The following is a 57,671-nucleotide window of genomic DNA, read 5'->3' as shown; positions in this document are numbered from 1 at the left end:
TCCAATGGCATCGCCAGGGAGGCTTACCGTCTTCGCTATCACGCGAAGAACTGGGCGCCGGCGGGCGGTGACGAAGGTCCCGGATTCGTGCATCTTGAGCCAGCCGCGTTCGAACGCGAGTTTGAGGCCCGCGCCGTACTCGGCCGGGCTGCCGCGGTCACGGAAGAGAAACGGCTCGTTGATTTTCTCGATGTGGATGCGCCCTTGCACCGGCTCGACCGCATTGGCCATTTCGAGGATCCGGCGCGCGGCTTTTTCTGGATCGGCGTACGGGCGGGCCGTGGCCCTGTCTGCACCGCACGCGACGATCCTAATCGCATCGTCGGGCAATGGCCGCTGCAGCGCCTTGGCTTCATCCCACGGCGCGCTCATCCAGACGTCGCGCTCCTCATTGGACGTCAGGATCGCCGGCATCTTCCGGATCGATGGGCTCGACGACCGCGTTCGGCGCAGTGATCAGCAAGCCGTTCTTTCCGTTCGTCGCCGCATCGCTCGCGGCGTCGAGGCAGCGCCACACGAAGTCGATAGGTGAAGGCCCCGTTGATGGTGGTCACCGAAGTCCCGTGCCGGCTGCCACTTCGGTGCGCCATCGGGCTTCGGTCGCTGCCTGAGGGCTTTGCGCCGACGATCCCCGACTGAGCTAACGATCAGCATACACTCGCCGGGAGAAAGCTGGGCCGTGGCCTTGACGTTCGCAAGGAAGGCGGCCCTGGCAGATCAAACAGCAGGGCAAGTAGTAAACCTTCGCACCGTTCCTTGACGTCGTTAGCCCGATGTTTTGAGGAAATCGTCCTCAGTTTGGGTTAGGAACGTTTGCTAATGAACTGGCATTGATCTAGGCGCCGCGAGCATCAAGCGTGGCGCGGACGGCCGGCCCCCAGTCATCGTCACAGCTGGCTGGGGGTCATCGGCCGCCGCCGCACGGAATGGCTGCCTATCAGCGCGAAGCGCTCGCTACCAATAGCCATCCTCGGTGAACGCCCATGGATCGCGTCTTCCTCGCCATCATCGCCTCGGCGCTGCTCTTGTTCCTCGGCGCGGCCGGTATGTACGTGACCAGGACCGCTGACCTCATGTCGCACGAGCGTACGGTCGGTTTCTCCGGCTCAAGATAGGTCAACGCATGAGAGCGGTTGAGCCCCGTGACGTGGGTAGCCCGCAAATAGCGGGAGCAACGCCAGTCGGCGGGCATAAACTTAGACATGTAGCCCGTCGTTCCTAAACACATCGAGTATCGCGGAAAAGACTGGCAAGGCCAGGAACGGTCTCACCCTGCTCGGCAAGGGACTGAGGCAAGTCATCAACACAATCAGTGGAGAACGAAGATGGCAAACCCGCGCCCGGAAGATAAGTCTAGCCAAATCCTCCAATGAGCAAGTTGGTTACGAGCGGCACCGGACACGACCGGCGCCCGTCTCCCGCCCGGGGCCCATCAGGCACCCGGACGCCACCGTGCGATGGCAACGAAAAAATTAGTAAATCGGTTTTGGTTTCAAGGGAGCCGCAAGAATTTTTGCGTCGTTTCGCTCATGGTTCCACGTCTGCCTCGCGGATCATCGCTTCGCTGGCGGCCTGTCTCGGTCGCGCGTTTGGCGAGGACCGGCGTCATCGCGCAACTCCTTGACGAGCGCCTTGCGATGGCTGCCGGAAACGGGCGTCGGGCGGTTCCAAGACGATTGAGCGCTTATGTAGTCTTCGCAGACGATCTGCAGCCAGCGAGGGCCGGACTGCCGATTTCCCCAAGCGTGATCTTTTGATCCGGCCGAAGGTATTTCTCGGCAGTCCAATCCCGATCGTCTCATCATTCTTGAAAATCATGCCCCTGACAGCGTCGTCGTTACCCGTCCGCCTGGCGATGTTCGAATGGCTATGCGGCGCGGTTTTTGCTTTTTCCCGATCGGGCGACCTTTGCCTTTTTAGCGGATTTCGCCGCAACCAATCCTGCGTCGGTGGACACTGCGGCGGCAGATTTGTTGCTTGAGCTCTCAACTGATGCGGTGAGAATCTCGCGTTGAGCATTAAGCCAATAGATGTCCGCTTGGCCCTCGGGTTGACCATCGGCGATCCAGAGGTGGTAGGCACGTTCGCGAATGGCCTCTTCCAGATTTGGCATAGGATTATCCCTTCATGGTGGCATAGCCCCGGCAGGTGAAGTGTTGCCCCCGTAAGGTTAACGAAATCTTAACCGTCGGCGTCAGTGGGATTTACCTAGAGATGCGCAAAAGGCTGGTGTCGAATAGGAGCTGCAGAAGCGAATCTCGCGCCGCATTCTGTCGGTTCAAAAGGTTACATAGGAACAAAAAATCGGGAACAAATGGCAATATTTCTCAGTTAAGGCCGCGCCGCTGATATCCGTTGCACCCAGGGGCAGAAGCGATCCAGTGCTGGCTGGGCTGGGGTCGCTTCGGCCATCAGCAGTGCCGCCTTCCAATGTGGCTGGCGCTGCTTGCGTTCTTGAATGCCGATCACAGATCCTCGCGCAGACCTCTAAAAAAAGGATGGCGCACCTTTCCCGCCGCGGATTTGGCGCGATATTCGATCTCGGCGTTCAGCTCGGGCTCCGCCCAGATGCCCTTGTGAGCGATCCGCTTGGCGTAGGGCTGGGTCTATCGGATCAGCGGCGTCAGCCGCTCGCGCAAATCCGCGGCCGACGTTTTGTCGAAGCCGTGGTCGACCTTGCCGGCATAGATCAGATCGTCGCCCTTGCGGCGGCCGACATAGATGCCGTCCCAATCGTTGCCGTCGAGCGCAAAGCCCGCGATGGTCAGCGTCTCGCGCTGCGCGCAGGTCTTCTTGACCCAGTCCCTGCCGCGGCCGGACGGGTAGCGGCTGTTGTCGCGGACCTTGGAGACGACGCCTTCGCGGCCGACCTCGCAGGCGTGCGCGAACATCTCTTTGCCGTCGACCTCAAAACTTTCGCTGAACTGGATGGCTGTCTTCTCGATCAACTTTTTCAGGTGCGTTTTGCGCTCGAAGAGTGGCAGCTTCCGCAAATCCTGGCCGTTGAGATAGAGCAGATCGAAAGGGATCATGACGAGCCGGTTGGACTTGCCGCGCAGCTCGTTTTGCAGCACGGAGAAATCCTGGTGCCGTCTGCTGCCGGAACGACCACTTCGCCGTCGATGATGGCACTGCCGGCATTGATCAGGTAGGCGTCGGCCGCGATCTTGCTGAAGCGCCCGGTCCAGTCGTTGCCGCGGCGGGTGAGGACCTTGATGGCGTCGTTATGGATGTGCAGCTGGACGCGGTTGCCGTCGAACTTGACCTCATGGATCCAGCGATCGCCGGATGGCACTTTCTCGATCGACGTGGCCAGCGCGGGCTCGACGAATCCGGGGAAGGGCGCCTTCACGCCGATCGTCGCCGCCTTCTTGCGCTGAAACGCCACGCCACAAAACTCCACACGAAAGCTAATTCAAACTGGCACAGGTCGAATCGTTCCGGCCGGGAAAAACTGGAAGGCTAGCGTATCATGACGCGTTGCCATGCGCGAATAGGAGGTGTTTGCAGGATGGAAGGCAAGGAAGCAATCAAGCCGCGGGCGCAAGCAGGACCGGGCGCGGGTTGCCGGCGGGCAGAATTAGGGGTCCTAAGATGGCAAGGACCAGTGGTCTTACCGAATTTTGCCGACGGGTTTGACTGCGCCCGCGCCGGGAACAGGTAACGACGAGCGTCCATGAGGGGAACGGCTTAGATGTCAGCGCGTACCGATGCGTTGGTGTCGCCGCAAGAAGCCGGCAAAATTGCTGCGTCCATCGTTCTCCGTTACGGCCGGTTGCCACGCAGCATGAACTGCCATCAACGCGCGGAGCGAGAGTATGTTTCCGGAAAAAGACGCCTTTCCTCGTTCTCGCACGGGGCTCCTGCGCCGCATGCTCCCGGCGTACTTCGAACTACTCCGAAACGCTAGGAACATTCGTTCGCAAGTTCAGTTCTAGAAGCACCGATCAACCTTCGGAGGAGGATACAATGCAGAAAGTCTTAGCCGCGGCTCTCCTGAGCGCCGCCGTCTTCAGTGCTCCCGCTTATGCGCAAACCGCCCAGCCCACGGATCGCGCGGCTCCCGCCGCGACGACTGCCGGCTCGCAGGAAAAGATGGCGCTCAAGGGAAACTGGCGCGCGTCCAAGCTCATGGGTCTCGACGTCTATAACGAAGCCAATGAAAAGCTTGGCGACATCAACGAACTGATCCTGGACAAGAACGGCAAGGTTAATGCCGTGGTCATCGGTGTCGGCGGCTTCCTGGGCATGGGCGAGCACGACATCGCTGTATCCATGGACAAGCTCAAATTCATTGAGGAGCCGGTGCGCACCAGCTCGACGGCGCCGGCAACGACGACGCGCGAGACGACGACCAAGGAAACAACGACTGGCGCGGCCACGACCACCACGACGACTGCACGTACCGCTGATGCGAACGACTGGATGCCGGACCACGCCGTGATGAGCGGTACCAAGGAACAGCTCAAGGCGATGCCGCAGTTCAAGTATTCAGACTACAACTGAGCATCCGATATTTCGGCTGATCAAGGCCCCATCACGGTGGGGCCTTTTTCATGGGCCGATCACGAAGCGGGTCCGGCAAACAATGTCTGATGCTCTCACAGGAAAGGAATTTAGGAACGTTGAACATGTTGCAGGATTAGTCGATCGTATCGGTGAGATACACTCAGTCAGAAACGTGAGCTTGGACGGCCTCAGCTTGTGAAGATACAGCTGGGGCCGTTTTCTCGACTCATTCTGTTCGATCTTGTTGAGCGCTAGGAACCATTCGCGTTGTGTGTGGAGTTTATAGCTTCCGGTTTCATCCGCCGTGATCGGAAGCGATTGGAATGACGGCCTTGGCGCCCCGCCGCACTGAGGCCATTTTCGTTGCGCCTCTTCGGTGAGCAGTCTCATTCACACCAGCGCAGCCGGATTTACTTGCTCCTGCTGCACCTTCCACGACACGCTGAGCGCGACTCAGGGCGCGGACCGCTCCTCGAGTTCAACGTGGGGTCCCATCCCGGCGACAGCACCCATTATGTCAACGCGAAGGACATGCTGTCGCTGTCCCTTCTGCAGGCGCGGTTGATTGATCTCAAGCTGCCGATCAAGATTGTGGAAGGCGATTAGGGGCTACTCCAGCATCCGCGGCCAAGAACTGGTTATCGGCCCGCAGACCGTGCTGGAAGCCAGAACCTCGTTGTTGCCGGCGAGGTGACTTGCACGGGATGTGATGTTGACAGTGATTCACTGACATCATTGTCATCACGAATTTCGGGTTCGCCCGTATGCAAGCCGGCGCGAATTGCAGCCGAGCGGCCGAACGCCAGCGGTAATGGCCATCAAAAGCTGCAAGTACTCCGCTGCCGAGTTTTTCACCTCGCGAAGGGCGACATTCGTTACATCGCATCCATCTGACTGGTCTGTCCTATGTGCTGATTGGCAAACTGGGAGGCAGCTGACTACTCGACCTCTGCAATGTTCAAAATCATGATTCCAACTCTATTTGCGTTTGAACAGACCGAACGATACGTTCGAAGGCAGCTTTGGCCGGCTGATCGTCAGTATTCCATTCCATTGTCCAATTCGGCTGACCTTCCAGTTTCTTGAACGTGGCGATGTCGTAGGCGCCGCCGGAACGTGAAAGCCACGCTTTGAGCGTTGGGTGATCATGGACCAGGGACCAAACCCTGGCTTCGATATCGCGCCGGGCAGCCTTGACCGGATGCAGCTCATATTTTCCCTGAAGGTGGCTGGCGATCTGGTCGAGGCGCGTGTAGCAGGCCACAGAGACCTTGTTCTCCTTGCCTGCGATCCCAAAGCCCCAATTGGCGCCAGGCCGTGGCGTGGGTCCAAAGATGAAAAGATCTTCCAGCTCGTTGCACTCGACGTGTTGGCGAGCCGCCGCGAGCATCATCTGGCGCAGTTCTTTTTCGCTCCTCCGTTCCTTGACCACGCGGCATCTCCCTGCATGCAAATAACGCCGTCGTCCGGGTGCTCACCGATCGAGCGCCCGGACGGATGCGGTCAGCCATTGCGATTGATCGCGATGCGGCGGACATTCTTCGCTTCGGCGGATTTCGGCACCGTTACGGTCAGCACGCCGTTCTTGAACGCGGCGGAGACCTTGTCCTCCTCGACGTCCTCCAGCGGTATGCGCCGTTCGAAGCGACCATAGTACCGTTCACTGAAGCGACGGGCCTTGTCTTCCGACTCCGATTTCTTCTCGCCGGAGATCGAAAGAACGCCATTTGCGATTTCCAGGCTGACGTCCTTCTCATCGAGACCGGGTAGCTCGGCGGTGATGCGCACCTCCTTGTCCGTCTCCTCGATGTCGATCTGCGGCCAGCCGAGCCTATCCAGAGTCCGCGAGGCAAACCCGAACGGTGCAACATCGAATCCGCGAAATACGTCCTCGAACATGCGATTCATTTCGCGGTGCAACGCAAGGAATTGACGTACCTCGGAGGCGCGCTGGAAACCAACTTTCGCGTCCCTTGTTGTTCCAGGGAATCAGATCCTTGATAGCCATGGTTGTGTTCTCCCTCGATAAGCGACCTCCGCCGCGGACGGGACCGTCGCGGAAGTCAGTTAAAGTCTGACCGCGGTCAGGCGTCCGCTTGGCCGTCGATCTGCCGGACATTCGGAGCGGACGAACCCGCGATGGAAATCCGACGCGGCTTCATGGCCTCTGGCAGCTCTCGAACCAGTTCAATCCGGAGCAAGCCGTTGTCAAACGCCGCTCCCTTGACCTGGACGTGGTCCGCCAGATTGAACTGCCGCTTGAAAGGCCGCGATGAAATCCCCTGGTAGAGGAATTCGCCCTGTTGCTTCTCGGCTTTCCGGCCTTCCACGGTCAGGACGCTTTGTTCTGCGGTGATCTCGATTTCGTCCGGTGAGAAACCGGCGACCGCCAGCGAGATCTGGTAGCGGTCTTCGCCCACGCGCTCGACGTTGCACGGCGGATGATTGTCCTCTGAGCCGGTCTGCTGCTGCGCGGCATCGACGAGGTCGAAAAGGCGGTCAAAGCCGATGGTCGACCGCCAAAGGGGAGCAAAATCGTAGGTAGTCCTCATAGCCAAATCCTCCGTTGAGCAAGATGGATACGAGCAGGCCCCGGACACCTCCGGCGCCCGTCTCAGCCGGGCCCCCGAAGGGCGCCCGGACCGCTTGTCGCGGCACGCAAGAAATTAGAAAATGCCAATCGAATTTCAAGAGGGGGCGGCAGGAGTCCAGTTGCGCAAACCGCATGTTCTGTTAGCGGCCTGGAGGAGGATCCCGAACTCCGAATGTGGCGCGACCATCGAACCACCGCCGCCGAAAGCGGCGGTGGTTGGCTTGCGCTTTCTATTTAACTCCCGTCCCTGCCAACAACTGCTTGGTGTTAAAGACGTCGTTATTGGCAAACGCCGAGTCTTTCGGGATCGCCGGGACAACGAAACTGGGCGGCAACAGGGTGTCCACTCTTGGTCCCTTCGTCTCCCAGTCAAAGTTCATCCACGGCATCGTCTCAAGATGGGGGATCGGCAGGAGCGGAAGCTTCTCCGGAAATTTCGACGCTGCTTGCCGGGCCCCGTCATTGCTGAACGCGCTCTCGCTCGCAAGGCCTGTGGTGGGAGCCATGAGAGCGCCCGCCAGCACAAATACCAACAGTCTTTTCATCATGTCATCCTCCGTAAAAGTTCGTCGGGCTCGTCATTGTGGTTGCGGACTCGCCCGCTGGCCGCCGAACGCACCACCAAAGAAAACGTTCCTTGGGCTGCGCCCGGTCATGCTGCGTAGGCGATTCCTTCCTCTTGGTGCGGAAAGCGGCTATCGGGGGCCACATCCGTCGTCGCCACCCGATGGCCGTGGCGTCGATCCGCATGATCGATCTTTCGAAGGCTAAGAGCGGTACAGCTCCGGCTACTTACCGCCGGCGCCGCGCCCGTAACTCCGCATCGCAGCCTGCACCTTTTGAAAAGCCCGCTGCTCGATCTGGCGGACGCGTTCGCGGGATACACCGTGTTCCGCAGCCAGCTCTTCAAGGGTCGGAGGCTCGTCCGTCAGCCAGCGCGCGGTGAGGATTCGACGTTCGCGGGGGTTAAGCGTCGCGATGGCGCTCTTCAGGACCTGATGAAGATAAGCGGTCTCCTGCTGATCGGCGAACGTTGTTTCCTGGGTTGGTGTGGGATCAACAAGCCAATCCAATACGTCGCCGGCTTTATCCTCGTCGTGGTGGACCGGTGCATTCAACGACACGTCGCCCTGCAAACGCCGATTCATATCGACCACGTCTCGTTCAGCAACCTTAAGACGCTCGGCAATGAGGGGGGCCTGGTCCGGCCGCAAATCGCCGTCTTGGAACGCCGAGATCGCGCTCTTGGCCTTCCGCAGTTTGAAAAACAATTTCTTCTGGGTGGCGCTGGCGGCGACCTTCACATGGGACCAGGATCGAAGGATGTACTCCTGGATCGTGGCCCGGATCCACCACATCGCATAGGTGGCGAGGCGGACACCCCGGTCCGGATCGAACCGCTTAACGGCCTGCATCAGGCCCATGTTGCCTTCGGAGACGAGGTCGGCGATCGGAAGGCCGTAGCCGCGATAGCGCATTGCTATCTTGGCGACCAGCCTAAGGTGGCTAGTAACCAGTTGAAATGCGGCGTCGCGATCCCGATACTCGCGCCAGCGCCTTGCGTAGGCGAGTTCTGCCTCTGGTGTGAGGATCGGAAATTTGCGGATTTCGGCGAGATATCTCGACAATCCGGCGTCGACAGACGGAGGCGTCAGAGCGGATCGCCGCAGGGGAGTGATGTCGTAAGTCCTCATAGCCAAATCCTCCAAGGAGCAAGATGGGTACGAGCAGGCGGCGGACACCTCCGGGCGCCCGTCTCGCCGGGCCCCGAGGGCGCCCGGACCGCTTACCGCGGCAGGCAAAAAAACGAGCAAATGGCCGTTTGGTTTCAAGAGGGTAACCGAGATTTTCCGCGGCGTATGCGCGCTGGAAATCATTCAACTCGGCCGTGCAAGCCATCGCCGTTTCACTAAGTGGATCGACCGACCGTGTTGCGATGGCAGCTTGATCGGTTCAACCCGTGAGGGCTGGTCTCGGGCCGGGTAACGAAATGAGGAGGCAGAAGCAATGTTCTTCGAGCGCTCCGAAATCGGAAAGCTGGTCGGGATGACAGGCTGCCTTCTGCGCATGCTGTTCATTCTGGCAATTGTCATAACGGGTGCGCCAGCACCTTTGCAGTAGTCGCATAACGGCGGCTGCGGGCCCTTGGCTGGAGCCACCAACGCAAGCGGCCCTTCCACCAAAGGGCTGGATAACGGGCAGCCCAAGCCGAAGGGTGCCGGTCGGATGCCAAGGGGCCGGGGTTCATTCCATGGAAGACCCACACGAACTGGCTTTAGCCATGCTTGGACTAGCGCTTACTGCCGTGATGCTCGTCGCAGGCGCGCTTTATCTCATCTCGACGCCGAGCCCTGAACCGACGTTTCCTGCACCCGTTCCTGGTAGTGTGCTCTAATTGCCAAGCGCGGGCGCCATGCGCAGGCCCGACCCCGTTGCATCGCAAAAACTGCGGGATGCGGGCCGGGTCTAGCAGCCCGCATCCTCATCGCGACATCCTTATCGTTGGGCACCGACCCGCTGCTGCGACGTCTGATGCACAGCACGGCGACGATCAGCCGATGCCGATAGTGGACGCATCGCGCTGTCGTCCGAGCCGAGAAACTCAGCAGGCGAGACCAGAAACCACACCCCGAGCAGGAGATTGATCCATACCTCCCACTCGGCGAGTTTCGCGAGCGCTGCGGTCGCCACTGCGCCGATGACAATGCCGCTCACCCACGCGTTCGGCGCCGCAACATGGTCGGATGCAAATCCCAACACCCATAGCGTCACGTCGGGCAGCAATCCTGCGTCGCCTCTGCATGACCTTGCACGAAAAAATTGAGGCCCTGTCGTTTGGCATAGGCGACCGCTGCCTGGGCAGAAGTCCAATTCGATCTGGGACAGGTTGTCCGTCCCCGCCGGTCCATCCCATCAGGGGGTCGACGAAAGGGGCTGTGCACGGCTCGAAACGGAGCTTCCAACGCCGCGTGTTGGCTTTCCCGGAAGTCATTGCCGATTGCGCAGGCCGGTAGATCGCCGCCATTGCATGCGCGGAAGCTCGTTGAGCAAACGGCACGGTATTGCGGGGCGGGATACTGTCCTCGCCCTTATGCTGCAGCATGCCATCGCGGACGTCGGGAGGGTGATCGGGCCCCATACTCGATCGCCATAGCCGGTTCAGGCACATCCTCCGTCGAGCAACATGGATACAGGGGTGCCGCACTCCGTGGGTGTCCCACCAATTCCAATGTCAGGCCGAAAGAGCCTGCAAAAATTACGAAACGCGGATCTGTATCCATCGGCGCGATCGCGCGCTCTCAAAGCACTCCCGACGCCAAGCCTAGAGTTTCCGGCGGCGCACCACAGGGCTCGTGCGCACTGACCAGAGTTCTCCGCAAGTTCCGACTTCTCTATCCCACACCGTACATACTCCACGAAGCCGGCACCCTGAGGGCTCGCAGAGACGGTTGCGCGGGATGATCAAAGAACGCCGACAGAACGATTCCGTTCGTCAGCAAAACCAAGCCACGCAAGCGGGAGTGCGACAGCACATAGAAGGGCCATCGGAAGAAAGGCCGCCCCTCCAAACTTTGCGTAGAGAATCCCCGACAACAGGGTCAGCACGGCAGTCAAGCAACCTGAGCCAAACGCGTAAATGGATTGGCCGGTTCCCGCCAGACGGGCGGGTACCAGCGTCTGCATCACGCGCATCGAGGCGAGATGAAGCAGGGCAAAGGTAAAGCCGTGCAGCGGCTGGATAATTGAAAGCGCCAACACGGAGGTCGTAACGCCGGCCACAGACCACCGCACAATGCCGGCCGCGGCAGCCAGAACGGCGGCCCCCCAGGCCCCGAGCCGGTGGAGTAGAACTGGGCCGACCAGAAAGAACACCACAACTTCCGCAGCCACGGCTTCCGACCAGAGGATGCTTATGGTCCAAGGCTCGATCCCGGCAGCACTCCACCAAATGACGGCGAACGCGTCGTGCGTCGCATGGCTGCCATAGACGGAGGATGTAACCAGTATCATCGTCCGAAAGCGTGGGATCCGAAGGAGCTCACCGAGCTCGCCGATCACAGAAGATCCGCGGGTGAGTGGTGAAGAGGGGGGCGTGACAGGTGGTAACAATGCAGTTGAGGGGGCCGCTACGACGAGAAACGATAAATTCATCCAGATGATAGGCGTAACATCGGTTCGGCTGATGAGCTGCCCGGCCGTCAGTGTGCCAAATATGAACGCCAATGATGCCGAGCCCCGTATCCAGCCGTACTCAAATTCCTTCCCGGCCAACCGCGGTCTTGCCGCGTTGACCGATAATGCGTCAGCCAGAGAAGTCGTGGGAGCCAGAGAAGCGGCTTGGAGCACAGCTATGAAAAGCAGCAACGCGAAGGAATGCGCCCACAATAAAGCGGCGGCCGATGCAGCGGCCAATGCAGTACAAACTGCGAGAGCAAAGCGCAACGAACCTGCTCGATCTGCAAGCATCCCAACCATTGGTCCGGCCAGAAGACGCGTTACCATCGCGGCAGCGAGCACAATGCCAATCTCCTGCGGGCTTAGGCCTCTCATTTCGAAAAATCTTGGCCAAAACGGCGACGCTACGCCGAAGGCAGCGTACAACGCGGCATAAAGAAGGATGTAGGCGACCGGTGCACTAATGCGCACGGCTCAAATGCCTGAAGTGATTTTCGGCAGTCGGACGTATGTGTCGGTCGAAGCGAGCAGACTGGACTTTTCCCGAAGGTGCGTTTTTGTTCAGCTTAGAACTGCCGAAAGGTGTCGGCGCATGACCGCATCGCTTGCGGGCGGCCCAGACGAGCCATGGTTGCGAAAGGAAGGCCGATTGGTCGCGGCCGCATTCTACAGAACCATCTGAATTAGAACTCGCTGGCGCTCCGCCCATCAACTACGAACTCTTGGGCCCCACCGTTCGGGCCGACCTGCTTCTTGGCCCAACGTTTGTTCCGGGTGACTTGTTCCCACACCATGCGGGTGACTCCAATGCCTGCGGCACCGGTGGTTCCTCGGGAAGAATCGGCAACTGCGTTAGGAACACTCGCTACGTCTTCTTGGTTCTCGCATGGTCACCAAGCAAAAGGTCGAGATCAGCTGTCATGCGGATTGCCCAGATCGCGCCGTTGGCCGAGAGCGTTCCTCCCAGGCTTTACGGCGGGATGGAGAGGGTGGTTGCCTGGCTGGTAGACGAGCTCGTCAGCCTGGGCCACGAGGTGACCTTGTTCGCCAGCGGAGACTCCCGCACGCGCGGGAAGCTGCATCCGGTCTGGCCCCGCGCACTCCGCCTGGGCAGACCCGCCGCCGATCCCGCAGCCGCTTGCACCGCTCTGCTTGAGGCGATCGCGCAAAGGGTCGAAGATTTCGACGTCGTGCACTCGCATATCGATTGGCTGCATTTGCCGCTGCTCAGCCGCCTCGGCGTGCCCTTCGTCACTACGATGCACGGACGGCTCGATCTGCCTGGGCTGGCGGATGTGGTCCGCCAGTTTTCCGACGCCCCTTTCGTCTCGATATCCGACAATCAACGCCTGCCTCTGGCCGGGGCGAATTGGCGCGGTACGGTCCATCATGGTCTTCCCACCGACCTACTCCGCCCTTCGTACGAACAAGGGTCCTATCTTGCCTTCCTGGGGCGCCTGACGGCCGAGAAAGGGCCGGAAAGCGCAATCCGCATCGCGGCCAAGCTGCCTCGCGGCGAAAGGCGCTATTTCAAGGAGCGGCTCGAACCGCAAATCGACGGCACGCAGATCAGGCTCATCGGCGAAGTGAATGACAAGGCGAAACAGCCGTTTTTGGCGGGAGCCGCTGCGCTGCTCTTTCCCATCGATTGGCCCGAACCGTTCAGCCTGGTCATGATTGAAGCGATGGCATGCGGCACGCCCGTCATCGCTTTTCGCTCCGGCTCGGTCCCGGAGGTCATCGACGAAGACGTTACCGTTTTCGTGGTCGATGACGAAGAGCAAGCTATTCAAGCCGTCAAACGGCTGAGGGAACTCGATCGCAAGCGCGTGCGCGATCGGTTCGAGGAACGCTTCACGGCAGGACGGATGGCCGCAGATTACGTCTTGCATTACCAATCGGTGGTGAACGGCGGCTCCGCAGAATACCGCAGACAAGGGTTACCTGCGGGTGAGGAGAGGGCAACCCCTGCCTCCTGACGATGGAATGGAAACGGCTTCAGGTACGTGCACTTCGGCCGGACCGGCAACGTCGATCTTCGGGTCAATACAAGCCGGTCGCCCGGAACATCGGTATCGTGGACGGTCCTTTCGAGTATTTGACGACGGCCGGAGTAAGGCTTCCGTTGCCGTTTACTACTCGGATGACCGTGGTGCGGCTCGGCAACGGCGACCTGTTCATCCATTCCCCCATCGCATTCGAGCCTGCGCTCGCTGACCGCCTGCAGGCGATGGGCACAGTCCGCTAGCTCGTATCGCCGAACCAGTTCCATTACGCACACATTGGCGAGTGGTCGCGTGCATTTCCGGGGGCGGTTGCCTGGGCCTCTCCGCGCGCACGCAAGCGTGCCCGCTCGCGGGGCATCGATGTGCATTTCGATAGAGACATCGGCATCGAACCGCCGGAGGAATGGCGCGCCGAAATTGATCAAACCGCGTTCCCGGAGGAATTTTCGGGGAGATTGTTTTCTTCCACAAGGAGTCGAAAACCCTCATATTGGCTGACACCATCATAAACCTTGAGCTTGACATGATCAGGCAGCCATGGCGGTTCGCCGCCAAGCTGACCGGAATGTACTATCCGCGCGGCCAAATATTCTTCGGCATGCGGTTGCCGCTTCTTTTGCAGAAACGAAAGACGCGAGCGGCGGTCCAAAAAATGCTGTCATGGCAGCCAGAACGCATCATTCTCAGCCACGGGCGCTGGTTCGATTCGAACGCCAGTGAGACTCTGCAACGCACGTTCGGATGGGCACTCTAGCCCATTGCGCTTCGCTCGAATGAGAATGTCAAACTTGGTCACTAGCCTGAATTTCCGCTCCGGGTCAAAATGCGACTTGGCGGGGACGGCAGCTCTTGGCGCAAAGCGGCCGTTCGGCAAAATGTTGATGTCCGAAATGTGCCAGAAGCCGGGCGATCAGCGTGGTTCGCCAGAGAATGCCTGCCGTAGTGCTGACAGCCGGAGGCGTCGTAGCTGCAAGTTTGTACCAATCAAAGCTAAAAGAGATCGTCGTCGATATCCACGAGATAGACAATGTCGATGCCGTCGGACGGCTTAGCGGCTTCTGCAGCTTCCCGGTAAACTGCCGCCTCGTCCGGGTGTGCCAGTCTAACTCTGAAAATAGACATCGTGTCGCATAATGGAACGTCGTTGGATTTCAGCGCCGTCAGATCGGCGCGAAACCATTGTTGTTCGCAAATGTCTTCGACCTCGCTGTACTTCTTTGCCTGCAAGGCAAGTGTCGGCCTACCGTCGATCTCTATCGTAAAGATCGAGAGTGAGAGCCTGCCGTTCATTTCGCCTGCTTCATCGCATGACCTGTAGCTCTTAGCTCGCTTGCGGCGCGGCGATCGCCGAATCTGGTTTGTCGTGGTTCTCCTCGATGTCCCGCAGAGTCTCTGCCAGGCGCGCTAGAATCTAAAGGGGGCGCCTCTCAGCGACCCCTCTGCCGGCAAAATTGATTCGGAATGAAAAGCAGCCCCGGCGACAGCCACTATAGATTTTTCCACAGCCGCTTGGGATTCCGTATGAGCACGGTGTTCCAGCAGGAACCTAACGGCTTCAGCTATCCTGCCACAATAAACTGACCCACTACCCAAAGGCCCTCGGCGGCGTTGCGGACAATCCATGAATTGTCACCGCTAGGCGACCCAGGCGCCGCTGGCTTCGACGGTTGGCCGCCTGGTTCTTGAACTACCAGCGAGCTATTGCCGCCCTGGACAGGTAGACCGCAGCGCGCCGCCTCCGCCGCAGCCGCAGGCATGATCGCCTTCCCAGGGCCGCTCCGTGTGGTTCTCGCAGACCCAGCCCGTGTCCTCGCAGCGGAAGCAGGTCATTCGGTCGGCCGCTGAGAGCTGCTGAATACGGTAATGCTGCGTCCCGAGTTTGATGCTCCAGGCAGCACAGGTGACCGCTCCAGCGAGGCAAAGGGTCACCACGATCCAGCCTCGTGTCCTCCTGAGCACAGAGTCGTCCATCAAGATCACTTTGAGGATCAGGATCGCAAGAATAAGCGGCCCCCAAACCCATCGTCGCCGCTATCGCGAGCCACTCAATCAGCGCTGGCCAGCCGTGTTTAAGTCTCATTCTACCGCGTTGGGGTCTCGCGTCCATTCGTCTCAAAGCCGACCCGCTGCCATCTTGGAGGACCGAAAAACGACATCGGGTAAGGCTGGCCTTGCGCTGCGCCAGGGCACAGGTGTAGCCTGCAGGTTCCATCGGGTTAGGTGCGATGCGGCGACTACTGCCATCGAAGTCCTGTCCGAAGTGCGGTGGCCCGCTCCATCGAGAACGCTGATTGCTGGGTGCGCTCTACGTCTGCGAAAGATGCGATCGTGGCGATCCGACGGACACCGCGGACCCTTGGATCAATGGCGAGCTGAAGCCGCCAGCCTCGGTCAAGCAAACGGATCCGTGCCGGCCTGGGTGAGCTTCATCCAATTGCGCGGTTGTCCGCAAAAAATCGGAAGCAAACCTTATGTCCGAGAGAAGAGAACTGTATCGTAGTCCGGATGGAGATGCATGGTTCTTGGGGCGCGAACCGACCAACGGAAATGCGTTCATTATCCATCAGCCAAATGCGCCATCTGGTGGTCGACTGTCTCACATTGAGATAGGCGAATTCCTGCGGAGCGGCGTGAAAGGACCTGAGCACCAAGCCCTGTTACGTTTGATCGGTACGCTCGTCGAGGTGCCACCATATGCCTAGCGGTCGCAGACGTCCTTCATAGCGCAGCCGTCCTCTCTTCCTTGTCCGCGCCGCGCATGACGATCTGCAGCGCGTCGTCCAGCAAAGGCCGTTGCAGCGCCTTCACCTCGTCCCACGGCGCGCGCAGCCAGACATCTACACATTGACTAAGCCGTGGAGCGGACGTGACGACCCGCGCGTTCTTGTTTTGGCTGCGCCGACTAAGCCACAGCTTTCGAGATGGCATTCAGTAAGACATGCTGCGCGAACGGCTTGCGCAAATAGGCGATGCACCCGACGTGCATCACCTCGTTGCGCGTGGCCTCGTCGTCGTTTGCAGTCATGAAGATGACGGGCCACTTCGATCCCGATGCCGCAAGCCGGCGCTGTAGCTCAATTCCCGAAATTCCCCCGAGGTGAATATCAACCAGCAAGCAGCTTGCCGTCTGCACGCTGTCGCTCTCAAGCAACGCCTCCGCCGAGGCGAACGTACGGCTCTCGATGCCGTGGTGCGCTAACAGCCGCGCCACGCTCTTCCCTTTAGGCGTAGATGGCCCCAAGGGGGTCGGCCAACCGTTGATTTGGATCAATGGCACTCAAACTACTATTGACCCGCAACGGGTAGGTGGGGAATCCCGGTCAAGAGCAATAGGCCGCCGCGTCTCGTGGCCTTCTAGGCGAAGCCGCGATCGGAAGCCGGCCAAGGAACTGTTTTGGCAATTGCCGATTGAATGGGTCCGCCAACGCTTACGAGGAGGGGTACTGCCATGCACCTTCACACATACCGGGACGAAAGCCGCTCCTGGCATCTTGACCTGATCGGTGGACGCGGGCATCCCTGGTCAATCGATCTGGTCATAGTAATAGCTTCGGGGATCATGTTGATCGGCCTCGCCTGCGCCTTCGCGGCATTGCTGATCCGATAGCCTACGGCACCGCCGCGCCCCCGGGCATCGTGCCTCGCGCGGCGGCTGGGCGCGGAAAAAATTTATGACGGCCGCGTATGTGGCAAGGCGCCCTCGATCACGAAAATAGAAAGACGCCGATTAGCAAACCTGCTGCGAATGCCCACAGGCCTAATGTGCAAGCTGATACAACGCGGACGAGGTTCCGGAGGTCGTCCTGCGGGATCTCGTGGGATCGATGCGTCATTGCAGCCGCACCCCTGCGGTGGCCGCTGGCCCGTTACGAGGGCCGTCACGCTCCTCCCCATACGTGCCCAAAAGAAGGCAATAGATGATCACGGGGGATCACGATTTGCACCAGACCAGGTGGGATATCCCCGACCCCCTTCGAATGTATACGCATTTCAAGTTATGGCCATTAAGGCGTTCTCGACACTGGATGCGAGAAGTCCTTTATTTGCAGGCACAACTCGCAATTTATCGCTGGCGCCGTCGGAAATGCTACGTCACTTGTGCCCATTTACCGAGCCGACGAGGTGATCGAAAACTGTCGATTGCTGCAGTGCATGAGTCCGGTTATGGCACATCGCGTCATTCCGCTGCGGTGCGGAATTTGGTCGTTATCGGCGCATAGCAGGCATGGATCATGCCGAACAAATCGCTGCGCAAGCAGTTGAAGCCGCTGATCCGTAAGACGCAGCCTTACACCAAACGGATCGCGCACAAGGGCATCTGGGTCGAGCCGGAGTTGCTAGTCGAGATTGAGTACCGTGCGAAATCGGCAGAGGGCGAGGTGCGGCACCCGTTTTTCAAGGGCATCCGAGAAGACTTATGAACTGGGGACACATCGTCCGAAACTTTGCCATCGCGATTGGCATCACATTCGTCACGGCGGTTGGCATCTTCCTTGCGATACGATTTCTCCAGTCGGTGCTATAGGCGCAAGCGCGCACCTGCGAGGCTGCTTGGCTTTTATTATTGCCTTTCGGTGGGAGCGACCGCGGGCGGCGGTGAGAGTTCTTCAGTGGGCGTAGCACCCCTAAGTTCTGATGCACCAACACAGTCGCCCCCCCAAATCTTGGTGCCCTTGACAGTCCCTACCAGTTTGCATCCCATTGGCGCACTCGGCTTCGCTTGAACAGCCGGCTTCCCGCCGACCGGTGGCTTCTTTGCCGGGGGAGCACCTTGAGCAACAGCGGCACCACTAACCGAGATTGCAGTGAACACTAAAGCAGCTCTTGCGGCAGTACTTCTGCTAATGGTCATCGATCTTCTCCATCTAAATACTGCTTGAAGCGTTGCTTCTGGATGGCGCGCTCGATGGCTTTTTCCGCGTTACCAATCGCCTCGTCCCGCGTGCCGCCATACCCGGATATCTTGGTCCCGGAGACGGTTGCTGCCCACTTCCAATGGCGGCGTACAATGCCCTGCACAACGGAGTATTCGATCCCGCGATATAGCATCGCGATTGCCTTTGTGTGTCGTCGCCTTTGTAGACGTTGCTGGCGAGCGAGATTGAACACACGGCCCCACGCCCTCTCGGGGCATTAGTGTTGAGGCGGGTGCGTGCGACTGTGGCCTGCAAACGAAACAATCCTACGGATACAGTTGTTCCCAAAACACCGGTAGCGTTGCCGACGACCAGCAAATGGCGTTGCCTGCTGGGACAGCCCCTAGAGGCGGCGGCCTTATTTCGTTATGGGCGGACGGGTAGCGATCACTGCCTCAATGTCGCGGGCCATGCCCCTCAGATCGACAGCCAATCTTAAGAACAGCTCACGCTTGTGAATATCGGTGGCCAGCCTGCCGATGAGTTCGCAATCTTCGGCCTCGATCCGTAGCTTTTCTAACTTGGCTTTGAGGTCCTGCACGGTGTGCCCCCCGTTCAAATCCTCGTCTTGCTTCCCGGCACGCGGGAGCCACCAAAACCTAAATCAGGGCTCTGCATTTTTCAAACTGGGCTACCGACGTCGGAAGCAGGCCAGTACGCGCTCACTAAGGCGGCCTTTACTTGAGCAGCATAAAGAAGGCCGCGACCACGACGGCCAACCAGACCAGCGTTAGTAGGATGAGAACGGTGTCACGGCTCATCGCTACAGGTTAGGCCGGTGGCTGGGTGACTGTTACTGCCCTTAGGGGACGGTCGCGGCGCCACCGCCTCAGCTCTCAAAAGGAAACGGGCCCCAGCCTGAAGGAACGGGCCAGCGGGAATTTCGGGAACAAGTGGCAATGTTCCGGAATTATGCTGACGTCTGGAGGACACCCGGACGTGTGGATAGGGCGGAACCCGGAGAGTGGTTTGCCCGGGCCCCTGACATCTGCCAACAGGCAACATCAACCGTCGCGACTGCGACGTCCGTTCACTCGCCGAACCTGAACCCAATCGACAGGTTTTCGTCAAGTTCAAGCACTTGTTGCGCAAGGCCGCCGCGCGCTCGGCCGAAACCATCTGCGTCATAATCGGCGAAATCCTCCGAGCATTTACGCCCACCGAATGCGCCAACTATTTCCGAAACTCACGCTATGCCCAATCCTAAAAGCATCATGCTCTAGTCTTCGTCCAGCTCGCGCACGACCGGCGGCTTGTCGCCGCGCTCCTCTTCGTCCTCTTCCTCTTCGTCCTCTTCGTCTTCATTAGGATCTCGGGGCGGCATCGTGTTGCCCATGACCACGAAAGGACTCCTGTCGATCCACCTAGTGGAAAATTCCTCGGGGATGTGTGGGGTCATGTTGTTGCTCCTTGGGTGTGGTTCTGCTCCGGTTTCCGCATGAGGGTTAGCGCCGCACCGTTTGCGGGGCATGCCAGCGGTGGTCCGTCTGCGGCGTCTCATGTCCGTGATGCCGAGCTAAGAGGCGGTCATCTCGGTCACGCCGCCAAAGTCGATGACCTCCAACTTAGTCGGCCGTGAAAAATTTCCCAAGCCGTTGAGAGGGAGTCGATTTTCCTGGCTCGGCGGCTTTTGAGATTGCCAGCTTTTGGGGCTTGATAGCGGGAAAGCTTGCAATTTTGTTTTTTGGGTTTCCCTCGAATCGGGGGTCGTGATTCTCTTGGTGGCATCGGAGGGGACGATGCGGCCAAAGGAACGACGAGAGACGGGACAGAGCGACCTTCTGCGCTCGCGGCTGGACGCGATCATCGATATGGGCCACCCGCTGGTGAAGCTGGCGCGGACGATCGACTGGCCCTTCCTCGAGCATAAATTCGGAGCGGTCTACGAGGACAAGCCCGGCCGGCCGGCATTGCCGACGCGGCTGATGGCGGGGCTTGCGATCCTCAAGCACACCTACGACCTCTCCGATGAAGTGCTGTGCGAGCGCTGGGTGGAGAACCCCTATTACCAGTTCTTCTGCGGCGAGGAGTTCTTCCAGCACCGCCTGATGTTCGACCGCTCCTCGCTGACGCGCTGGCGGCAACGCATGGGCGAGGAGAAGTTGCAGGCCTTGCTGCAGGAGAGCCTTGCGGTGGCCAGCAAGACCGAGGCGATCAAACCGGCCGATCTTAATCGGGTCATCATCGACACGACGGTGCAGCCCAAGAACGTGATGTTCCCGACCGATGCCAGGCTGCTGAACCGCGCCCGCGAGATCCTGGTCCGGCTGGCGAAACGATATGGTGTCAAGCTGCGCCAGTCCTATGCCAGAGTGGGCAAGTTCGCGCTGATCAAGCACCAGCGTTATGCCCACGCCAAGCAGTTCAAGCGCGCCAACAAAGCCTTGAAGAAGCTCAAAACCTATCTCGGCCGTATCATCCGCGACATCGGCCGCAAACTTGGTGGCAACGCCGACTTGCTCGGTGGGATCGTGTTGGAGCGCATGCTGGCACGGGCGCGACGCGTGCTTGAGCAGAAGCAGCACCAGCGTGGACCGAAGGTCTACTCGCTGCACGCGCCGGAGGTGGAATGCATCGGCAAGGGCAAGGCGCACCGACCTTACGAGTTCGGCGTCATGGTCTCGGTCGCCACCACGCTGGCGCACGCCAAGGGTGGGCAGTTCGTGACCCATGTGAAGGCGCTGCCCGGCAACCCCTATGACGGCCATACACTTGCAACCGTCATCCCCGAGATGGAGGAGCTGATCGGCAACACCATCGAGCGCGCGCTCCTCGACAAGGGCTATCGCGGCCACAACGCCCCGCCCGATTACAAGTTCAGGGTGTTCATCTCAGGACAGAAGCGGCGGGTGACACCACAGATCAAGCGCGAGCTCCGACGGCGTTCCGCCGTCGAGCCGGTCATCGGCCATCTCAAATCCGAGCACTGCATGGGCCGCAATTACCTCTGGCATCGCCAGGGCGATGCCACCAATGCCGTCATGGCCGCCGTCGGCTACAACTTCCGCCGCCTCATCCGGTGGCTGAGCTTTCTGCTGTTCGAAATCCGCTCTCGGCTCAGCCTCAAATTGCGGCTCAGCCCAGCCTGAAATCCCGATTCTTCACGGACGACAACTTAAAGTCGGAAGGGCGGGACTTCGTCTATGTCGGCGCGGATATCTATCTTTTTCCGGTGAGAGGCTGTCCTATCGCTATACCAAGACTGCCTCAAGATGCTTAGCTTCAAGGAATGAAAGAGGCCGCCAACTGAGCCGGCCTTACCGGACGCCTAGTTGTTTGATCGCCAGAGCCGAAATCTGCGCCTTGCGCGCCTCCACGTCCCGGATGATCTCATCGATCTCCGGCCCCTCAAGCGTTCGCTTGATCCGTAGCACAGCTGGCGGCCTGCCATTCCGGCGCGAAGTGTTCAGTCTTCGACAGCTTCGTGATGTGGTTGGCGGCATCCCTCAAAGCAAGGAGCCGGCGGCCATTCAGAAGCAGTATCGGATCCTCAAACGGAGTGGACCAAGAAGGAAAAAGCTTTTTCAAAATGAGGGGGCGGGGCCGCCCCGAGAGCTCGAAGCGGCCCCTAATCGCGCAGTACGCGGACCAAACTTGGGGACTGGCCAATCTGCGCGACTTGCAGCACGCTATGCCTGTTTAGATCGGCCGCAACGAAACTCGCTTGTTAAGCTTGATGTCCGCGATGCGGGTTAATTCTGGAACACTCGCCAATCCGGTTCACTCCAGACCTCATACTCGGACCGCCTTTTGCCGGCCTCAACACTGGCTATTAGAAACAAAACACTGGCGCACAATAACAAGACCCGCGCGTGCATTTCAGCTAATTCGCCTGTCGCTTCCAGTCAGCCGGATTGTCGGCCTTTTCAACTGAGGCATCAGCGATTCATGGCGGCGCGCGCGAAGCGGAAGTGGACGCCGAATCTTCAACAAATGTACGCAAGGCTGACCTGGCGAACATGAAGATACCTCGATGGTGGCGCATCCCGCCAAATGCAGGCCGAGACGCAGGACGATATCGCCACCGCGCTTTCGGTGGTCGAGGACAACGACATCCCGGGCCCCGCTTGCGCAATTGCGGAGCGTGGTGATGGGGGAGCGCGAGCGGAGTCGCCGATGAAACCGCAGCTTGCCCTGGGTGACAGGGTCAAACTGAACGAACGCGGCATGCGCCTGGGGGCGCGACATAGCTGGGCCAAGATTGACTGGCCCAACCGGCGCGGCCAAGCACAGCGAGGCGCATGTGCAGTGGGATGGCCGCAAGAGCGGCGCAAAGAGCTGGAACCGCGGCGGCGTCTGTGGGGCCGCCCCGATTCTACGCTGCCAGGCGTCGATTCGTTCCCGTCGTGCGCCGAAGGCGGCCTTACTGTCTTTGCCGCTCAACGTGGAATGTGAACTTGGCTTGAAGCACGGGGCCGTTGTCGTCCCGAACCTCGATCGCCATACGGTGATTTCGGATGCCGTCATGGTTCGTTGTGCGGACGGCATCGCGGGCGAAGTCCGCTAGGGATCGCGCCGCCTCTCGCTGTACGGAGCTCTAGCCCCCTTCATCAACTGCAAGATCGTTCTCGTCCCTAAAGTCGAAATAGTAACGTCGCATCAGCTCTCATCCCGGCCTAGACTGGCCGGGTGCATTATCGCACTGACCATGGCCATGCGAATGACGGTTGCGGTTTTTTGGCTTGCGGCCGCGCAGGGGTTGGCGCCGGCTTTTGCGTCTGGGCCACATTGGCCGCCTGCCGCGGACGCGGCAGTGGTATTTCGGGCATTACCTTTGGCTCTTCGGGGCTCACCTTTGGTTCTTCAGGGATCATCTCAGCCGCTTCGGAGACCGCCCTTGGCTCTGAAGCGTTGGCAATGATGCGGGCGAGTTGTTCCTGGCTTGCATTGAGCCGCTCGGTGAGCGTCTGGCTTTCGCGCGCCATCTGGATCTGGGTCGCCTTGATCTGGTCGATGGTACTGTTGTTGCGTGCCATTTCTTCCCGGCTCGCCTTGATTTGGCTCGCGAGATTTTCATTGTCGCGGACCAATTGTTCTTGCCTCGCTTTGAGCTGTTCGACCGTTTGCCTCGAGGCTGCGAGATCGCGCGCCATCGGCTGGAGCTGCTGCGCCAACTCGGAAGACAGGGCAACAGCAGTTGGCGCGACGTCTTTCGGCGGGGCGGCTTCCGGCGCGGCGTGTGTCAGAGGTGCCGGGTCTAAGGGGGCCATCATCGCCATATCAACGGAGGATGACCAACACCAGGCAGCGACCCCAATGGATGCTGCCAACAGAGAACCGACGAAAGCCCCACGGCGCCAATCCGCCAATCGATGAATCGTTGCCAGCGGGGCGCGAGACGTCTTCATGTTGGTCAGCGGAGCCGAAGGAGTGACTCCCGCTTCGCGCGTCAAGTTCGAAAGCTGCTCCTCCAGGCTCGCGATCTGCCCGTCCCCGAGCTTGTCGTCCAGCGTGGAATCCATTTGATGCTCCGTATCAAATGCAATGGCATCCGCATGAGAGCGATCCGCGCATCTGCGCTGCGGCGAGCTCACATTCAACGGGACGCAGATAGTTTTTGAGCCACGACGTTTCTCAGGGATGAGCATGCAGGTGCACGTCATGTCGTCTTTTTGCCAGCTCACCTCAGAACTGTGCTGGCGTTTTTTAACGCAGCCGAGGAGGGCGGAACTATGTTCACGGCCGGAGAACTACGGAAGGAACCCTGACCCTTCATGAACGTGCTACGCTTCGTCAACTTAAACCGCCTTGGCAGTGGGCGCTGCGTGGGGCTCACCTGTAGTTCCACAGATCTGGTGGCGCGATGCCGCGACTTCTGCCATCGAAAACCTGTCCGAAGTGCGGGGGCCCGCTGTATCGGGAACCCTGCATACTTGGTGCGGTCTGCATCTGCGAACGGTGCGATCGTGGTGATCCGATTGACATTGCGACCCTTGGCTCAATGGCGAGCTCGAGCAGCCGGCCCGGTCAAGCAATCGGATCCCCGCCGGCCTGGATGAACCTTCACAAACGTCAGTCGGCGCACGGCAATCTCGGGATCGGCGAAGGGCTGGCGATCGAGGCGATGGCGCAAAGCCGTCTATGACTTTGTCGGCGAGATCGCCTCGCTGTCCGCGGGCCGCTTGCTCTCACTTCCAGAGACGAGACGGGAGAATGAGACAAATCGGAGAAAAAGATTGAGAAGTCAAAGCGCAAATAAATATGTGCGGACTACGAAAGAACGACTCGGTTAAGCATTTGATATTCCTCATAGCCGCATTTTTAAAACGACTCGATTTCCGGGGTTTTCGCTTTAAGAACGACTCGATCTACCTTGAACGCTGAAAACGTTGACGATTTTGGCGCTATTTTTACGCGCACGCGAGCCGGTTTGAACGGCCTGTTCGGAGGTCTCTTCATGTTCGTTACCCTCGACGCGCCGCCAGCAATCGCGCCGGATATCGGTACAATAGTGCGATTGCGGAGCCGTATGGCGTAGTGGTTCATCCGCCGGCCGGGTTAGGAACGAAAGCGCCACGACGGCGCCCGCGCCCGCCATACTAATGTCCGGGTTGGGTCCGACAGCGGACCTCTGGCGGACGACCGCTTTTGGCGCGAAGTGGACATTAGCCAGGCGACTCTCCTAAGCGAGGCGCGGGCTGGCTGCTTCAATTCCCGATAACGTCCAATACATATCAAGAGCCGAATGTCTGGTTCGTTGCGCAGCGCAGATTCAGATCCGTCTTTGTTTCTGCGCCATTTCCGCCGCAAGCAGGATCGCCGCGCGCGCGGCTCCGACCCCTGCGATTCCCTTGCCAGCGATATCGTAGGCCGTTCCGTGTGCCGGCGTACAGATCGGAAACGGAAAGCCGCCCAGCAGTGTCACGCCGCGATCGAAGCCCATCAGTTTCATCGCGATCTGGCCCTGGTCATGATACATCGTCAGCACGGCGTCGAATGCGCCGCCTTTGGCGCGCAGGAACACGGTGTCTGCGGGAAACGGGCCTTCAGTTGCGATCCCGCCAGCGGCGGCTTCGACCACCGCCGGTCCGATCGCGTCAATCTCTTCCTGTCCGAAATTTCCACCATCGCCGGCATGGGGGTTGAGGCCGGCGACCGCAATGCGCGGTCGCTGGAAGCCGGCTGTTTGCATCGAGGCATCGGTGAGCCGCAGCGCGCGCAGGACGCGTTCCCTGGTGATATGCGCTGCGACCTCCGCAAGCGGGATATGCGATGTAACGCGCGCGTTCCAAAGTCCTTCCAGTACATTGAATTCGCTCGCCGGGCCGTCGAGCCCGACCACGTCGGCCGAAAAGCTGATCTCGTCGTCATAGACGGGGTGCGCAAGGCGCATGGCATTCTTGTTGAATGGCGTAAAGCAGACGGCGTCGGCCCGGCCGTCACGTGCCATCGTCAGCGCTTGACGATAATTCGCCAGCGCAAACCGGCCACCTTCGGCCGTCGCGGTGCTTCGCGCGACCGATGCCGGGTCGAGATGGCCGAGATCGATGAAAACCGGTGCCCGCTCTTCCTTCGAGAGGTCGGCGTCGGGTGGTGCCGATATCAAGTCAAGCTTCACCGCGGCAACGCGCGCGCCGTCGTCGAGCACGCGGCGGTCGCCGATGACGACGATCCGGGCTTTGCTGACGACGTTGTCGAGGGCGAGGAGTCGGGCCGTCAGTTCCGGGCTGATGCCGGCGGGATCACCCATCGCAAGCGCTATGATCGGTCTCGTCATCTCCCGGGCCTTCCTGCGGTCAATCTGCTCTGTGCGATTATCATGGCTTTACCTCTGACCGCTGCATCATTCGGCCGATCGTTCGCCAGATCACCGGCATCAGCAGCAGCGCCGCGCCGAGCAGGATCAGCGTTGTCACCAGCGGTTTCGCAAAGAATATTCCGAGCGAGCCCCTCGACATCAGCATCGACTGGCGAAATGCATCTTCCGCCTTGTCGCCAATCACGATCGCGAGCACCAGCGGCGCCAGCGGATAGTGAAGTTTCTTGAACAGGTATCCCAGGACACCGAATCCCATCATCAACATGACGTCGAGATAGGAATTGGAAACCGAGTAGGCTCCGACCGTGCAGATGATGACGATCACCGGCGCGATGATGAAGAACGGCACGCGCATCAGCGCCGCGAAGATCGGCACCGTCAAAAGCACCAGAACCACGGCCACGACGTTGCCGAGATACATCGAAGCGATCAATCCCCAGACAAAGTCCTTTTGCTCGACGAACAGCATCGGTCCGGGATTCAGTCCCCAGATCATCAGGCCGCCCATCATGACGGCCGCGGTAGCCGATCCCGGGATACCCAGCGACAGCATGGGAAGCAGGGCGCTGGTGCCGGCGGCATGATCCGCGGCTTCCGGAGCGACGATGCCTTCCGGCTCGCCCTTGCCGAAATTCGCGTGCTGGGGTGAAAGACGCTTGGCGATGCCGTAGCTCATGAACGATGCGGCGGTCGGCCCTCCCGGTGTAATACCCATCCAGCAGCCGATCGCCGCGCTGCGCAACAGCGCCCAGCCATATCGCGGAAGACCCGCGAGCGTGCGGAAGACTTCGCGCCACTCCACTTTGGAAGAGATCGCCTTGACGTGAAATTCCTCTTCCACGGCGATCAGCAACTCGCCGATGCCGAACAGGCCCATGACGGCGACCACGAAGCTGACGCCCTTCACCATCTCGTCGATGCCCATGGTGAGCCGCACGCTGCCGGAAACCGTGTCGATCCCGACGGCTGCCAGGGCAAAGCCGATCGCGAGCGACACCAGCGTCTTAATCGGCGGCGTGCCGCCCATGCCCACGAAACTCGCAAACGCGAGAAAATAAACCGCGAAATATTCGGGCGGTCCAAAGGCCAGCGCCACTTGCGCGACCCATGACGCCGAGAGCGTAATGAGAACGACACCGGCGAGCGCGCCAAAGGCGGCCGAGCCGAAAGCCGTTGCCAGCGCCGTGGTCGGCCTTCCGTCGCGCGCCATGGGATAGCCGTCAAACGTGGTCGCGACCGAGGAGGGCTCGCCTGGAATATTGAAGAGAATGGAAGTGACCGAGCCGCCGAACAACGCGCCCCAATACATCGAAGAGAGCAGGATGATGGCCGATACCGGCTGCATTCCGAAGGTGAGCGGCAGCAGTAGCGATACGCCATTGGGCGCCCCGAGGCCGGGCAAGACGCCGACGAGAATGCCGAGCAGCACGCCGATCAACATCAGGAAAATATGATTGCCTGACAGCGCGATGCCAAAGCCGTGCATAAGAGCTTCGAGATTTTCCAACGAAGCGCTCCCTTAGAAGCCGAAGAAGGTGCCGAGCGCGCCGCGCGGCAGCGAGATCTGGAACGTCAACTCGAATATCAGATAGAGCGCCAACGCTGCGCCGATCGCGGCGATGGCCGGAAGGAGCAGCGATCTGCGCTTGTGCCAGGCCAGCGCTCCAAACACATAGAAGGCAGAGGCCGGATAGATCCCGATCAGCGGAATAATTCCGACAAAGACCGCGGCCGGGACGAACAACATTCCCAACCGCCTGAGTTCGCTTGGCCCGAGGATGACGGCGCGCGCCTGCAGCCATCCCTGCACGAGATTGAATACACTGCCGGCCAGAATGACGAGGCCGACGATGAACGGAAAGGTGCCGGACTCGACGCCGGAGGCGGACCAGCCGATACCATTGTCGAGGCTGGAGACGACGACGGCTGCGCCGAACGCCCAGGTGATGAGCGCCGTCGCCGCTTCCAGACTGCGTCCCGAGACCATGATCCCTGCTCTAGTTGGAGATCAGCCAACCCTCCTCAGCGGCAATCTTTTGGGTGCGTTCGATGTCGTCCTTGATGAACTTGCTGAACGCCTCACCGGTCAGGAAGGTGTCGGTTTGCGACGTTCGCTCGATGTATTCCTTCCATTCCGGCGTGGCCTGCACCTTCTTCATCAGATCGACATAGAAGGCGGCCTGATCGGCGGTCACCTTTCCCGGCAGCCAGACTGTGCGGGGTTGCTGGAATTGCGGAATGGCAAGGCCGGATTCAACGCAGGTGGGGATGTCGTGCCAGTTTTGCGTTGCCGTGACCTTGGGTCCGTCAGGCAGACGCTGCGGGCTGAAGGCGCATAGCGGGCGCTGGGTGCTGCCCTTCCACTGTCCGATGCTTTCGCTGGGATTGTTGACGTGGGCGTCGATATGACCGCCGGCCAGTTGCACCGCGGCCTCGGCGCCGCTCTTGAAGGGAATGTAGACGAACTTCACCTTGGCCGCCTTGTCGATCATGCGGGTGAGGGTTTCATCGGTGTCCTTTGACTGTGCGCCCCCCATCTTGAAATCGCCCGGCGGCTTCGCGGCGACCGCTTTGAGAAAATCCTGCGCGTTCTGGTAGGGCGCATCCTGCTTCACCCAGAGCAGAAATTCGTCCTGCACCATCGCGGCAATCGGCGTGAGGTCGGTGTAGTTATAGGCGACCTTGGAGACCATCGGTTGGGTCCAGGCATTCGATGTGCCGAACACGATCTTGTAGGGATCGCCCGCCATGGCCTTGGTGTAGGTATAGCCTTCGGCGCCGCTGCCGCCGGCCTTGTTGACGACGACGATGGGCTGCTCGACGAGTTTATATTTGGTGATGATGTTCTGGACCGCGCGGGCAAAATTATCCGTGCCGCCGCCCGGGCCTGCAGTTGCAATGAATTCGATCGGTTTGGCCGGTTGCCACGCGGCATTTGCCGCTCCCGCGAGCCCGATTGCGAGACCGAAGGCGATCGCAGCGAATGTCGGCTTCTGAGACATCTAGTCCTCCCATGTATCTCTTGATTTGTTTTCTTGTTCTCGGCGCTTAATTAGGCTGTTGCGTTAGCCCACTTCATCCCCGGCAAACTCTGCCGCGGCAATGGCGCCTTCTTTGTGAAGCGCTGCAATTTCGTCGGCGTCAAAACCGTAAGCGCCCAGGATTGTGCTGGTGTGCTCGCCGTAAAGCGGCGCGCCCGACCGCACCTTGCCGGGCGTCTGCGAGAACTTGATCGGCAATCCAATCGTCTTCACGCGGCCGAGCGTGGAATGCTCGACCTCGACCACCATCTCGCGCGCGATCGTTTGCGGGTCGGCGAGGGCTTGCAGCATGTCGTTGACGGGCCCGCAGGGGACGCCGGATTTCTCAAGCGCAGCCAGCCAATGTTCGGCGGGTTTGGTCTTGAAGCGCGCCGTGAGCAGGCCTTCCAGTTCCTTCAAATGCCCCATTCGGTCGGCGCCGGTCGCAAACCGTGGATCTCGCGCCAGTTCGGTTGCACCCAGCACTTCGAGCGTACGCAGCCAGTGCTTTTGATTGGCGCCACCGACCACGATCCACTTGTCGGCGGTTTCGAACGCCTGGTAGGGCGCATTGAGCGGATGGGCCGAGCCCATCGCCTTCGGCGCCACGCCGGTGGCCATCGCGATGGCAGCCTGCCAGTAGGTCTGGACAAGTGCTGCCTCGAACAAGGAGGTTTCGACCCATTGACCCTCGCCAGTTTTGAGGCGGTGGGCATAGGCGGCGAGAATGCCCATGCCCGCGAGAATTCCGGCCGTGATATCGGACAGCGGCGCGCCACACTTGACCGGTGGTCCGTCGGGCCTTTCGCCGGTGAAACTCATGATGCCGCTCATCGCCTGCGCCACCAGATCGAAGCCGCGCCGATGCTTGTAAGGACCAGTGCGGCCAAAGCCGGACAGCGAGCAGTAGATCAGGGCAGGGTGCTCCTTGCGGATTTCGGCGTAACCGAAACCGAGCCGGTCCATCACGCCGGGGCCGAAGTTTTCAACCAGAACGTCCGCCGATCCGATCAGGCGCCGCAACACCTTCGCGCCGCCCGGTGTCTTTAGATCCAGGGCAATGCCCTTCTTGTTGCGGTTCATCATCAGGAAGGAGGCCGCCACGTCGCCGATCTTGGGAGGAACCATGTAGCGGGTGTCGTCGCCGGCCGGAATCTTTTCGATCTTGATGACTTCGGCGCCCATGTCGGCGAGCATCAGCGTGCAGGTCGGGCCTGCCATGACGTGCGTCAGGTCGACAACCTTCAATCCACTCAGAGGGCCCATTGTTTCTCCCGCAATCTTGTTGTTCTTGTTGCTTAGTCGCCAGTCCATTGCGGCTGGCGCTTGTTGAGGAAGGCATCCATGCCTTCAAGGAAATCCCGGCTTTGATAGCACATCAGGATCAGGTCCTGGTCTTCGCCTGGCTTCGGCTGCGCTCGAAGCAGCGTCTGCTTGGTGGCACGCAGCGTCAACGGTGCATGGCTCGCGACAAGCCGCGCCAATTCATCGGCCCGTCGTTCGAGGGCGGGGAGATCCTCCACGACTTCGTGCAGCAACCCGATGCCGGCGGCTTCCTGGGCTTCGATCAGGCGCGCGGTAAAAATGATCTCCTTGAGCCGCGTTGCCCCGATCAGGGCCGATAGTCGGCCGATATTGGACGCCGACAGGCAGTTGCCAAGCGTGCGCGCGATCGGAAATCCGAATTTCGCGGTCCTGGTGCCGATGCGAAGGTCGCAGCACGCGGCGATCCCGGCGCCACCGCCGGCGCAAACGCCGTTAATCGCCGCAATCGTCGGCACCCGGCATTGTTCGAGCGTGGTCAGCACGCGATCGATCCGGGCCTCGTAGTCGATAGCGTCCTGCGGGGTGTTGAACGCGCGAAACTGATTGATGTCGGTGCCGGACGCGAAGGCCTTGTCGCCTGCGCCGGTCAGGATCAGCACCTTGAGGGTACGATCACTGGCGGCGGCTTCGCATATCGCTGCGAGCCGCTCATACATGCCGAAAGTCAGCGAATTTCTCGCCTGCGGCCGGTTGAAAATGATCCGGCCGACGCCGTCGCGGACCTCGTAAAGCAGGTTTGTGTCGGGTGTGGCGTTTTCATTCATTTTGTTGACAGACCCCTCAGGATGGAACCCCAGTTCGGCCGCAGAGGGCATTTTTGAATGCAAAAATTGTCTTATGCAACAGGATTCTGTTCGAATTTGCTTGGATTGGATCATTTTTGCATTCAAAATAGTTCCACCGAGTCCCCGAGGAGACCTCGATATGATGCATGACGAGGTGGTTTCCCGCCTCAGGCACGTCTTGACGGAGGGCGAAATCCCGCCGGGTGCGCGAATTCCCGAGCGCGAGCTGTGCGCGTCGTTCGCGATATCGCGTACCCCGTTGCGCGAGGCGCTCAAGGTGCTCGCTGCCGAAGGGCTTGTCGTGTTGCTGCCCAATCGCGGATCGCGCGCCGCGAAGCTCACGCAAAAGGACGTCAAGGAACTGTTTGAAGTCTGTGAAGCGCTGGAGGCTGCGGCTGGCGAATTGGCGTGTCCCCGCATTTCCGATGAGCAACTGCGCGAAATTGCGGACTTGCAGGCGAACATGGTCGAACACTATCGCGCGCAGGATCTCTTGTCGTACTATCGGTGCAACCGATTGATCCACGAGGCCATTGTTCGCGCGGCCGATAACGCTGTGCTGGCCGGCTTCTATGAGTCGATCGCCGCGCGGATACGGCGCGCCCGGTTCATCACACCGATGTCGCCTGAGCATTGGGCGCTTGCCATACAGGAGCACGAAGGAATCCTGAACGCGCTGCAGCGGCGCGATGCCCGCGGGCTCGCCCATATCCTGCACACACACCTGCGGCGAAAGCGCGAGGAAGTCGTCCAGGCCGGCTTCGCCGAGGGCGAGTGATCACTGAATTTCAAACGGCTGCATTGGGTTGTATCTCTGCCGAACACGCTACGACCGCTACTGGCACTTTTGAGACATGCCGACCGGCTCTGAAAATGTCTGTTACTCGGGGAAGAGCGGAAGTGATCGGCCTCCGGTCGAAACGTCGCGATTGACCCATTTGAGACATGCGTGATCTGGCTGCCGTGCGCGGATCAACCCTATGGCAAAGAAGGTTATGGCGTGCGATGATCGGCAGTATCGTCCCCATGCCCCTCAACCCCAATGGAGGGAACGCATGATCAGACTAGCAACAGCGACCACAATTCTCGCGGCCATGATCCTGGGGGCTAACGCTCAGGTAGCGCGCTTAGAACTCCATCCGGTCTTGTCGGTTACTCTCAAGGATTCAGACTTCTTGGGCGGCCGAAAAGATGGTCAGCAAGTGACCATCGCCGGTGAGCTTCGTATTCCAAAAGCAGGTAATGAGAAGTTGTCCGCCGTTGTTCTCCTCCATGGCTCAGGCGGCGTCGGCGGCACTGGAAGCATGATTGACGAGTGGTCGAGAGAGCTAAACCAACTTGGCATCGCGACATTTGCGCTCGATAGCTTCGCCGGCCGAGGAATCGTTTCAACGGTACTCGATCAGACGCAACTTGGTCGCCTCAACATGGTTGGCGATGCCTATCGGGCTCTCGACGTGTTGGCCAAACATTCGCGGATCGATGCGAACCGCGTCGCCGTGATGGGCTTCTCCCGGGGCGGACAGGCGGCCCTGTACTCGGCCATGAACCGACTTTACGGGACGCTCGGTCCAGCCAACAACTTACAATTCGCAGCCCACATTGCTTTCTACCCCGACTGCATGACCAGCTACCGTGCAGACACCGAGGTGAGCGATAAGCCCATCCGCATCCTCCATGGTGCCGCAGATGACTACAATCCTGTTGCACCGTGCCACGCCTACGTGGAGCGACTGACGAAGGCGCACAAGGACATTAAGCTAATTGAGTATCTTGATGCGCACCACGTGTTCGACGCGCCTATTTTCCGGACACCCCTGACTGTGACGGCAGCGACAACAACTCGGCGCTGCCAGCTGGCGGAAGGAGACGATAACCAGATCGTTAATCGCGAGACGCAGAAGCCCTTCACCTTTGGCGATACATGCGTCGAGAAAGGGCCAACGCTCGCTTACAACGAGACTGCAAGCAATCAAGCTCGCGTGTTTGTTCGGGATTTCTTGACGCAGGCTTTCCAGCTGAAACAGTAACGGCACTTCCGGTAATGGCACTTTTGAGACATGCTCACTGGCCCTGGCGACGTCCCGTTTACCGGTGAAGACCGGAAGTGGTTGGCCGACGTCCAAAGTGACGCGATTGACCCATAGCGGTCGTAATCCACCTCGAAAAGGTGGCTCAACTACGATATTCTAGGGCGCTGTCTTTCTTATGTAAGAGGGAGGGCTCTATGCTGCGACGTACCCTGATATTCGCGGTACTTTCGATGCCTTTCAGCCGCGCGGCATTCGCTCAAGAGCAACCGCCGTCATCGGCAGAGGCAAAACGGATCGAAGCTCTGGTTAACAAAGCAGCGGCTATCGTGGACGCCAAGGGAAAAGCGGCTCTTTCTGAGTTCCGCGAGCGGGGGAGCGAGTGGTGGTCCGGTGACGTGTACGTATTTGCATATGCACCCGATGGCACCGTGCTTCTCAATCCGGCCTTTCCGGCACGCGAGGGACGCGCATACCATGGCGAAAAAGATAAGAAGGGCAAATCCTTTCATGACGAGCTTTTGAAGACCGCGCAGACGAATGGGTCAGGCTGGGTTGACTATTGGCTACCCAAGCCTGGACAAACCGAGCCGTCGCACAAGTGGAGCTATGTTAAGGCGGTAAAAGCCGAAGGAGTCGCTCTGGTCGGCGCCGGCTTTTTTCCGGAGTGATGCAGCGCAAAGAAAATCAGCCTTACGCCGCTTTCCGTTTCGACTGGCTAGACAGATGTGCGAGAGGCTAATGCCCGCTCCTGGCCCATGAGGGGAAGTGGCGGCACCTCTCATTGAGGTCAGCTTACCTGGGCATAGCGGACTAGTTTTGCTCAGTTAGAGTTCTTCGCATTTTGACCCGGAACCGACATGCCCTTAGGAGACGCTCGCCTTCAGTCGGTGACGTGCCTTCCGAGCTCGTCTAACAGAGCCTTCGCCCTCCTCAAGTCCGCAGTCTCGAAACCTTCGGTAAAATGGGCATAAACCTCGTCTAATATCACCCTCGCCTCAGGAAGCCGGTCCTGCCGAACCAGAAATCTCGCGAAGCTCGTTGAGGTTCGCAGCCGCCACGACAAGGCGTGCTGATTGCCGGCAATGGTCAGGGATTGCAGGAAGCAGGATTCGGCGCCGCGCAGGTCCGTGGCCTGCGCCAGCAGATCTCCGTGCACACGCAGCAATTCCGGCGCATTGTAGACGGCAGTTTGCCTGGAAAGGGGAGCGATTTCTCTCATGAGATCCAGGGCCTGATCGAGTTGCCCATCGGCGGCAAGGCCCTCGGCCAAAGTGCAGCTCAGCCAAGGGGTGTAAAGTCTGTATTTCTCGACGTGCAGGTCGTTCAGGGATTCCCGCAACAGTCGGATGCCAGCTTCCAGCTCGCCGCGTCGAACGAGGATATCCCCCTTGAGGCCGATACCGACCGACCTGTATGGGGATAGCGAGTGCTCGCCGGCATGCTGGACCAGCCGTTCGACGTAGTCTTCCACCGTTGCCAAATCGCCTGTCCAATGAAACACACTTGCACCCCAGATGAGTGCGAGGCAGGCAGTCACTGGATCGTGTTGCTCCAAACTCTCCGCAGCATGTGCCGTTTCGACCGCCTGGTCCGGAAAACCCTGCAGCCACATGGTCCTTGCCAAAACCATTTCCGGATCCCGGTGAAAGCCGAAAAAATTTGCCCCGACGCGGTCGAAGCTTGCCGGAAGTCGAAGGGACGCTGCCAGCGCGGTCCGCGCTTCAATCAGATTGCCGCTCAGATGATGGGAAACGCCCTTCATCACCTGTGCCGCAACGATTGCCGTGAGGTCGCCCAGATCCCGCGCAACCGCTTCGCCACGCAGCGCGGTCGGCAAAAGACCGGCAATATTTCCGATCCGTCGATCATACATATGCAGGCCGCTGAGCAACCGGAATTGGTAAACTCCGTCGTCCAGGGTTTCGGCAATCTCAAATGCGCGCTCAAGCGCGGAACGCGCCTGCTCACTGTTGCCTCGGGTGAACATCAGGGAATAGCCGAGTTCGGTAAGAAGCATCATTTCACAACGCGATCCGCGCGTCGCGTCATCGAGAAACCCAAGTGCGCATTCGCACCATTTTTGGCACTCACCGAGCAGCGAGAGACCGACGAACAGCCTGGCAGAGCTGGCCGCGAGCTGCACTCCAAGCTTTGCATCCCCGGTCTCGGAGAAGCTCCATTCCAGCGCGGCCCGAATATTTCCGAGATGCTCGGCACCCTGAGCGTTGAACGGTTGCTGTGTGATTGGCGACCCGCTTTCACTGCGCGCAAGCCATTCCTGATAGTAGAGCGCGTGGCGGCGGGTAATTGCATCCGCTTCGCCGCTCTCTGCGAGTTTGACTTGTGAATAGGCGCGTGTGGTGTCCAGAAGCCGATATCGTCTCAGTTCCTTGTGGGTGTCTATAAAGACGAGAGACTTGCCCACCAGGTCAGCCAGCGCCTCGACCACTCTCCCGCGGTCGGTGTGGTCGTCCGCCGCCACGGATTGGGCTTCCTCCAGCGTGAATGGGCCGACGAAGACGGATAGGCGCCGCAGCACAATGCGCTCGCGATCCGGAATCAAATCGTGACTCCATTCTAGCGTGGCATTCAGTGTTTGATGTCGTGGCATGGCCGTGCGGCGCCCCTGCCACAGCAGTTTCATCCGGCTGTCGAGCAGCTCGGCGGTTTCCCGCAAGCCGTGTGTGCTGACGCGACCGGCTGCGAGTTCGACAGCAAGCGCGATGCCGTCCAGCTTGCGGCAGATGCTGCCGACGATCTGTGCATCCGGGCCGCTCAGCTCGCGTCGGTGACCTCCTGCAACAGCGCGTTCAAGGAAGAGGCGCGCGGATGAGTATTCCAGCAGCTGGTCGACGCTGATGGTACGGTCGGGCGGCGGAACACTCAGCGGCGACAGCGCATACACGTGTTCGCCCTCGACGCGGAGCGACTCACGACTGGTAACCAGAATGCCGACGCGAGCGGCTCCCTGGAAAATGGCCTCGGTGATTGCGGCAGCCGAGTCGACGACATGCTCGCAGGAATCGAGGACCAGCAGCATCTGACGATCACGCAGGTGTCCGATGATGCTGGAAGTCGGATCACCCGATTGAACCATGAGCCCAAGGGACCCGGCCATGGTGTGCGGCACCGAATCCAGCGCCCTGAGCAAACCTAGATCGAGGAAGCAGATGCCATCCTCGAATTGCTCGATCTCCTGGTGAGCAACGGCGAGCGCGACCGTGGTCTTGCCGATGCCGCCAGGCCCGTGAATTGTTGTGAAACGGTGTGAAGCCAGAAGTTCGGCGATAACGCGGACGTCATCATCGCGTCCGATTACCCGAGCCGGTCGGCGCGGCAGCCCGCTGACACGTTCGGGGGGCGGATCGAACGAAATCGGCTCCAGCGCCGCATTCCGCCGATCGACCTGACCAACGAAGCAATAGCCCCGTCCGGGCACGTTCGCGATGTAGTTTGCTCCATCCCGGCCGTCACCCAGAGCCTTGCGGAGATTCGCGATGTGAACGCGCAGACTGCTTTCCTCCACAGTCACGTCGGGCCACACCTCGGCCGTCAGCTGCTGCTTCGACATGATGCTGCCGGCGTTCTCGATCAGCAGGATGAGAAGGTCCAGTGCCCGGCCACCGAGCTGCACATGCGCATCCTGTTTGACAAGCCGCCGCTGCGAAGGAAACAAGCGAAACGGACCAAATTCGACGCATGGCAAAGCCGAGCTCATCGCGTCCCCTTGCGGCGATCAGTTCGGATAGAGGTTGTCTGACAGGTCAAGCAGAAGCCTCAGGAAAACAAACACGCGATACAGGCCGGCTACGAAATCGTGCGCACGCTCCCAAACATATTCTGACCGTACTTCAGTTAGAAGCAAAAAAAGCGGACCGGGTCTCGTCGTTGTAGCGAGATGCTCACCATTCCGCGGTGCCGGTTAGATGTCACAACCGCCGGTGGAGCGGCTTCCGGCTCTGCGAAAGCCTTGGGGGCCGGACGCTGGGTGCCCTGAGATCGCGCGCCGGGCTTGCCCGCGCGCCCCATCACAACAACTCACAACGATTCACTGGCTTCACGTGGGCTGCGGCGGCCATTGTCTCTGGCGACGCTGGCCCTCGGCAAGCGGCTGTTCACGAAGCAAGCAGGCAGATCATGACCACGAAAATCTCAATGGATGCCGTGATTTCCCATGGCAACGATGCGCCCCTCGACCGCGAGATACTCGCTCGGCCGACGGCCGGACCGGGGCAGGTGCTGGTTCGGATTAAGGCGAGCGGCGTCAATCCGCTCGATCTCAAAATCCGCAGTGGCAAGGCGCCTCATGCGAAGCATCCGCTTCCCGCCGTGCTGGGGATGGACCTCGCCGGCACGGTCGAGGCAGTCGGAGACGACGTTATCGCGTTTGCACCCGGCGATGAGGTCTATGGGCTGACCGGCGGGATCGGCGGTCTGCAGGGATCCCTGGCGGAGTTCGCCGCGGTGGATGCCGATTTGCTCGCACCAAAGCCCGCCAACCTCACCATGCGCGAAGCAGCCGCGCTCCCGCTGGTCTTCATTACGGCGTGGGAAGGTCTTGTCGACCGGGCCCGGGTCCGCGAAGGGCAAAAAAGTCCTGGTTCAGGGAGCCGGCGGTGTTGGCCAAATGGTTATCCAGATCGCCCGGGCCTTTGATGCGGAGGTGTACGCCGTCGACAAGGCTGCTCAACGCAGTCTGGTTGAACAACTCGGCGCCACGGCCATCGATCGTCACCGCAGCACGGTCGAGGAGTATGTGGACGACCATACCAGGGGCCGCGGCTTTGACATCGTCTACGACACCGTTGGTGCGCTGGATCCCTCGTTCAACGCGGTCATGCGTTTTGGTCACGTTGTCAGTTGTCTCGGCTGGGGTACCCATTCGCTTGCTCCGCTCTCATTCCGTGCGGCAAGCTATTCGGGCGTATTTACGCTGCTGCCGATGCTGACCGGCCAGGGTCGGGCGCATCACGGACAAATTCTGCGCGAGGCAACGCGGCTTTCGGAAGCGGGAAAGATCGCGCCACGTCTCGACCCGCGTCGATACACGCTGGATTCGGTAGCTGACGCCCATCGGGCCATCGAAGATCGCAGCGCCGCGGGCAAGATCGTCATCGATATCGCCCAGTAGCCGTCCACGACAACCAACCCCTACCAACAAGGAGAATTGTTATGCCGTTCGTTAACGTCAAGCTGGTTGATGGCGTTTTCACGCCGGAAGAAAAACACGCCATGGCCAAGGCCCTCACCGATGTGATGGTCAAATTCGAGGGATCGGAAGCCTTCCGCGAAGTGGTTTGGGTGCTGATCGAGGAGCTTCATACCGACGGCTGGCACATTGGCGGACGTCCGTTCGAGGGACCGAAGTCACTGATGAACACGCTCGGAAAGTCGAAGGCCATCTACGAGACCATCGATGGGCATCCGACAACGCGCCAGGAACTCGCCCGCGCCGCCCCCGTCCACAGCTGACTCATTGGGCCGCGACAGGCGAGCCAAGTGGATTCACAAACTCAACAGTAGAAAGAAAGAACCATGTCCATGAATACCATCACAACGAAAGACGGCATGCAGATATTCTACAGGGACTGGGGCTCGGGCCAGCCCATCGTCTTCCATCACGGCTGGCCTCTCAGCGGAGACGATTGGGACAACCAAATGCTGTTCTTTCTTCAGCAGGGGTATCGCGTGATCGCTCATGACCGGCGCGGCCACGGTCGCTCTACCCAGACCACCAAAGGCAACGACATGGACACCTATGCGTCCGATGTCGCCGAACTTGCAGCGCACTTGGACCTGAAGAACGCGATCCATGTCGGGCACTCTACCGGTGGCGGCGAGGTGGTGCGGTACGTTGCGCAATACGGGAAGGGCCGCGTCTCAAAGGTTGCGATCATCAGTGCCATTCCGCCCGTCATGCTGAAAAGCGCAGCGAACCCAGGTGGCACGCCGATCGAGGTCTTTGACGGTTACCGGAAGGCGCTCGCAGCCAACCGCGCGCAATTCTACCTCGACGTCGCGAGTGGTCCCTTCTACGGGTTCAACCGACCGGGAGCGACAGTCCTCGAAGGCATGATCCGAAACTGGTGGCGCCAGGGAATGATGGGCAGTGCGCTGGCGCACTACGAGTGCATCAAGGTTTTCTCGGAGACAGACCTAACGGATGACCTCAGGAAGATCGACGCGCCGATCCTCATCATTCATGGCGACGATGACCAGGTCGTGCCGATCGCCGATTCCGCGGAACTGTCGATCAAGCTCGTGAAGAACGGAACGCTCAAGATCTATCAGGGTCTTCCGCACGGGATGTTCGCAACCCATTCGGAGATCATCAACAGGGATCTTCTTGCGTTCATCCAGGCATGATCACACGAAGGCTGGCCGAGGATGAGAGGTCCCGGTCAGCCTGTCCCACCTTAACAGCCATTCCGAATGTCAGCGCCATGTCGCCGGCAAGGGAGACAAGTCATGACCAACGTATACAGGCTTTCACGCCGCGGATTCTGCCTTTGTTGCATCGGAGCAACCACGATGGCCGCAACAGGCGGCGGCTGGCTAAGCCCGCGGCAATCCTTTGCAAAAGCACTGGGCATTGTGGAAATGATTCGCGCCGATGCCGCGAAGGCTTCCATTAAGACCTACAAACTTCGTGGCAATGTTGCGATTCTCGAGGGATCGGGCGGCAACATGGGCGTGCTCACCGGGGCCGACGGGACGCTTTTGGTCGACGCCGGCATCACGGCGACGCGCCCACGGATCATGGGGGCTCTTGCCAGCCTCGACAATGCGCCGGTGAAGCATCTCGTCAACACGCATTGGCATTTCGATCACGCTGACGGCAACGAATGGATTAGCCGGGAGGGAGCAAGGATCATCGCCCACGCCAACACGCGCAAGAACCTGATGGCCGCGGTGCGCGTGGAGGACTGGAATTTCAACTTCCCCGCCGCACCATCCGCCGCCATCCCGACCGAGACGTTCTCCGGCGAAAAGACCGTCGTATTGAACAAGTCGACCCTGCTCCTCAAGCACCATCCGAACGCGCACACCGACGGTGACATTGCCGTCACATTCGCGGAAGCGAACGTGTTGCATGCCGGCGATATCTACTGGAATGGCATCTATCCATTCATCGACTACTCTACCGGTGGTAGCATCGATGGCACGATCCGTGAGGTGGAAGCTATCCTTTCGGATGCAGACGACCAGACAATCATCGTTCCCGGGCATGGCCATCCGGTAAGTAACAAGTCGGAGCTCAGGGATTATCGCGAGATGCTCGTCGCGATCCGCGATCGGGTGAGCGCGCTGAAGAGGCAGAAACGGACTCTCGAGGAGATCGTTGCGGCCAATCCGACGGCTCCCTTCGATCAGAAATGGGGTCAGTTTGTTATTACCCCGGCCTTCTTCACGAAGCTTGTTTATGAGGGAGTCTGACGTAGTGCAATGGACTCGATAGAGCTATTCAGCCGGGCTCATGTCTGTTCCTGGCACCTTTGAGACATGCCGACCATCCTTGGCGATGTCCGTTTCCAGGGGAAGACCGGAAGTAGTCGGCCAACGACCAAAATGACGCGATTCACCCAAACCGGACTTTTCGAACCGACAGAGCCGAGTAGTTTCAGAAAACGCTTATGAAGGCGGATTTCGATCCAGAAACCGTGATGACTTGATCCTGTAAGCCGTTCGTTTTTGCATAGACCGCTAGGGCAATTCCGAGAATAATCATCCAGGTACAATTTTGGGGTGCCCTCTTCCTGGGAGATCGACATGACTGTTCGAGCCAGAGTGTTGGTGGCCGCCTTAACGGGTTCGATATACGCACTGACGCCAACCGTTTCGCAGGCGCAATGGCCGGATGTCCGAGAGGCCAAGGCGATTGCCGAGGAGGGCTTCATCTATGGCCTTCCGATTGTGATGAACTACGCTGTCATGTACGAGTTCGCTATCGATCGAAGCTCAAACCAGTACAAGGCGCCGTTCAATCAGATCTACAACTTCAAGAACGTTGCAACTTATAAAGACACGGCGGTTGTCACACCGAACAGCGATACGCCCTATTCCGTTCTTTGGCTTGATCTGCGCGCTGAACCAATCGTTGTTTCTGTGCCGGCCGTGGAGAAGACTCGCTACTACACGGTGCAGCTGATCGACGGCAACACGTTCAATTTTGGTTATATCGGCAGCCGCGCGACCGGCAGCGACGCCGGAGATTATATGGTCGTTGGGCCGAATTGGCAGGGAGCCACGCCGCCCGGAATCAGGAAAGTCTTTCAGTCTTCGACACAGTTTACTTTCGCTGCCATTCGCACTCAGCTCTTCAATCCGGAAGACATGCCCAATGTCGCAAAGGTTCAGGCCGGCTATAAAGCGCAGCCGCTATCGACCTATCTCAAGCAATCCGCGCCGCCCGCGGCGCCTGCGATCGACTTTCCCAAAGCCGATGCGGAGCTCGTGAAGAAGAACTTCTTCGAGTATCTCGACTTCGCGCTCCAGTTTGCGCCAGCAGGTCCGGAAGAACGCACCATTCGAGAGAAGCTCGCGCGTATCGGCGTCGGCGCGGGCAAGACCTTCGAATTCAAGGACCTTCCGCTCACACACAAGGTCGAAATCGGGCTTGGCATGAAGGAAGGCGACGAGAAAGTGGAGAAGTACCTCGCGACCGGCAGCAAGAACATCAACGGATGGAAGGTCGGGTCGCTGTTCGGAGATCGGCTGTTCTACAGCGGTGACTGGCTGAAGCGGGCCGCCGCTGCCAAAGGCGGCATTTACGGCAATGACGCCGCGGAAGCAGTCTATCCAATGACCAAAACGCTCGCCGATGGCGAAACACTCGATGCTTCAAAGCACAACTACACAGTCACTTTTCCCGCCGGACAATATCCGCCGGTCGAGGCGTTCTGGTCGGTGACGATGTATGACGGCAAGAGCCAACTGCTGATCGAGAATCCGATCAACCGATACCTGATCAATTCGCCGATGCTGCCCGGCCTGAAAAAGAATCCGGACGGCTCTCTCACGCTGCATATCCAGAAAGACCCACCCGGCGCCGACAAGGAATCCAACTGGTTGCCGGCGCCGAATGGCGAAATGTATCTTGTGATGCGGCTGTACTGGCCGAAGGTCGAAGCACCATCGATCCTGCCACCGGGGACAGGCACCTGGCAGCCGCCCGGCATCAAGAAGGTTTCATAGATGACACGAACGAAATGAAAGGTCTGGAGTCATGAGAACCGTCACACGAAGAGGATTTGTCGGTGGAGTTGCTTTGCTCCCGGCACTCCATTTCTCGGCAGCCCACGCCCAGCCCGGCGTCAGTCCGGCGGAAGCCCGCGCCATCGCCAAGGAGGCCTATATCTACGGCTTCCCGATCGTGGACAACTACCGCGTCCAGCATGCCTATTGGATGGATAAAACGAACCCCGAATACAAAGGTCCCTTTAACGAGATATGGAACAGCGCGCGTCTCTTTTCGCCGGCGGACAAGGCGATTCAGACACCCAACTCGGACACGCTTTACTCCTTTATCGGCGCGGACCTCCGTTCCGAACCTCTCGTACTCACTGTGCCGGCGATTGAAAAGGAGCGCTATTTCAGCGTCCAGCTCATCGATTACTACACATTTAACTTCGACTACATCGGGACCCGAACGACTGGCAACGGAGGCGGCAGCTTCCTGCTCGCCGGGCCTGGCTGGAAGGGCGAAACACCCAAGGGCGTCAAGAAAGTCTTTCGCTGCGAGACCGAACTTGCGTTCCCGGGATATCGCACACAGCTTTTCAACCCGGATGACATCGACAATGTGAGGAAGGTCCAGGCGGGCTATAAGGTACAGCCGCTCTCAGCATTTCTCGGCCAGCCTGCACCAAAGGCTGTCCCGGCCATCGATTTCATCAAGCCGCTCACGCCCGCAGACGAGAAAACCTCGCCAGAGTTCTTCAGCATCCTGAACTTCGTCCTGCAGTTCTGCCCGACGGTCCCGTCCGAGAAAGCACTCATGGCGCGCTTCGCCAAGATCGGCGTCGGCGCGGGCAAGACCTTTGATGCGAGCAAGCTCTCGCCCGAGATGAAGACGGCCATCGAGCAGGGCATGGCCGACGCCTGGGCTGCCTTCACTGGTCTGAAGAAAGAATTTGATGAGGGGAAGGTGACTGCGGGCGACGTGTTCGGCACGCGGGCGTACCTAAAGGGAAACTATCTCTACCGCATGGCGGCCGCCGTTCTTGGAATTTACGGCAACTCCAAGCAGGAGGCGATGTATCCGGTTTATTACGTGGACGCGACGAAGCAGAAGCTGGACGGGACAAACCGCTACACCGTGCGTTTTGCGCCAGGTCAATTGCCACCTGTCAACGCGTTCTGGTCGCTGACCATGTACGAAGAGCCGCAGAGTCTGCTCGTGGCCAATCCGCTCAACCGCTATCTGATCAATTCACCGATGCTGCCGCAGCTCAAGCGCGATGCCGACGGCGGGCTGACGATGATTATCCAAAACGAATCCCCCGGCAAGGAAAAGGAAGCCAACTGGCTGCCCGCGCCAAAGGGGCCATTCTCCATGATCATGCGCCTCTACTGGCCGAAGGAAGCAGCGGTGGAAGGCAAGTGGAAGCAACCGCCACTGCAGCGGGCGGGGTGAAGCACCGGGCCGCATCAATCTTGTAGAACCCATAGGCTCTAGTGCGGTGATCGAGCTATGCTCAGGTCCGCTCTCGGCACCTTTGAGACATGCTCCCTGGCCCTGACGACGTCCGTTTACAGGGGAAGACCGGAAGTAGTCGGCCGACGACCAAAATGACGCGATTGACCCGGAGCAGAAGTGGCAAACCTCACCAATAGGCTTTTCTAGGCCAACTCAATAAGCAGCGCGGCGACTTCCTTGAGGTCGCGCGTACCGTAGCCTTCGGTGAAGCATGCGTAGATCGGTGCCAGCATCGCGCGGGCGTCGGTGCGCTTGGCTTGATCGCGCCAAAGGCGCGCCATGCTGGCAGCGGCGCGCAATTCCCAATGCTTCGCGCCCTGTTTGTGCGCTGTTTCAAGGGCGCGGCACAGCCAGCGTTCGGCATCGTTTTGATCCGAGTCGATGATTAATGTCTCGCCCATGAGCCGATACAACTCCGCCTCATACCATCGCTCGTCGGTCCGCTCCACCAGCTCAAGGGCTTCATTTAACAGGCTCATCCCGTCCGCGATCCGGTTTGCTCGCCGGTGTGCTTCAGCCAGAAGGCCAAGATAGTAAGGCACCTTGATCTCCGCACCCGTCGCCCGCTTCGCTGCCAGTCCCCACCGAATCCTGCTGATGGTCTCCTCGATTGATCCTCCCATCTCGAGCATGGCCCAGGCCCGGAAGCAGGCCCCTGTTCCCACGAAGTGCGGAAAGCCATGCTCGGTCGCGATTGCCACCAACTCATCGGCTCGTTCCTGCAGAATAGCCCCGTCGCAGCGAAGTTGGTGGAAAACACAGTTGACGTGCAGCGCAAATGCCAATGTATAGGGATGTGACAGCTCGCGTGCCCAAGCCAGCGCGCTTCGGCTCTGCGCCAGCGCCTGATCCGATTGTCCGAGCAGCAGATGTGTCCAGGCAACGAAGCTCTCGCAGGTGACGCGCACGTCGTGCGGCGTCAGCTTCGGAGGTCGATGCCTGGCTTCGTCATAGAAGTCGAGTGACCGTCGCAGGTGGGTAAGTGCACGGCTGAACTCGGCCCGAAACAGAAGGCTGATGCCCACATTCCGGTGCGCTATCAGTTTGGTCTCGCTGTCATCTCGGCCTTCAGAAAGCTGAAGCAGTTCGTTTGCCAGTTCGTGACTACCACGGATCTCTGCGCTATTGTGCAGGTACGAGAGAGCGCCGGCCCAGGCTGTCGCCACCTGCGCTCCATCCGGCGCGTCACGGCACAGCTCGCGGGCACGGGCATAGGCTTCACCGGCCTCGGGCGAGGCCCAACCTTTGGCCGCGGTAAGGGCACCAGCGAGCGCGAGCTGAAGCGAACGTTCATTGGAGCGTTGCTCCGGACTTTTCGGTAGGCTGCCGAGCAACTCGAGGGCCTTGCCAAAGTGCGCGGCAGCCTCGGCCATGGTCGAACGCTGGACGGCCATCCGTCCTGCCTTGTCCCAATACTCAACTGCCTTTTCAACGACGCCGGCGCTCGTGCAATGCTGCGCCACAAGCTCGGGCTGGGTCGCTGCGATCTCCGGAAATTGGCGTTCCAGCGTCGCTGCAATACGGCCGTGCAGTTGCTGGCGTCGGCTGCGCAGCAAGGTGCCATATGCAGCGTCCTGCACCAGCGCGTGTTTGAAGGTGTATGTCGCATCCGGTGGCGTGCCGCGCCGGAACACCAGTTCGGCGCGGACCAGTTGCTCCAGAGCGTTCTCCAGCCTGGCTGACGGCATGTCGGCGACGGCACTGATCAGCTCGTGGGAAAACTGGCGCCCCAGCGCCGCCGCGATCTGAGCCACATCTCGCGTCGGCGCCAACCGGTCGAGCCGAGCGAGAAGCGAGGCCTGGAGCGTCGACGGGATCGCGAGATGCTCTCCCCCTCCAGTGATCCATCCGCTTTCGACGACAGACTTGGTCAGCTCCTCGATGAACAATGGCACGCCATCCGTGCGCTCGATAATCTGTTCGGCAACTCCCCTGGGCAAGGTCTTGCCACCGGTCACGTGCGCGATCATTTCGGCGCGGTGCCGAGCCGGCAGGCGGTTGAGACTGAGCAATGTCACGTGCGGGCGGCCGACCCAGGGCGGCGTGAACTCCGGTCGAAAGGTGAGAATGATCAGCGCCCGCAGCGTCGCGGCTCGATCTATGAGCAGATCCAGCGACTCCAGCGTGGTGGGGTCGCTCCAATGGATGTCTTCCCACAGCATTAGCAGCGGCTGCCGCGCCGCGAGCCCTTCGATCTGCGCGAGCTGCACCAGAAGCGTTTTCTCCTTGCGCTTTTGTGGCGAGAGATTAAGCGGCCGGTAGCTGTCGCCGGTCGGAATCGACAGCAGGTCCGCTAACAAGGGGACGGCTTCACCGAGATCGTGGTCGGCCAGGGCGAGCACCTCCACCAGCTTGTTCAGGCGGGTCTCGGCCGTATCCTCGCGTCGAAATCCTGCCGCCTGCTGCAACTGGGCAATACTGGGGTAAAGCGCGCTGTGCCGATGATGCGGTGAGCAGAAGAAACGCAACCGTGTGTGCGGCTCGTTCGCGAGCTGCTCCAATATGGTTTGGGCAATGCGCGACTTGCCGATGCCGGGCTCGCCGACGATCAGGACGACTGACCCGTCTCCTGCCTTGGCCTGCTGCCAACGCCGCATCAACAACGCGATCTCTTCCTCGCGACCGATCAACGGCGTGCTGGCGGCCCGCAGCGCCTCGAAACGACTGCCGAGCGAGCTCGCGCCCAGGACCCGCCAGACCTGCACCAGATGGTCCATGCCCGCGATCGCCAATGGGCCGAGATCGCGATAGTCGAACAGGCCGCCCAACAGGCGGCGCGTATTATCCGCAATGACAACCGTGTTCGGCTCTGCAAGTCCCTGCAGCCGGGCGGCGAGATTGGGGGTCTCACCAATGACGGCTTGTTCCCGGGCCGCGCCCTCACCGAGCAGATCGCCGACGACGACGAGGCCGGTGGCGATACCGACACGCACCTGCAGCGAGGTCGACCCACCAGCATTGAGCCTGGTCACGGCTTCGATCAGAGCAAGGCCGGTGCGAACCGCTTGTTCGGCATCCTCCTCGTGCGCCTTCGGGTAACCGAAATAGGCCAGTACCCCGTCACCGAGATATTTTGCAACAAAGCCACCCGACCTGGTGATCACCTCGGCGCACCGGCGGTGATAGCCGCCAATGATGTCGCGCAGTTCCTCCGGGTCGAGCCGCCCGGACAAGGCCGTGGAGCCGACGAGGTCAATGAACATGACCGTGAGCTGACGGCGTTCCGCGGCGTCCGAGGTTTTCGACGGCATTGAAGCAGCAGAGGGTTCGAATGCGGACTGCGCCGCGGACGTGGGCTCGCTGATGGCTGCAAGGATTTTCCGCCGATGCCCGAGCGGAATACCGATGTCCTTGAGGTCTTGGTCAGTCAGATGGGGGAGTACCGAGACATCGATTTCATTTTCGGCAAAACGCTGTGCGTATTGCTCGAAACCGAGTGCATGGAGCCAGTGCGCAATCGACTGCATTGCGGCCACCTATTCTTTCGGTGTGGCCTTAAGCAACCAGCACTATATCCTGATCTTTTCTCGATGGCACCTCGTCGGCCCCGTCATTGGGCTGTCCTTCCGACCTAAATACCGCCGTGCGAGTTCGACCCAACCCGTGAAATACCGCGAGGTTACGGCCGGCGGCGCGCTCACGGCGGCAATGTCCGGTGTTGGCGCAAAGCGGACATTCGCCTGAAGGCTGATTTGAGCTCAGTGCCAGAACCCGACTCGTGCACTGCAACAATCAGCCTTCATTCGATCACCTCGTCGGCAGGCGCGGGCAGCGACGGTGGCACCGGGAGACCGCGCGTCCGGGCGGTATGGTGGTTGAAACAAGCTCGAACTTTGACGCCTGCACTGACCGGGGCTGGTGATATGCGACGCAGTTGAAGCTAGTTTCCGTGCGGATGGCATCGCCCTCTCGATCAGTCGCCTTCACCCGCGAGATTGATGCTTGTCCGTTCTGCATCGGTGGGAACTCGACCGCGGTCTGCGCGATCCTTGCTATTTCCTCTGCCGGCGGTCTGGAAGCGACTGTCCGTAAGAGGGCCGCACCAGAGAGCGGGCCCTTTGCTTCCTGGCTACCAGCCGCGAATGATGAACCTTGGTCCGCCGTAGCCGTAGCCGCGATCGTAGTAGCCGGGGCCAGCGTAGTAGTTGTAGCCCCGGCCGGGGAAGTAGCTGGGGTCATAGTAATAGCGCAGGACATAGCGCGGTCCTCGGGTTCGCCAGCAGCGTCCATAATACTCGTTGCAGACCAGCCCGACCTGATCGACGTTGGAGACTTCGGCAGAGCCGATCGTCGTCGCGTTGAGGGGCGCGGCGGAAGCGGCAGACGCGAGCAGCGCGGCACCGAATGCGCCCAGCGCGATGGCCTTCATGGAGTTCTCCCTTCGGTTGGGCGAGACAATCGATCTCTGATGAGGCGTACCGGGACTCAACCCTGGCCTCGAAGATCGAACCGTTCCACGGATTCCCCGAATGCCGGCCGTGCGGCAGGTCGAGATCAGTCCGCAGTAAACCAATTCGGCAGCCGGGACCGAGCCGTTCGAAGCTGGTCCAGGCGTCGCGCTTGCATCAGTGCTCCAATGCGTCATTTGCCGGGGGCAGGCTTCTGTGCGCGCATTAAGCGGCCAATAAGCCACCGTGCCAACTAGGGTGATGAACTCGCGCCGTCTCATGTTCAGCCTCTTTGTCGGGGACGACGATGGTATCGAATCAACCGCCTTATTGAATGGGGGCTTCGCACCCGAGGTCAGTAATTGGCAGCTTTGGGTCAATCGCGTCGTTCTGACCGTGCACCGTTCACTTCCGGTTTGCCCCGGAAAGCGGACAAGTCCAGAGCCCGTTGGCACTTCGCATTTGTGCCATTTCCGGAAGTGATTGGACGCCGCTGGCACGTCCGCTTGCAGCAGCGTGCGTCCGGGGAAAGCATCAATTGGCATTGGAACGCCACCGCTGACGACCGGGTTCTAGTGCTCCGAAACGCTCTCAGTCTGATATCCGGGCGATGAGATCGGTGTTGCCCGAGCGCAGGCCCGCAAAACGCGACCCGCCGCGTCGCTACTAACGGGGCTTGCTCGTCCCCGGGAGATATTCTCAATCGCTTCGAGGATTTCGGCACGCATGTCCTTTGCTGGGCGAAGACGGATCAGAAATTAAGCTGGATCAATCCGAACCAGCCGTGCGCGACCTTTCCCGTCCCACCCGCGCTCACCGCGTAGTCCCAGTTGGCCGAATATTCCACGGCCACCTTCAGCCCATCCATCACCCACTCGCCTCCGGTAAGGAAAAGCCGGTGTTGCGGGACGAAGCCGATCCGGGTCGGCACGCCGTTTTGCAGGATCGATACGCCCGCCATGTCTTTGCTGCCGGAATATCCCAGCGAGATGAAATCGCCCTGCGCGCCGATCTCCTGTACCCATGGGTTCCAGTCGAACTGGTAGGCAATCGAGGCCTGCCAGGTCATCGGCATCATGTTCCGCGCAATGCCGAGGCCATCGATAAACCTGGCGCCCTGAATTGCGGCATTTACCTCGCCCACGAAGGCGAACGGGCCGAAACTGGTTTTGAGGCTCGCAGCCACTCCGGGGATCTGTCCGATCTGATTCAGAAACGGCAGGTAGGACGTACGCAAAAATCTGCTTTCGAAAACGGAGGTGTCGTAGTCGACATGGAAGTCAAGGGTCCATGGACAAATCAGCGATTCCTTCAACTGATCATAGGGTACGCCGCAATGACCCCTCGTCCGGAAACCGAGACTGGCATTGTAATCGTCGATTTTCGTCCGGCCGGGGATGATGCTGTCGCTGCCTTTGTAGGTCATGACTGAGCCGTAGAACGGCGCCGGGTCGAAGGGGAATGTGACTGGGGTAGGCCGGAACGGGCGCTCGGGCAACGGGGTGTAGCCGAGCCAACCCATCAGTTGTCTCACCGCCGGTGCGACGACCAACGGACTGACGCGTGGAACAACGACAGGCGCCGGTGGCGGCTGCCGCGGTGGAGTTGGCCACGCGAATTCCAGACCTCCCGCCGTCTGACGGTTTTCAAACACCTCGGTGGTCAGCGGAGTGCCGATCGAGAGCGCATCCAGGCGTGCCACGCCCGTGGATGTACCGAAATGCAAAGTCTCTACTCCGAACCGGGCGGCGATCGGGAATTGCATCAAATCGCCCACCAGAATGTGAGTCCGATCAAGCGTGAAGCGATCCACGCCTACGCCAGGGATGTTGGTTGGCACCACTGGTTGATTCCCGGTCGGGAATATCGCGCCAGTGCCGTTGTCGAAGTGGAGAACCAGCGCACCGGTCAACCAGTCGCTCAGCTTGATATCGAAATCGAGTTCCGCCGTACCCAGCGACAGGTTTTCCTGGGTCGGGCCGGTAAATGAGCCGGTCCGCGAGGCTACGCCTTCAACCACGCCGCTCAGCGAGAGGAAGTTATTGATCTTCGGTCCGGTCTTGTTGAGCGTGTCGCGGAGGATCTGGCGTGTCGCGTTCTCGTTCGCCGCCCAACTGATCTCCAAATCTTTTACACGCTCGGTAAGCGGCCGCTTCGCTGCTGCTTCGGACAAATCCGGAGCGGGCAGAGTAGGCGGCGCGACGGGCGACGCCACAATAACCGTCGGCGCGGCTGCCGCCGCAGTCGCTCCAGGCGCTGGATGTTGGTGCACCGTTGCGGGCTTGGTCCGCCGCGCCGGTGACGTGCCCTCGAGCGCGCTGAGGCGTGCGGAAAGTTTGCGGTTCTCCGCCTTGAGCTCTCCGAGCATATGGCGGAGAACTGCGATGTCCTCGTTCTCCGCTGTGGCGGCATGAGAAGGGACAAACAGGATGAGGCCGAACAATGCGGGCGCAGCACGAAAGACAAATGGGTATTCGGAGCAGACGTGGTACCGGCTCCGTGTAGTTGACTTTACGGTGCCAGTTTCTGCAGCGTGCCAACGTCGCCCAGATCCGGCGACGCGCTCATTCCGCTTACCCCAGATCATGCGCGGCCCCATCACTACCGCCGTTCGACGTCACTCACATCGTCGAACTAACTCGTTCACAACAATTCCGCTCTGGTAATCAGACTGTCGCAGCCAGCGTTTCATCCGTCAGGCCGACTACATACAAGCGCCCGCTCAACAACGCGGAGCAAATAATTGCCGGAGCCCCCAGCAATGTTGGGATAAGAGTGACGCGGATGACGAATTACGCAAGCGCCACAAAGTTATATATCCAAAGTGATGTATCTTCAGTACAAGGGGAGCCACGAACTGCCTCGGCGGCTGTCAGGCAACTTCAAGTGGCGGCACAGTTTTTTCACCTAAGCTTGCAAAGTGCGTAAACACGCGTGACCCAATTGGAGCCAGCATGTAATCCAAATGGGTGGATTGTGCCGACAGGAATATCAACTTAAAATTTCCACTCGCCTTAATCTGGTCCTCGGTCTGGTCCACGAAAGGCAGCATTGCGGAATTTGATTACGGCGAAGCCTCACTATGGCGTTAGCACGACCGAAATAAAGCCGGCGCAAGGCCGACGAAAAATTCGGACTCGTGGGGAATAATAGTGGGTGAACAATTGTGTTGCCTCCAGGAGCGACACAGCGGTCAGAAAATCCCGCATTCAACGGGCCTTCGCAAACGGAGTTCGACTACAGCCACAGATCGAAAACAATCAGAGGTTAAATGAGGGGGGCGTCGAAATGTTGGCGTGGCTCATATCCTCTGGCGTGCGTTTACGCACCCTCATAGTAGTTGCCGCCTCGGGCCTGCTGATCCTCGGCGCCGTTGACGTCAGGAACAGGCCGCTCGACGTCATCCCCGAATTGGCGCTGCCCTCGCTCACCGTGAAGACGGAATCGCTTGGCCTCTCCAGCGCCGAGGTTGAATCGCTGATCACCGTGCCGCTGGAAGCGGACCTGCTTAATGGCGTCCCGTGGCTGCAGGTCATCCAGTCGGAATCGATGGCGGGGCTTTCGACGATCGAGATGATCTTTGCGCCCGGCACCGATCTGATGAAAGCGCGCCAGATGGTGCAGGAAAGGCTGACGCAGGCGCACGCGCTGCCGAACGTCTCCAGCCCGCCGGTTATGCTTCAGCCGGTTTCCTCGGCCAGCCGAGTGATGAACATCGGCCTGAGTTCGAAATCCGTCTCACTGATCGACATGTCCGTTCAGGCGCGCTGGAGCATTGCACCGCGCCTCGCCGGCGTTCCGGGTGTGGCGAATGTGTCGATATGGGGTCAGCGCGAGCGGCAGGTGCAGGTGCTTGTCGATGGCCGGAACCTGAACAAGAAGGGCGTCAAGCTCGACCAGGTGATCAAGACGACAGGTGAGGCGGTGTGGTCCTCGCCGCTCACCTATCTGAACTCATCCACGCCCGGCACCGGCGGCTTCATCGAAACGCCGAACCAGCGGCTCAGCATCCGTCACCAGCTGCCGATCTCCACCGTGGGTACCTTCGCGAAGGTGCCGCTGAGCGGCACGACCACGAGCGTCGGCGACGTCGCCTATCTGGTGGAGGGGCATCAGGCGCTGATCGGAGACGCCATCGTCGGCGAAAACCCCGGCCTGATGGTGGCAATCGAGAAATTTCCCGGCTTCAACACATTGGACGTGACGCGCGGCGTTGAGCGCGCGCTCAACGAACTGAAACCCGGGCTGCCCGGTATTGAGATCAATACGACCATCTACCATCCCGCGAGCTTCATCGAGCGCGCGACCAGCAATCTGGGCAAGGCCATGCTCATTTCGATCATCCTGGTCGCCGTCGTGCTTGGCCTTCTGATGGGCAGCGGGAGGACCGCGGTTATCGCCCTGGTTGCGATCTCATTGTCATTCGTTTGCGCTGAGCTGCTGTTAAAGGCCGCCGGGATCCCGCTCAGCATGATAGTCGTCGGCGGTCTGCTGATGGCGTCCGGCGTGATCGTGCATGACAGTATTATCGACATCGAAAATGTGTTGCGCCGTTTGCGTGCGCCGCAACGCGACGGTCGCTCCAGCTTCATGGTCGTCGTCCGTGCGATGCTGGAAACGCGTCGGCCGATGCTGTACGCGTCGCTGATCGTCGTGCTCGCGATGCTGCCCGTTCTGTTCATGCAGAGCCGGTCCGCCGCGTTCTTCGCGCCGATGGCCTGGGCCTATATCGCCGCCGTGTCCATCTCGATGCTGGTTGCGTTGATCGTGACCCCCGCGCTGGCCGCGGTGCTGCTCGCCAACGCGCCACTGACCCCGACGGGCGGATGGGTCATCAATAGATTGGCGAGGCCTTTCGACTCGATTGTCGCCCGCGCCATCCATGCGCCGCTCGCCTGCATAGGCGCCTGCGTCGTGGCGGCAATCGCGTGCTTCGCGCTCTGGAGCCCGCTCGAACGCAATATGGTGCCGAGCTTCAGAGAGACGGATTTGATGATCGAATGGCAGGGGCCGCCCGGCACTTCGCTGCAGGCGATGACCCAATCGACCGAGAACCTGATCCGCGGCCTGCGGCAGATCCCCGGAGTGCAGAACGCTTTCGCCAATCTCGGACGGGCCGTGCTTTGCAACTGCGAGCGCGCGACGGATGTCAATGCGGGGCACGTGTGGGTCAACATCGATCCGAAAGCCGATCGCGAAGCAACGGTGGATGCCGTCGAAGCTGCCATCGCTGCCTACCCCGGGATGCGTGGCAAGCTTGGGACATACCTGTCCACGAAGCTGCGCGAGGCGCTCACCGGCGACCCGGATAGCCTCACGGTCCGTGTCTATGGCAACAGCCTTGAGATCATACGCGCCAAGGCGGAGGAGATCCGCGCAGCGATGGCGAAGATCCCCGGCATTGAAAATCCTCGGGTCGAACTACAAGTCGAAGAACCCTCGATCGAAGTCAAGGTGGATGTCAATCGCGCAGCTAGTTACGGCCTCAAGCCGGGCGACGTCCGCCGGGCGACCTCGGCGATGGTCGGCGGCATCACCGTCGGTGCGCTTTTCGAGGACCAGAAGGTTTTCGACGTGGTTGTCTGGGGGCGACCGGAGTTGCGCGACAACATCGATGACGTGCGGAACCTGATGATCAACAGCGAGAGCGGGTCCCAGGTGCGGCTGGCTCAGGTTGCAGACGTCCGCATCGCGCCGGCCACCAGCATCATCCAGCGACAGGGGTCCTCGCGTCGTATCGATGTTTCCGCGAAAGTAGACGAGCGCGCGCTTGATGATGTGGCGGATGATGTCGCCAGGAATGTCAAACAGATCGCATTCCCGTTCGAGCACCGTGCCGAGGTGCTCGGCGAATACAAGGAGCAGCGGGCTTCTCTGCGATCGATATACAGCTACATGGCGGCAGCGGCGGTGTTGATGTTCCTGCTGACGCAGGCGGTGCTCCGCAGCTGGACACTCAGCGCCCTGTCGCTGCTCGGTGTGCCGGTCGCTGCACTCGGCGGCCTCGCTACGGCCGCAATCAATGACGGTCACTTCTCGCTTGGTTCTCTGCTGGGTCTGGCAGCGGTGCTCGCACTGATGGTGCGGCAGGGCATCGGTCTGGTCGCCCATTTCCAGCATCTGCAATTGAACGAGGGTGAGCTGTTCGGCGAAAAGCTGGTGCGTCGTGGCGTACTGGAGCAGTTCCCGAGCATCATCGCGTCATCGGTGACGACGCTCGCTCTGGTGCTTCCGTTCGCGATCATGGGTGATGTCGCCGGACTCGAAATCGCGCACCCGCTTGCGCTCGCGGTGTTGGGCGGCGTCGTTACCATGACACTCGGAACGTTGTTCGTGCTGCCGGCGCTTTACCTACGGTTCGGCGGTGGCTGGACGGCCGACCGGCTCGATCTTGAAATGGAAACCGCGTCATGACTGCCGCTTGTGCCGCTTCGAAGGCCGTCAAAAGGGAGGAACGTCTCATGGCCCGCTTCAACGCATTGATGGTCGCGGCGTCTGCGGCGTACCTCGCAGCGTCCTGTTGCTCAGCACTGGCCGCGGAGTCGGCGGTCAAAAAGAGCGCGCCCGCTCGAGTCGAGGCCACGAATGATGCAAAGATCAAGAAGATTACGCTCACGCCGAAAGCGGCGGAACGACTCGGCATCCTCATTGACGAGGTGCGCGCCGATCCGTCGGGCCGCCGGATCGTGCCATACGCATCTGTTCTCTACGACCTGACCGGAAAGACGTGGGTCTATATCAGCGCCGATCCGTTGACCTTCGTTCGCGGCGCGGTGGAGATCGACACCATCAAGGGCGACAACGTTTATCTGAGTGACGGGCCACCCACCGGCACGAAGGTGCTTGCGGCGGGAGTGCCGCAAGTGTTCGGAACAGAGGTGAAAGTAGGTCACTAGCTGCGCGTCGAAGTTGTTTTTCCATAACGGCCTCGGCCCGAGTGGGGGATACTTTCCGATGATGAGGCTGATTATAGGTTCTAGTCTGCGGTTCCGGTATCTCGTCCTCGCCCTTGGGGTGGTGCTGACGTGGTTTGGCCTCGCACGTCTGCGCGACGTACCGGTGGACGTATTTCCGGAATTCGCGCCGCCACGGGTCGAGATCCAGACAATCTGCCTTGGGCTGTCATCCGCCGAAGTTGAACAACTTGTCACGGTGCCGCTGGAAAATGCGCTGAACGGCGTCCCGGACATCGAGGTGATGCGTTCGAAGTCGGTGGGCCAACTATCTTCAATCGTGTTGATCTTCAAATCCGGCGTGGACGAGATCCGCGCGCGGCAACTGGTCAGCGAGCGGATGGCGCTCGCGAGCAAAAGCCTGCCGACATGGGCCGCGCCTCCCTTCATGATGCCGCCGCTGTCCTCCACCAGTCGGATCATGAAGATCGGCATTACCTCGAGGGACAAGTCCGTGATGGACCTGTCGATGCTTGCCTACTGGACTATCCGGCAGCGGCTGCTCGGAGTTCCCGGCGTTGCGAACATCGCTATCTGGGGAGAGCAGCTCAAGATGCTCCAGGTCATGGTTGACCCGAAGCGGATGGTCGCTGCGGATGTCACACTCGACCAGGTGCAGGAGGCGGTTTCCGATGCCCTCGACGTTGGCCTGTTGCGCTATGCCCGTGGCGCGCATATCGGCACCGGCGGCTTCGTCGAAACGCCCAATCAGCGCTTCCAGCTTCGTTTTGTCGGCTCCGGCGTTACGCCGGAGACTCTCGCCAGAGTGCCGCTAACTCACCTGGCCGGGAAACCGCCGCTGTTGCTCAGCGATGTGGCCGATCTTGTCTATGCGCCGCAGGGAATGATTGGCGATGCCGTCATCAACGACGGTCCAGGTCTCATGCTCATCGTCGAAAAGTTTCCCTGGGGCAACACGCTGGCCGTCACCCGCGGGGTGGAGGAGGCGCTGGAAAGGATGAAGCCCGGCCTTCCAGGGGTCGAGATCGATACTACCATCTTCCGGCCGGCGACTTTCGTCGAGGACTCGATCAGCAATCTATCTTGGGCACTGTTGCTGAGTTGCCTGCTTGTCGCGGGAATCATACTCATCTTCCTCTACGAATGGCGTACCGCGATCGTCTGTATCGTCGCCATTCCACTGTCGCTGCTTGCAGCTGGACTGGTTCTGTTCATGTCCGGCGCCTCAGTCAACACGATGACCTTGGCGGGTTTCGTGATCTCGTTGGGGATCGTCGTCGACGACGCGATCCTCGACGTCGAGAACATCATGCGGCGCCTGCGACTTGCGCGGCGAGGGAGCGATACGCGAAGCACGGCGCGCATCATTTTGGACGCTTCGCTCGAGATGCGGGCGCCGATCGTCTACGCGACGCTTATCGTGGTCACTGCAGTTGTGCCCGTCCTGTTCATGCAAGGTCTGACCGGATCGTTCTTCAAGCCGCTGATTGCCGCTTATGTGCTCGCGATTGCGGCCTCGCTCGTCTTGGCGATGACGGTGACGCCGGCGCTCTGCCTGTTGCTGCTGCGTAACGCGCAACTCGAAGGGCGTGAATCGCCAGTCATCGTCTGGCTGCTGCGCAAGTACGCGCCCTTGCTGGAGCGTGTCACCCGGACACCAGGCATGGCCTATCTCGCTATCGCAGTCGTGACGCTCTCGGGGATCGGTGTTTGGCCGCTCCTCGGCCACTCGCTGCTGCCCTCGTTCAAGGAGCGCGACTTCCTGATGCACTGGGTTACCACCCCGGACGCGTCGCTTCCCGAGATGCTGCGCATCACGACCCGCGCGAGCAAGGAACTGCGAGCCATTCCGGGCGTACGAAATTTCGGCGCCCATATAGGTCAGGCTTTTGCTGCCGATGAGGTCGTCGGCGTTAATTTCGGGGAGAACTGGATCAGCATCAGCAAGGAGGCCGACTACGACAAGACGCATGCCAAGATCGAGGAAATGGTGGAAGGCTATCCCGGCCTCTACCGTGATGTGCAGACCTACCTAAAGGAGCGCATTCGCGAAGTCCTGACCGGCGCAGGTGAGGCGATCGTCGTCCGCATCTTTGGCCCGGATCTCGACGTTCTCAGGGACAAAGCGGACGAGGTCCGCGCGGCACTCGCGGACGTTCCGGACCTCGTCAACTTGCACAAAGAATTGATGGTCGAAATACCGCATATTCAGGTGACGGTGAAGTTGGACGAGGCCCTAGGTTACGGTCTGAAGCCGGGTGATGTCCGGCGTGCCTCTGCGACCCTCATGGCCGGAGAGGAAGTTGGCGACATCTTCATCGGCGGACGTACCTACGATGTACAGGTGTGGACCCCTCCGGAATTCCGTCGAAGCGTCGACTCGGTGCGGCAAATGTTGATCAACACGCCGACCGGTCAGCGCGTGCAACTGGCGGAAGTAGCGGACGTCGGCATTCGTCCGACGCCGAATGTTATCAAGCGTGAGGCGAGCTCCCGCCGGATCGACGTGCAGGCAAATGTCAAAGGACGCGATCTCGGCGCGGTCGC

The 57,671-nt window shown here is 60.0% G+C and carries 44 protein-coding genes and 5 pseudogenes (2 of these 49 cut by a window edge); 22 read left to right on the top strand and 27 right to left on the bottom strand.

Translation table 11 applies throughout. From position 1 onward, the window contains the following. A protein-coding gene (locus tag V1286_RS39015) for a hypothetical protein (protein ID WP_417021181.1) crosses the window boundary here: on the bottom strand, positions 1-414 show its 5' portion. 60 nt of this gene lie to the left of the window's left edge; 414 of the gene's 474 nt are visible here — the first part of the coding sequence; the start codon lies at positions 412-414; the stop codon falls past the left edge of the window. A 569-nt stretch (positions 415-983) separates the two neighbouring features. On the opposite strand from V1286_RS39015, the gene V1286_RS24955 reads away from it, so the two are divergent. After that, positions 984-1,115, top strand: a complete 132-nt coding sequence (locus V1286_RS24955) for a hypothetical protein (protein WP_334483896.1) — start codon at positions 984-986, stop codon at positions 1,113-1,115. Between the two features lie 752 nt (positions 1,116-1,867). Here the strand turns inward: V1286_RS24955 and V1286_RS24950 are convergent. Together V1286_RS24950 and ligD are read right to left on the bottom strand one after the other, a co-directional pair. Continuing rightward, positions 1,868-2,113 (bottom strand): DUF2934 domain-containing protein, encoded by a 246-nt coding sequence (locus tag V1286_RS24950; protein WP_334483893.1) that lies wholly within the window; start codon positions 2,111-2,113, stop codon positions 1,868-1,870. Positions 2,114-2,465: 352 nt separating this feature from the next. Continuing rightward, a pseudogene (ligD, locus tag V1286_RS24945) lies at positions 2,466-3,388 on the bottom strand (non-homologous end-joining DNA ligase). Positions 3,389-3,969: 581 nt separating this feature from the next. Here ligD and V1286_RS24940 point away from each other — a divergent pair. Further along, positions 3,970-4,506 carry a PRC-barrel domain-containing protein gene (locus tag V1286_RS24940; RefSeq protein ID WP_334483891.1) on the top strand — a complete coding sequence of 179 codons (537 nt, stop codon included), beginning with the start codon at positions 3,970-3,972 and terminating at the stop codon, positions 4,504-4,506. Between the two features lie 486 nt (positions 4,507-4,992). Beyond that, a complete protein-coding gene (locus tag V1286_RS24935) occupies positions 4,993-5,115 on the top strand; it encodes a hypothetical protein (protein ID WP_334483889.1) in 123 nt (40 codons plus the stop codon). 358 nt (positions 5,116-5,473) lie between these two features. Here the strand turns inward: V1286_RS24935 and V1286_RS24930 are convergent, their stop codons facing one another. The 7 genes from V1286_RS24930 to V1286_RS24900 form a co-directional block, all read right to left on the bottom strand. Further along, positions 5,474-5,941 carry a hypothetical protein gene (locus tag V1286_RS24930; protein ID WP_334483886.1) on the bottom strand — a complete coding sequence of 156 codons (468 nt, stop codon included), beginning with the start codon at positions 5,939-5,941 and terminating at the stop codon, positions 5,474-5,476. A 71-nt stretch (positions 5,942-6,012) separates the two neighbouring features. Further along, positions 6,013-6,408 carry an Hsp20/alpha crystallin family protein gene (locus tag V1286_RS24925; RefSeq protein WP_334483885.1) on the bottom strand — a complete coding sequence of 132 codons (396 nt, stop codon included), beginning with the start codon at positions 6,406-6,408 and terminating at the stop codon, positions 6,013-6,015. 185 nt (positions 6,409-6,593) lie between these two features. Continuing rightward, positions 6,594-7,061, bottom strand: a complete 468-nt coding sequence (gene hspB, locus V1286_RS24920) for a small heat shock protein HspB (RefSeq protein ID WP_334489873.1) — start codon at positions 7,059-7,061, stop codon at positions 6,594-6,596. A 271-nt stretch (positions 7,062-7,332) separates the two neighbouring features. Then, positions 7,333-7,650, bottom strand: coding sequence for a hypothetical protein (locus V1286_RS24915; protein ID WP_334483883.1), 318 nt, complete (start codon positions 7,648-7,650; stop codon positions 7,333-7,335). Between the two features lie 240 nt (positions 7,651-7,890). Next, on the bottom strand, positions 7,891-8,796 hold the full coding sequence (rpoH, locus tag V1286_RS24910) for an RNA polymerase sigma factor RpoH (RefSeq protein WP_334483881.1): 906 nt from the start codon (positions 8,794-8,796) through the stop codon (positions 7,891-7,893). Between the two features lie 802 nt (positions 8,797-9,598). After that, positions 9,599-9,886 carry an SPW repeat domain-containing protein gene (locus V1286_RS24905; RefSeq protein WP_334483878.1) on the bottom strand — a complete coding sequence of 96 codons (288 nt, stop codon included), beginning with the start codon at positions 9,884-9,886 and terminating at the stop codon, positions 9,599-9,601. 678 nt (positions 9,887-10,564) lie between these two features. After that, the gene (locus V1286_RS24900; RefSeq protein ID WP_334483876.1) at positions 10,565-11,749 is read right to left on the bottom strand and encodes an MFS transporter; all 1,185 of its coding nucleotides are present in this window, start codon (positions 11,747-11,749) and stop codon (positions 10,565-10,567) included. A 449-nt stretch (positions 11,750-12,198) separates the two neighbouring features. Here V1286_RS24900 and V1286_RS24895 point away from each other — a divergent pair, with 449 nt between their 5' ends. The 3 genes from V1286_RS24895 (at position 12,199) to V1286_RS24885 (ending at position 14,038) form a co-directional block, all read left to right on the top strand. Beyond that, positions 12,199-13,257, top strand: coding sequence for a glycosyltransferase family 4 protein (locus V1286_RS24895; RefSeq protein ID WP_334483873.1), 1,059 nt, complete (start codon positions 12,199-12,201; stop codon positions 13,255-13,257). A 146-nt stretch (positions 13,258-13,403) separates the two neighbouring features. Next, a complete protein-coding gene (locus tag V1286_RS24890) occupies positions 13,404-13,526 on the top strand; it encodes a hypothetical protein (protein ID WP_334483870.1) in 123 nt (40 codons plus the stop codon). Between the two features lie 248 nt (positions 13,527-13,774). Next, a complete protein-coding gene (locus tag V1286_RS24885) occupies positions 13,775-14,038 on the top strand; it encodes a hypothetical protein (protein WP_334483867.1) in 264 nt (87 codons plus the stop codon). 236 nt (positions 14,039-14,274) lie between these two features. Here the strand turns inward: V1286_RS24885 and V1286_RS24880 are convergent, their stop codons facing one another. Both V1286_RS24880 and V1286_RS24875 read right to left on the bottom strand, forming a co-directional pair. Continuing rightward, positions 14,275-14,574 (bottom strand): hypothetical protein, encoded by a 300-nt coding sequence (locus V1286_RS24880; RefSeq protein ID WP_334483864.1) that lies wholly within the window; start codon positions 14,572-14,574, stop codon positions 14,275-14,277. Between the two features lie 1,612 nt (positions 14,575-16,186). Then, positions 16,187-16,495 (bottom strand): response regulator transcription factor, encoded by a 309-nt coding sequence (locus V1286_RS24875; RefSeq protein WP_334483862.1) that lies wholly within the window; start codon positions 16,493-16,495, stop codon positions 16,187-16,189. Positions 16,496-16,732: 237 nt separating this feature from the next. Between V1286_RS24875 and V1286_RS24870 the strand changes: the two genes are divergently transcribed. Both V1286_RS24870 and V1286_RS24865 read left to right on the top strand, forming a co-directional pair. Further along, positions 16,733-16,891 (top strand): hypothetical protein, encoded by a 159-nt coding sequence (locus V1286_RS24870; RefSeq protein WP_334483859.1) that lies wholly within the window; start codon positions 16,733-16,735, stop codon positions 16,889-16,891. 640 nt (positions 16,892-17,531) lie between these two features. Next, positions 17,532-17,705 (top strand): annotated as a pseudogene (locus V1286_RS24865) (ATP dependent DNA ligase); the annotation flags it as partial. A 427-nt stretch (positions 17,706-18,132) separates the two neighbouring features. Here V1286_RS24865 and V1286_RS24860 read toward each other — a convergent pair. Both V1286_RS24860 and V1286_RS24855 read right to left on the bottom strand, forming a co-directional pair. Further along, positions 18,133-18,333, bottom strand: coding sequence for a hypothetical protein (locus V1286_RS24860; RefSeq protein WP_334483856.1), 201 nt, complete (start codon positions 18,331-18,333; stop codon positions 18,133-18,135). 225 nt (positions 18,334-18,558) lie between these two features. Continuing rightward, positions 18,559-18,741 (bottom strand): hypothetical protein, encoded by a 183-nt coding sequence (locus V1286_RS24855; protein WP_334483853.1) that lies wholly within the window; start codon positions 18,739-18,741, stop codon positions 18,559-18,561. Between the two features lie 490 nt (positions 18,742-19,231). Between V1286_RS24855 and V1286_RS24850 the strand changes: the two are divergent. Next, positions 19,232-19,407: pseudogene (locus V1286_RS24850) on the top strand (IS630 family transposase); the annotation flags it as partial. A 12-nt stretch (positions 19,408-19,419) separates the two neighbouring features. On the opposite strand, the gene V1286_RS24845 reads toward V1286_RS24850, so the two are convergent. Further along, the gene (locus V1286_RS24845; protein WP_334483851.1) at positions 19,420-19,599 is read right to left on the bottom strand and encodes a hypothetical protein; all 180 of its coding nucleotides are present in this window, start codon (positions 19,597-19,599) and stop codon (positions 19,420-19,422) included. A gap of 340 nt (positions 19,600-19,939) precedes the next feature. On the opposite strand from V1286_RS24845, the gene V1286_RS24840 reads away from it, so the two are divergent. After that, positions 19,940-21,289: an IS5 family transposase gene (locus tag V1286_RS24840; RefSeq protein WP_334483849.1), complete on the top strand. Its 1,350-nt coding sequence runs from the start codon at positions 19,940-19,942 to the stop codon at positions 21,287-21,289. 1,274 nt (positions 21,290-22,563) lie between these two features. Here the strand turns inward: V1286_RS24840 and V1286_RS39010 are convergent. The 8 genes and pseudogenes from V1286_RS39010 to V1286_RS24805 form a co-directional block, all read right to left on the bottom strand. Continuing rightward, positions 22,564-22,719 (bottom strand): annotated as a pseudogene (locus V1286_RS39010) (DUF6894 family protein); the annotation flags it as partial. A gap of 115 nt (positions 22,720-22,834) precedes the next feature. Next, positions 22,835-23,662, bottom strand: a complete 828-nt coding sequence (locus V1286_RS24835; RefSeq protein ID WP_334483847.1) for a hypothetical protein — start codon at positions 23,660-23,662, stop codon at positions 22,835-22,837. A 1,250-nt stretch (positions 23,663-24,912) separates the two neighbouring features. Then, on the bottom strand, positions 24,913-25,917 hold the full coding sequence (locus V1286_RS24830; RefSeq protein WP_334483845.1) for a 4-hydroxythreonine-4-phosphate dehydrogenase PdxA: 1,005 nt from the start codon (positions 25,915-25,917) through the stop codon (positions 24,913-24,915). 40 nt (positions 25,918-25,957) lie between these two features. Continuing rightward, positions 25,958-27,466: a tripartite tricarboxylate transporter permease gene (locus V1286_RS24825; RefSeq protein WP_334483843.1), complete on the bottom strand. Its 1,509-nt coding sequence runs from the start codon at positions 27,464-27,466 to the stop codon at positions 25,958-25,960. 12 nt (positions 27,467-27,478) lie between these two features. Beyond that, positions 27,479-27,946, bottom strand: a complete 468-nt coding sequence (locus V1286_RS24820) for a tripartite tricarboxylate transporter TctB family protein (protein ID WP_334483840.1) — start codon at positions 27,944-27,946, stop codon at positions 27,479-27,481. Between the two features lie 10 nt (positions 27,947-27,956). Beyond that, positions 27,957-28,961, bottom strand: a complete 1,005-nt coding sequence (locus V1286_RS24815; protein ID WP_334483837.1) for a Bug family tripartite tricarboxylate transporter substrate binding protein — start codon at positions 28,959-28,961, stop codon at positions 27,957-27,959. Positions 28,962-29,024: 63 nt separating this feature from the next. After that, entirely contained in the window at positions 29,025-30,245 is a 1,221-nt protein-coding gene (locus V1286_RS24810; protein ID WP_334483834.1) for a CaiB/BaiF CoA transferase family protein, read from the bottom strand. 32 nt (positions 30,246-30,277) lie between these two features. After that, a complete protein-coding gene (locus tag V1286_RS24805) occupies positions 30,278-31,069 on the bottom strand; it encodes an enoyl-CoA hydratase/isomerase family protein (protein ID WP_334483832.1) in 792 nt (263 codons plus the stop codon). A 160-nt stretch (positions 31,070-31,229) separates the two neighbouring features. Between V1286_RS24805 and V1286_RS24800 the strand changes: the two genes are divergently transcribed. From V1286_RS24800 to V1286_RS24790, 3 genes are all read left to right on the top strand, one after another. Beyond that, positions 31,230-31,868 carry a GntR family transcriptional regulator gene (locus V1286_RS24800; protein WP_247780324.1) on the top strand — a complete coding sequence of 213 codons (639 nt, stop codon included), beginning with the start codon at positions 31,230-31,232 and terminating at the stop codon, positions 31,866-31,868. 277 nt (positions 31,869-32,145) lie between these two features. Continuing rightward, the gene (locus V1286_RS24795) at positions 32,146-33,120 is read left to right on the top strand and encodes a dienelactone hydrolase family protein (RefSeq protein WP_334483828.1); all 975 of its coding nucleotides are present in this window, start codon (positions 32,146-32,148) and stop codon (positions 33,118-33,120) included. Between the two features lie 197 nt (positions 33,121-33,317). Beyond that, on the top strand, positions 33,318-33,791 hold the full coding sequence (locus V1286_RS24790; protein ID WP_334483826.1) for a cache domain-containing protein: 474 nt from the start codon (positions 33,318-33,320) through the stop codon (positions 33,789-33,791). 212 nt (positions 33,792-34,003) lie between these two features. On the opposite strand, the gene V1286_RS24785 is transcribed toward V1286_RS24790, so the two are convergent. Further along, positions 34,004-36,841, bottom strand: coding sequence for an ATP-binding protein (locus tag V1286_RS24785; protein WP_334483823.1), 2,838 nt, complete (start codon positions 36,839-36,841; stop codon positions 34,004-34,006). A gap of 437 nt (positions 36,842-37,278) precedes the next feature. On the opposite strand from V1286_RS24785, the pseudogene V1286_RS24780 reads away from it, so the two are divergent. From V1286_RS24780 to V1286_RS24755, 6 genes and pseudogenes are all read left to right on the top strand, one after another. Further along, positions 37,279-38,254, top strand: a pseudogene (locus tag V1286_RS24780) (zinc-dependent alcohol dehydrogenase family protein). Positions 38,255-38,295: 41 nt separating this feature from the next. Then, entirely contained in the window at positions 38,296-38,595 is a 300-nt protein-coding gene (locus tag V1286_RS24775) for a tautomerase family protein (protein WP_334483820.1), read from the top strand. A gap of 69 nt (positions 38,596-38,664) precedes the next feature. Next, complete coding sequence (locus tag V1286_RS24770; RefSeq protein ID WP_334489870.1) at positions 38,665-39,489, top strand: alpha/beta fold hydrolase; 825 nt, start codon at positions 38,665-38,667, stop codon at positions 39,487-39,489. 102 nt (positions 39,490-39,591) lie between these two features. Further along, positions 39,592-40,560 (top strand): MBL fold metallo-hydrolase, encoded by a 969-nt coding sequence (locus V1286_RS24765; protein ID WP_334483818.1) that lies wholly within the window; start codon positions 39,592-39,594, stop codon positions 40,558-40,560. A 333-nt stretch (positions 40,561-40,893) separates the two neighbouring features. Then, on the top strand, positions 40,894-42,318 hold the full coding sequence (locus V1286_RS24760; protein WP_334483816.1) for a DUF1254 domain-containing protein: 1,425 nt from the start codon (positions 40,894-40,896) through the stop codon (positions 42,316-42,318). 31 nt (positions 42,319-42,349) lie between these two features. Beyond that, positions 42,350-43,759 carry a DUF1254 domain-containing protein gene (locus tag V1286_RS24755; RefSeq protein ID WP_334483813.1) on the top strand — a complete coding sequence of 470 codons (1,410 nt, stop codon included), beginning with the start codon at positions 42,350-42,352 and terminating at the stop codon, positions 43,757-43,759. 206 nt (positions 43,760-43,965) lie between these two features. Here the strand turns inward: V1286_RS24755 and V1286_RS24750 are convergent, their stop codons facing one another. From V1286_RS24750 to V1286_RS24740, 3 genes are all read right to left on the bottom strand, one after another. Then, entirely contained in the window at positions 43,966-47,289 is a 3,324-nt protein-coding gene (locus tag V1286_RS24750) for an adenylate/guanylate cyclase domain-containing protein (RefSeq protein ID WP_334483810.1), read from the bottom strand. Positions 47,290-47,891: 602 nt separating this feature from the next. Beyond that, complete coding sequence (locus tag V1286_RS24745) at positions 47,892-48,191, bottom strand: hypothetical protein (protein ID WP_334483807.1); 300 nt, start codon at positions 48,189-48,191, stop codon at positions 47,892-47,894. A 770-nt stretch (positions 48,192-48,961) separates the two neighbouring features. Continuing rightward, positions 48,962-50,653, bottom strand: coding sequence for a hypothetical protein (locus V1286_RS24740; RefSeq protein ID WP_334483805.1), 1,692 nt, complete (start codon positions 50,651-50,653; stop codon positions 48,962-48,964). 845 nt (positions 50,654-51,498) lie between these two features. Between V1286_RS24740 and V1286_RS24735 the strand changes: the two genes are divergently transcribed. The 3 genes in view from V1286_RS24735 to V1286_RS24725 are tightly spaced (at most 58 nt apart) and all read left to right on the top strand, a layout consistent with a single transcriptional unit that may run on beyond the window. After that, positions 51,499-54,624 (top strand): efflux RND transporter permease subunit, encoded by a 3,126-nt coding sequence (locus V1286_RS24735; protein WP_334483803.1) that lies wholly within the window; start codon positions 51,499-51,501, stop codon positions 54,622-54,624. Between the two features lie 47 nt (positions 54,625-54,671). Then, a complete protein-coding gene (locus V1286_RS24730; protein WP_334483801.1) occupies positions 54,672-55,106 on the top strand; it encodes a hypothetical protein in 435 nt (144 codons plus the stop codon). 58 nt (positions 55,107-55,164) lie between these two features. Continuing rightward, positions 55,165-57,671 carry the 5' portion of an efflux RND transporter permease subunit gene (locus V1286_RS24725; RefSeq protein ID WP_334483799.1) on the top strand. 649 nt of this gene lie beyond the right edge of the window, so 2,507 of the gene's 3,156 nt are visible here — the first part of the coding sequence; it begins with the start codon at positions 55,165-55,167; its stop codon lies beyond the right edge, outside the window.

The organism is Bradyrhizobium algeriense, assembly GCF_036924595.1.
Classification (GTDB): Bacteria; Pseudomonadota; Alphaproteobacteria; order Rhizobiales; family Xanthobacteraceae; genus Bradyrhizobium; species Bradyrhizobium algeriense.
Note: the sequence above shows the minus strand (reverse complement) of the source record. Positions and strands in the feature narration are given on the sequence as shown.

Excerpts from the sequence above, each read along its gene's own strand:
- V1286_RS24845 (WP_334483851.1), bottom strand. The coding sequence starts at position 19,599 with ATGACCCCACACATCCCCGAGGAATTTTCCACTAGGTGGATCGACAGG.
- hspB (WP_334489873.1), bottom strand. The coding sequence starts at position 7,061 with ATGAGGACTACCTACGATTTTGCTCCCCTTTGGCGGTCGACCATCGGC.
- V1286_RS24790 (WP_334483826.1), top strand. The coding sequence starts at position 33,318 with ATGCTGCGACGTACCCTGATATTCGCGGTACTTTCGATGCCTTTCAGC.
- V1286_RS24810 (WP_334483834.1), bottom strand. The coding sequence starts at position 30,245 with ATGGGCCCTCTGAGTGGATTGAAGGTTGTCGACCTGACGCACGTCATG.
- V1286_RS24895 (WP_334483873.1), top strand. The coding sequence starts at position 12,199 with ATGCGGATTGCCCAGATCGCGCCGTTGGCCGAGAGCGTTCCTCCCAGG.
- V1286_RS24870 (WP_334483859.1), top strand. The coding sequence starts at position 16,733 with ATGCACCTTCACACATACCGGGACGAAAGCCGCTCCTGGCATCTTGAC.
- V1286_RS24840 (WP_334483849.1), top strand. The coding sequence starts at position 19,940 with ATGCGGCCAAAGGAACGACGAGAGACGGGACAGAGCGACCTTCTGCGC.
- V1286_RS24915 (WP_334483883.1), bottom strand. The coding sequence starts at position 7,650 with ATGATGAAAAGACTGTTGGTATTTGTGCTGGCGGGCGCTCTCATGGCT.
- V1286_RS24815 (WP_334483837.1), bottom strand. The coding sequence starts at position 28,961 with ATGTCTCAGAAGCCGACATTCGCTGCGATCGCCTTCGGTCTCGCAATC.
- V1286_RS24760 (WP_334483816.1), top strand. The coding sequence starts at position 40,894 with ATGACTGTTCGAGCCAGAGTGTTGGTGGCCGCCTTAACGGGTTCGATA.
- V1286_RS24800 (WP_247780324.1), top strand. The coding sequence starts at position 31,230 with ATGATGCATGACGAGGTGGTTTCCCGCCTCAGGCACGTCTTGACGGAG.
- V1286_RS24835 (WP_334483847.1), bottom strand. The coding sequence starts at position 23,662 with ATGGATTCCACGCTGGACGACAAGCTCGGGGACGGGCAGATCGCGAGC.
- V1286_RS24765 (WP_334483818.1), top strand. The coding sequence starts at position 39,592 with ATGACCAACGTATACAGGCTTTCACGCCGCGGATTCTGCCTTTGTTGC.
- V1286_RS24795 (WP_334483828.1), top strand. The coding sequence starts at position 32,146 with ATGATCAGACTAGCAACAGCGACCACAATTCTCGCGGCCATGATCCTG.
- V1286_RS24880 (WP_334483864.1), bottom strand. The coding sequence starts at position 14,574 with ATGAACGGCAGGCTCTCACTCTCGATCTTTACGATAGAGATCGACGGT.
- V1286_RS24950 (WP_334483893.1), bottom strand. The coding sequence starts at position 2,113 with ATGCCAAATCTGGAAGAGGCCATTCGCGAACGTGCCTACCACCTCTGG.
- rpoH (WP_334483881.1), bottom strand. The coding sequence starts at position 8,796 with ATGAGGACTTACGACATCACTCCCCTGCGGCGATCCGCTCTGACGCCT.
- V1286_RS24820 (WP_334483840.1), bottom strand. The coding sequence starts at position 27,946 with ATGGTCTCGGGACGCAGTCTGGAAGCGGCGACGGCGCTCATCACCTGG.
- V1286_RS24805 (WP_334483832.1), bottom strand. The coding sequence starts at position 31,069 with ATGAATGAAAACGCCACACCCGACACAAACCTGCTTTACGAGGTCCGC.
- V1286_RS24830 (WP_334483845.1), bottom strand. The coding sequence starts at position 25,917 with ATGACGAGACCGATCATAGCGCTTGCGATGGGTGATCCCGCCGGCATC.
- V1286_RS24860 (WP_334483856.1), bottom strand. The coding sequence starts at position 18,333 with ATGCTATATCGCGGGATCGAATACTCCGTTGTGCAGGGCATTGTACGC.
- V1286_RS24750 (WP_334483810.1), bottom strand. The coding sequence starts at position 47,289 with ATGCAGTCGATTGCGCACTGGCTCCATGCACTCGGTTTCGAGCAATAC.
- V1286_RS24755 (WP_334483813.1), top strand. The coding sequence starts at position 42,350 with ATGAGAACCGTCACACGAAGAGGATTTGTCGGTGGAGTTGCTTTGCTC.
- V1286_RS24735 (WP_334483803.1), top strand. The coding sequence starts at position 51,499 with ATGTTGGCGTGGCTCATATCCTCTGGCGTGCGTTTACGCACCCTCATA.
- V1286_RS24940 (WP_334483891.1), top strand. The coding sequence starts at position 3,970 with ATGCAGAAAGTCTTAGCCGCGGCTCTCCTGAGCGCCGCCGTCTTCAGT.
- V1286_RS24785 (WP_334483823.1), bottom strand. The coding sequence starts at position 36,841 with ATGAGCTCGGCTTTGCCATGCGTCGAATTTGGTCCGTTTCGCTTGTTT.
- V1286_RS24955 (WP_334483896.1), top strand. The coding sequence starts at position 984 with ATGGATCGCGTCTTCCTCGCCATCATCGCCTCGGCGCTGCTCTTGTTC.
- V1286_RS24925 (WP_334483885.1), bottom strand. The coding sequence starts at position 6,408 with ATGTTCGAGGACGTATTTCGCGGATTCGATGTTGCACCGTTCGGGTTT.
- V1286_RS24770 (WP_334489870.1), top strand. The coding sequence starts at position 38,665 with ATGAATACCATCACAACGAAAGACGGCATGCAGATATTCTACAGGGAC.
- V1286_RS24745 (WP_334483807.1), bottom strand. The coding sequence starts at position 48,191 with ATGAAGGCCATCGCGCTGGGCGCATTCGGTGCCGCGCTGCTCGCGTCT.
- V1286_RS24730 (WP_334483801.1), top strand. The coding sequence starts at position 54,672 with ATGGCCCGCTTCAACGCATTGATGGTCGCGGCGTCTGCGGCGTACCTC.
- V1286_RS24775 (WP_334483820.1), top strand. The coding sequence starts at position 38,296 with ATGCCGTTCGTTAACGTCAAGCTGGTTGATGGCGTTTTCACGCCGGAA.